Here is a 57,671-nt window from a genome sequence, read left to right on the forward strand (position 1 = left end):
TATATGGAAATGGTTTATTGAGCAACCCTTTATAGCAGATCAATTTTTATCGTAATCATTTGAAATCTTTGTTTACAATTTTGCGATATGCATCGCAATTCATTTATGCTTGCCTTATACGTCATCTCTCTAAGTGCCTTTCAATCAAATCAATAACTAGTTAAGGTATTGGTATATTCTTAAAGACTCATTACTGCAGGATTCCAGTGACCGATAAAACAGTGATCCACACTTGGAAACGTATCTCTCTTGTCGAAGAGCAAGTAGAGTTGCCGAACGGAAAGACCGTCACTCATACCACCATTGCCCACCCAGGCGCTGCTGTAATCCTCCCTATCGATGAAAATGGTCATGTTGTATTGATCAACCAGTACCGACCATCGTTAAAGAAATGGTTACTTGAATTACCCGCGGGCACTTTGGAAAATGATGAACCGATAGAAGTATGCGCCGCACGCGAACTTGAAGAAGAAACAGGTTTTAGTGCCAGTGAGATCTTCCCACTTGGTCAAGTAACCCCGCTCGCGGGCTTTTGTGACGAAATTCAATACTTGTTTGTCGCTAAAAACCTCAGCAAAACTTCCCGCTATCAATGCGATGATGATGAAGTGATAGAAGTGCTACACATATCTCTTGCCGAAGTTGAGCAAATGATCATTAATGGCAGCATCAGTGATGCCAAAAGCATTGCTTGTTTAAGCAAAGCGAAGCTATGTGGATTCATATAGCCTCAGCTCAGGACTATGTAGGAATAATGATGGATTTTCGTTCTGATACGGTAACTAAACCGACCGATGCCATGCGCAAAGCGATGGCTGCAGCTCTTGTAGGTGATGATGTATACGGGGATGACCCAACTGTTAATGAATTAGAACAGTGGGCAGCTGAAAGACATGGTTTCGAAGCCGCGTTGTTCACCACCTCAGGCACTCAAGCTAACCTTCTTGGTCTTATGGCGCACTGCGAGCGTGGTGACGAGTATTTGTGTGGTCAACAAGCACACAACTACCGTTACGAAGCCGGTGGTGCCGCTGTATTAGGTTCTATTCAGCCTCAACCGGTTGAAAACGAACCAGATGGCACAATAGATTTTGCTAAGCTACAAGCCGCGATCAAACCCAATGACTGCCACTTTGCTCGTACTCGACTATTAAGCCTTGAAAATACCATCAATGGTAAAGTACTGCCTTTGAGCTACCTTGCTGAGGCCCGTGAGTTTGTTAATCAAAATGGGTTATCTCTTCACCTAGATGGCGCTCGCGTCTACAACGCTGCTGTTGCGTTGGATATTGATGTCAAAGAGATTGCTCAATATTTTGATTCAATGACGGTATGTTTATCAAAGGGGCTAGCTGCGCCAATCGGCTCTCTACTGTTAGGTAGCAAAGAGTACATAGCAAAAGCGCGTCGATTGAGAAAGATGGTCGGTGGCGGTATGCGCCAAGCGGGTATTTTAGCCGCGGCGGGTAAGCTAGCGCTAACTGAGCAAGTAGACCAACTGAAACAAGATCACCTTAATGCTAAGCGCTTAGCCGAAGGGTTGAGCCAAATTGAAGGCTTCTCAGTAAACCCTGAGTTTATCCATACTAATATTGTATTTACTAAAATCGATGAGCGTATTGATGTGAAAGCGCTCGTTGCTAAGCTTGCGGATGATGGTATTACGGCGACGGCGGGTAACCCAATGCGTTTCGTAACGCACAAAGATATTTCGGCACAAGATATCGAAACCGTGTTGGAAAAATTGGCAAATTACGTTTAAACAAACCGATGACACCAATTGACCGAAATACCGGTTATTGACTATTGAGCTTCCCCTTAGGGGAAGCTTTATTATTTGGGCTTAATCAACACCAACACGAACACGAACAACCATACAATGCGTAAATTGCTTTTCTTGCCTCTATTTTTCTTCACTGCTATTGCTCATGCCCAACCATTTGGTGATGCTAAACTCGGTAAAATAAAATCCCCCAGCTGTGTTTTTTGTCATGGTCAAACAGGTGAAGCCGTCAAACCAAACTATCCAAATTTAAATGGGCAGAATGCTCAATACCTCTATCAAGCGATGCTGGAGTATCAACAAGGTAAACGCACCACGGCTATGGCACAAATGATGTCAGCCCAATTAAGAGCACTCAATGAGCAAGATCTGAAGGACATTGCGGCGTTTTACGCAAATCAGCAGTAATAAGAGCTTCTAGTAAGCACAAATAAAACTCTTTTGCCTTCCATTTTTATTCATCAAATCAATCAGTTTCAATTAAGTGTGACGAAAGTCTATTTTTTCATTTGTTCTATTTACCATATCAATATAGACTTCGCGCCCCTTATCGCCATTTATATAACAAATGAAAAACAATTCTCCTGCCTTTAGATGGCAATTTCTTCTTCCAAAATATTGGGGAACTTTGCTTCTAGTCGCACTTATGTACGCTCTTAGTACTCTCCCATTTAAAGTGCAAATTGCACTTGGTAAACGAGTGGGTCGGCTCGTATTAGGTAGAATGAAAAAACGCACAAATACTATTCGTCGTAATCTCGATTTGTGCTTTCCAAAGATGAGCGAAGACGAAAAAGAACGATTGACTGTTGAGAACATCGAAAACACAGGCATTGCGCTATTTGAAACCGCCATGGCTTGGTTTTGGTCAGACAAACGGGTTAACAAGCATGTCACTATCATTGGCATGGAACAGCTAGAAGAGTTAGAGAAGCAAGGTAAAGGCGCTCTAATGCTGGCGGTTCACTCAATGAACCTTGAGTTAGGAGCCCGTGCATTTGGCATCAAAAAGTCAGGCACAGGGGTGTATCGCCCGAATAGCAACTCATGCTACGACTACTTTCAATACAAAGGTCGCTCACGCTCGAACCGTACTTTGATCGATAGACGAGATGTAAAAGGCATGATTGATGCGCTTAAAACGGGCAAACGTGTTTGGTACGCTCCTGATCATGATTATGGTCGCCGTCGCTCAACATTTGCCCCACTGTTTGCGGTTGAAAATGCGTGTACAACGACTGGCACTAGTATGCTAGTCAATGCTTCAGACTGTGTCGTGGTACCTTTTACTATGGTTCGTGATAGCAATGATCACTATACCTTGACTATCCACCCGTACTTAGACGAATTCCCGAAAGAGTGTGAACAGCTTGCAGCGGTTTATACTAACCGTGCCATCGAAACATCTATTATGGCCGCGCCAAGCCAATACATGTGGTTACACCGTCGCTTTAAAACGCGCCCAGAAGGCGAGCAGTGCTTATACGCTATGTAGCAAACAAACTGCACTGGCTCACAAGCTTATTTTGCAAAAAAAGGTCAAGCAATGCTTGACCTTTTTTATGTCTATTCAAATTCTTAACACTAGGTTCGGTACAAAACCTTAACCACGTGCCATCCGAATTTTGTCTTCACTAAGTGTGGGGTAAGCACCTCACCAGAGAAGCAAACCTTATCGAATTGAGGCACCATCTGACCACGTCGAAACTCGCCAAGATCGCCGCCGCGTTTACCTGAAGGGCAAGTCGAGTACTTCTTCGCTAGCGCTTGGAACTTAGCGCCTTTCTTAAGTTGAGAGATGATATCTTCTGCTTGTTCTTTGTGCTTTACCAAGATATGCAAAGCTGCCGCTGTGTTTGCCATAAGTTTTTACGTTTACCAATTTCATAATTGCTGGGATTGTAGCGAACATTTTTGCGATCTTCATCATACCTTTTCATCACCGCAGGATATAAATCGCATTCAATGCGTAATCTCTGATCCAATTCAACGAAAAATCAACTATTTGCACTAACATATATGCAGTAGTATCAAATTTGGGACTTGTTAATGGCAGTGAAAAGTAAAGCGAATCAATCGCAAGGTATGTTGATGTTTACCTTGACGGCAAATCAGCAAATGTTTGCGATAGGCACATTAAAGGTTCGTGAAATTGTACCCTACCTACCAACAACACAAATCCCGTACTCACATCATCATGTCGTCGGCACTGTGGCAATTCGCGAACTGAACGTTCCGGTTATTGATATGCCTGCAGCTATTGGTTTTCGTCCTATACAACCTGAAGAATATTCTTCGTGCTTCCTTATTGTGACGGACTGTTTACGCACGGTGGTTGCGTTTATGGTTCGTAGTATTGAGAAAATCATCGACTGTGACTGGCGTAATATCGAACCCTCTCCACCGACTGCGGGCAACAATGTCTTTGTTACCGGTATTACCCGTTATGAAGAGCAAATTGTGCAAATGCTTGATGTTGAGTTATTACTATCAAAAATCTATCCGCTATCAGAATCTGCTCGGATTCCTATTTTGACGGATGTGCAAAGAGAAAAGCTTAAAGCACTCAATATCCTACTGGTGGATGACTCGACGATTGCGCGTAGACAACTTGCTAATGCGCTCGACAGCATCAATATTCCTTACCAAATTTGTACCAATGGCGATGAAGCACTGCACTGTATGCGCGAGTGTGCGAAGCAAGGTCAGGGAATCGATTTATTGGTTAGCGATATTGAAATGCCTGGCTTAGATGGTTATGAGCTCGCATTTGAAACACAAAGTGATCCTGAACTTCGTCATGCCTACATCATTTTGCATACATCACTGTCGAGTGAGATTTGTGTGAATAGGGCCAACCAAGTCGGCGCTCATGAAGCGTTAGAAAAGTTCAACGCAGGTGATTTGATCAAAGCAATGTTGCGCGGAGCCGATAGTATAGCGAAAGAAAAAGAACCGCTTATTGATTAACTTACAGTTATAACAACATGTAATAGCGGATTAAATCACAATTAGAGGTCTGCTAAGTGAGACTTGCTGTACCTCATGATTGTGATTGTTTACTGTTGCTTCTATGGGAGGTTCCACATTTGATTGTGGACTCTTAAAACAGTCTATACCCAGTTTCTTAGCCCATGCAGATTTACCGATACAATGACTTCATACCTGCATTTATAAAGATTGACACAGTAAAATGACAGAAGACGTTTTTAAAAAATCAACCGCAAACCTAAAGAAAGCGGTGCCTTTAATGATGAAGAACCATGTCGCGGCAACACCAGCCAATTACGCGCTATGGTATACCTATGTCGATAATTCCATCCCACGCCTCAACCTTGAACTAGAAAGTGTCATCGAAAGCTATGGTATTTGTCCTCCGGCGGCGGGCGATCAGCTATATCAACGACATGTCGCGTCACAAACAGAAACTAAACTCAGCGACTTGCGTGCCAGCATTGAAATTCTGGTCGGTGAAGTCGCCAGTTCAATGACCGACACGCTAACTGACACCTCTCAGTTCTCTGAAATGATTGACAAAAGCTTTAAAAACCTTGAAAGAGTGGAAGATGAAAGCATGTCACTCGATGAGGTGATGGCTGTAATTCGCCAACTGGTTTCAGAGTCACGAGACATACGCCACTCAACAAGCTTTCTCTCAAATCAACTTTCAACTGCCAGCAATGAAATTAGTCGTTTAAAAAGCCAGCTAGCGGATGTTCAACGTGAAGCTTTATTCGATAGCTTGTCAGGCTTATACAATCGCCGATCATTTGACAATGACATTCAAACACTTTGTCAAAGTGAGCAAAATTTCTGCCTGATCCTTGCCGATATTGACCACTTCAAAACCTATAACGATAACTACGGGCACCTTTTTGGTGACTCTGTTATTCGCGGCTTAGCACGACGCTTGCAAAGTAGCTGTCGAGACGGTATTACCGCCTACCGCTTTGGTGGTGAAGAGTTTGCTTTAGTGGTGCCAAACCGAAATCTACGTGTGGCGCGCCAGTTTGCCGAGAGCCTTCGCCGCGCCGTAGAAAAACTGTCGATCAAAGATCGCCGTAGCGGCAAGCAAGTGGGCAATATCACCGCATCCTTCGGCGTGACTGAGCGAAGTGAAGGTGAGAGTGCCGAATCAATCATCGAACGCAGTGATCAACTATTGTATGAAGCGAAACATTTAGGGCGCAATCGAGTAATGCCACTCTAAGCAGCTTTGATAAATCTCGTCTATTCTTTAGCCGTAACCTACTGCTGGAGATAAACAATGATCAAATCAAGTATGGTGTTTGGTGGCGCACTTTTCCTACTAATGAGCACAAGCTTAGTCGGTTGCACAACCAAAGATTCGCCTTATAAACGAACTGAGTATCAGATGGCATCTAACCCTGCGGCTGTTTATTGCGTTCAACGAGAAGGTAAATTGGACACGATAACAGAAGATTCTCAACGTGTTACATACTGCGAACTGCCCAATGGTGAGCGTGTGGAACAATGGCAGTTCTATCGTCAAAATCATCAAAACAAAGGGAAAAGTGGAGAATAGGCGCTACTACTAATTTTCTGGGTCTGTACTGCGATTAAGCGCAAGTAAACGCTGATTGTACTCAACAAGCAGCTGCTCCAATTGAAGTGAATCGAGGCTGAGTGTTGATTGTTCAATAATCTCTCGCAGCCTAAGTAAGGTTGCGGTATGTTGCCTCATGACTGGCAAGTTAAGTAACTGCTCAAGAGCAATCACCGCCACTTGGTATGGTTGCTCCCTTACTTCCATTAAAGAACGTTGAAACACGCCTGCCACCCTACCCTCTAAGTAAACGCGATACGTGGTTAATTGATCAACCAACAAAAACGCCTTACCTAGAGAGGTTTGATTTGGGTATGTAGCAACGATATGTTGCGCTTCATCTAGAGATACCACCAACTCTAAGCCCACCTTATGAGCCTCAAGTTTGAGATAATTTAATAACCCTTGTTCTGGCATTAATCGCTCAATCTCGATAATGCGTTCTATATGATAATCATTAGAGAGTAGCCGAACCGTAACAGGTGAACCAACGACACATAAGCGACTTTCAATTAATTCAGCAGAAGCATTTGCGATATTTTCAATCGTCGTAGTCGACCGATCTTCTAGTAATATTCTGCCTGGCTTTATGCATTGAGCGCTTTTGGGAAAATGCGTCGTCAAGTAACTAAGCATCGCTTGAGCTTCAGACACCTCTTGATCGGGCGTTCTACCACCACAAAAGATCACAGCTAAAGCATCACAATTTAGTTCAGGTAGCAGACGCGCTAAGGTTTCAATCCGCGAGCGACCTTCTGCCGTTAACTGGTTATCCACCAAACGCTTACCTAACACAACAACGACTTCGGTCACATTCTCTATTGTTTCATCCATCAATAGTGGTGCTATCACTGCCCTTAATTTCCTTCTATGTCTATAGTTTAAATGCCAATAGTTTGTTTATAACACAAGGATACCGTGATGCTGTCGATATTCGATATTTTTAAAATTGGTGTTGGACCTTCCAGCTCCCACACTAATGGACCAATGCTGGCAGGCTTCGATTTTTCACAACAATTGACCGAACAAAAGTTACTTGAGCAAGTCACACGAATTCAGGTCAATCTCTATGGCTCGCTGTCATTAACAGGAAAAGGGCACCATACCGACAGAGCATCCATTTTAGGTTTGCTTGGAAACCGACCTGATACGATCAAAATCACCAGTGCCAAGCAAGCCTTAGTTCAGGCAATTGAACAGCACAGCTTGCGTCTATCCGATCAGCATGTCATTGCATTTGACTACCAATCTGACATGGTTTTCCATAGCACCAATTTACCACTGCATGAAAATGGCATGTCAATTGTCGCTTATAGTTCAGAGCAACAACCCATTTTACAGCAGACCTACTACTCTATCGGTGGTGGATTTATCGCAACCGAGCAACAGTTATTACAAGGTGAAGCTGGCAACACCGTCGACGTTCCTTTTCCTTTCTCGAGTGCCGACCAAATGCTGGCTGATGCAGAAAAGTCCGGTTTGAGCCTTGCAGCCCTAGTGCTACGTAACGAAGTTTGCTTTCAAGATATGGAAGAGATCGACCAGCGCGCCGAAAAGATTTGGAAAGTGATGCAATTATGCATGCAACGTGGGTTTGAAACGGAAGGGATCCTAGAAGGGGGATTAAATGTCACCCGTCGAGCCCCTGCCCTACAAAAGAAATTAAAATCCAATCATGAGTTGGAAACCGATCCGATGGCCGTGATGGATTGGATTAATCTTTACGCGTTTGCTGTAAGCGAGGAAAACGCAGCGGGTGGGCAAGTTGTTACCTCACCAACCAATGGTGCTGCCGGTGTGATACCCGCCGTTTTAATGTACTTCCATCATTTTATTCACGAGCTCGATACCAAACAGCTTAAGGACTTCCTTGCGGTCGCCGGTGCAATAGGCATCTTATACAAACTGAATGCCTCTATTTCAGGAGCAGAAGTCGGATGCCAAGGTGAGATTGGAGTGTCGTCATCAATGGCTGCCGCAGGGCTTACATCCCTACGCGGAGGCAGTAACGAGCAAATCTGCATCGCCGCTGAAATTGCAATGGAGCATTCCTTGGGCATGACTTGTGACCCAATTGGGGGGCTGGTACAAGTGCCTTGTATCGAGCGAAATGCCATGGGTGCAATGAAGGCTATCAATGCCTCGCGCATGGCGCTAAAAAGAACCAGTAAATGTCTTATTTCATTAGATAAGGTTATAGAAACCATGTACGTAACAGGCAAAGATATGAACCGAAAATATCGTGAAACATCACTTGGTGGGTTGGCGCTGATCCACCTTGCACCGCCATGTGAATAGCCGAGAACTTACATATAGGCATATATCAATTGGGCAAGAGTTGAAAATACTCTTGCTTCTTTAAACTGTCACTTTTGATTTCATTTCCCCTCCCTCCCCAAAAAAACTGCACGATACGCACTTAATTGAGCACATTTTCAGCCATACAATTCTCGCCAGAACTAATAGCAAACGATTGCCTGTAAATTTAGAATAATATCCTATCTAAACATGGGGAAATTCCGTGCATCAGTTTTATTTTCTGACATAATCGTCCGCCTTTCTAATTCTTTGAACCCAATCACAAGAGAAAACTATGTGGAATAGGCTCAACAAGTCGATGATGTTCTGCCAAATGATGTTTGGCTTATCTTTCTACGGTGTCATGATTATTTTGACTCGCTTCTTCCTAGAAGACCTAGGTTATAGCGAAGCAGATACTATGATGGTTGTAGGCGCTTTCTCTTCAATCGGTCCGCTTTTCGCGATTGCAGGTGGCTTCATTGCTGACAAATTCTTAGGCGCTTACCGCTCATTAACCATTGCTTATGCTACATTTGTGGTTGGTTACGTGTTGCTGGTTCTAGGCTCTTCCACCACTAACGTTCCAATGAGCTTAGTTGGTCTGGCATTAGCCAGTTATGGTCGTGGCTTAATGTCGCCGTCATACCCTAGCCTATATAAGCGTACTTTTGCCTCTCAAGAAGACTTTGAGAATGGTTACCCAGTTAACTACTCCGTTAACAACATCGGCGCACTATTAGGTCAATACCTATTCCCAATGTTTGTCCTTGTTATCGGCTTCCATGGTAGCTTCGCACTCTCTGCAGTGTTAGCAACGTTAGCACTTATTACGCTGATCTTTTTCAAGAAGTCACTTGTCGGTGTCGCGGCTAAGATTGACCAAAAACCAGTTAGCACAAGTAACTGGATTGCATTCATCACGCTTTCAGCTGCGATGGTTGGCTTAGTCTTCTTCATGTTTTCAAACATGGATATTGGTCAAAACATCGTATACGGCATTGGCGGTGCGGCAATCCTTTACTTTATCTCGTTGATGTTTAAAACAGGTAAGTCTAATGCGCTGAAGATGGGTACGATCCTCATCATGACCGTGCTAACAACTTGCTTCTTTGTCTACTATGGACAAATGATGACATCGATGACCATGGTAACCATTAACACCATGCGTGGTGACTTATTTGGATTCATTCCAATTGCACCAGAAGCATCCATGGCGATGAACCCACTATGGTGTATTGTGGCAGGTCCTGTCATTTCATACACATTCTCTTCATTAGAGAAGCGTGGTATCTCATTGTCGACCGCAACAAAAATTGGTATCGCATTTATCTTTACTGCCGTTGCCTTTGGCATCTTGACCATGGCAGTCATGAACGTGGGTGAAGATGTACTCATTCGCCCTGAAACATTCTTTGTTATTCACTTCTTCCAAGCATTCGCTGAAGTGATCGTAGGTAGCCTTGTTGTTGCGTTTATTCTTTCCGTCGCACCAAAGCGTATTGAGAATTTCTCTGTATCATTGTTCTATATCGCAATGGCACTGAGTGGCATTATTGGTGCAGTGTTCTCGACCTCTATCGCTCTTGAAAAAGGGCAAGTTATCACTCAACAAGTTGTTCAAACGGTATATGGAGACTACTTCCAGATGTTGACAATACTTGCTGTAGTGATGGTCGTCATCGCGTTTGCTTCTTCATTTATCATTCGCAAAATGCTGGCTAGCGCAGACAGCCACCAGCAAGAATTAGTTGAAGCGGATACCGCAGCATAACAAAAAAGCCCCAGATAATTCTGGGGCTTTTTATTTCCAGCAAGGGCATTTCAAAATCAAAATGCATAACCTTACTGTTCTAATCAAATGTTTATTCCGTAAACTGTTCGGTGCTAGCGAAAACAGTATTAGTCGCGGTCTCTCGCGCGGTATTCATAGCTCACGCTAATAACAGGTTGATATGCGATTGCACCTTGGCTAGTGACAATTTCTTCGATCTCAACTTGTGAATTCAATAGTGCAAAAGAGTTAATATCAACTTGGTCATTGGTATTCCAAGCGACATTACGACTTAACTCAATTGACCCCATGCGGTTTACATCCATGATCATCGCTTTACCTACTTCTAAAGCCGCAGCTTTGGAGTTGTATGCGTTACCTGTCATAGTGCTATTTTGCATAACCGTCGCATAAGGCCCACTTAATCCTGCCATTGCTGCTGAACTGAATAGTAATACGCTGGCAATACTGGCTAACTTAATCATAATTATCTCCTTAACTTACCTAATATCGGACTGTCTCACTGCTGCCCGAGTACATAAATAGTACGTTAAAGGAGACCTATTCGACTTACAATTAATTGCACGTGTTCTTCGATTTTTTTGACCTTAAAGGGAAGAGAGAAGAATCCACAGAATTGAACATAACTTGGTCTATTTTCTGCTTATCAGCTAAACAAGATGATTTTTAATGGATAATTTGATTCGCGAAGCAAACAATGATTGTTCGGGTCTCGCTCGCTTTAGAGCAGATTGTTATATATCCCTTACTAAATCTTCTTAAAAAAATAGGACTTTTCCATCGTACCTGCCCTTTGAATTGGCAAATTTCAGCATAGAAAAGACAAATCATGCAATTGGGAGAGTTTCCTGATATGATCCGCGCCCAACAAAATCTAGGGTGTTCACATGAACCGTAAAAAGCGCATTAACCAAATATTAAAGTCAAAACAGAAAAAGATGAACGCCAAGCTGCACACCAGCAATAAGCCTCGTTACATCTCGAAAGCTGAACGCGCAAAAATGGAAGCAGAGCAAGAAAATGCGGTAACGGAACAGACAGAGCAAGAAGCTCAAACCGCAGAATAGAATTTTTTGTAAGCCTCAATCGAGGCTTACAACAGACTAATCTAGCTCAATTTAGCTAACACTATCGTTATTATCGGTTAATCAACAATTGATGATCGATCGCTGTATAGTGGTCACACACCTCGATTAGGTTCTGCGCGGTCAGTTCTCGTACTGAGTAGACATCCACTTTGGTATTAAAACGTTGTTGTACCCGTTCCACCAACATTTCAAAATCACCATCACCAGATAGCAAAATCACTCGATCAACACTTGATGCTGATTCATAGACATCCAGCGCAATGCCGACATCCCAATCACCTTTGGCACTACCATCACTACGTTGAATCAGCGGTTTCAAACAAACTTTAAAACCTATTCCGCGTAAAATATGATGAAACTGGCGCTGCTTAGGATCTTGAGAAGCAATCGCATAAGCGTTAGCGCGAACAATATCAAACTCTTGGCTTACCTTTGCCCAAAACTTGTTGTAATCAAAATTTGCTTGATAGCTTTGTTTCGTCGTGTAGTAGATGTTTTGCACATCAACAAAGATCGCCACTTTTTCCATGGATAAAATACTCTTAACTAATTCGCTTCCATAGTACCAGCCTTAAACGGCGAACGCACTTTGTCGACTAACATTCGGTATTATCAGCCCCCCAACCCTCGGGTTCTGGATATTTTTGAATCACTTGCTTGAGATACATTTGGCTACTGCGTAAGGCATCTACACATTGCCCATCAATTTTGCCTTGTAGTACCATTTTCTCTAACTCAAGTAACGCAGAAGTCACTGAGCAGGCTTGGCGATAACTCTTGTGTGTTGTCATTGAATCAAAAATATTGGCAACCGCGACGATTCGAGCGGCCAGCGGAACTTCCTCTCCTTGGAAACCATAAGGGTAACCACTACCATCTAAATACTCATATTGAAAACGCATGATCTGGTTGAGTAATGCAATACTTGGGTGGTTAGGGCTGCCGACCGAAGAAACAATTTCATCCATCATTTTAATCCCGTTATCAATATGCGAACGGGCTGAAATAAGCTCTTGCGGACCAAAAGGCTCAGAATTGTATATCATGCTTTCAGGCAGTTGTGTTTTACCAATGTCATGCACTTGGGCAAACATCGCTATCGCTTCGACTTGCTCATCATCCAATTGATGACGTTCTGCGACATACTGCGCGATCACTTTAGTGTACGCCCGCATACGACGACCATGGTAGTACGAGTCACGGCTAAATAGGTTACTTCCTGTACGTAACCTATCTGCAAATTCAACAATGGTTTTGACCACTTGACTCTGTGACTCAACAGCAAACTGCAGCATTTCAATATAAGGCACCAATGACATCAACGACTGGTTGCTAAACACGTTAGGCTCATAGGCATTGAGGAAAACAAAGCCGCTAAAACGATGGTTTTGAAAGCATGGAATGGCGGCAGAGGAACGATAGCCTTTATTCAAAAGAAACCCTATTCGGTCACAGTGTTTCATGTAGGCTAGATCATCAATGACTCGTGGAATTCCCATCGCGGCAGCGCGTTTTAGGTGGTCGAGCTTACTAAGCCGCTTTTCATGATGCAGTTCGCTCCACAGCTGAAATTCACTGTCCGCATAGGTAACCAAGGTATCAGTATCTCGGTTGTACTTAGCGTAAGAAACTCGCGCGATTTGGGGTGCATGGGCATGCATCCTCTGCATCAACTGTTGTAATTGTTGGTTAAGCGGTTTTGCAGTTTGAAAATAGTGATTGTTCATCTTATCCTCCTGCGCTTAGTTCTCTAAGCACATTGAGCAGGAAAGCACATTCAGTGAGAAGTTGTATTAATCCATTAGCTTATCGCTATCTTTTACACACGAATGCCATTTAACATCTCTATCCAACATACAAAACAACTACTGGTTTCAGCTAGCAGAAACGGTGAAAATTCACTCGTCTCGTGATCGCAATCAAATAGATTACGGCATCTTCATTGTTAATAGATCAACTATTTAACACGACTTAAACCAATCCAGTTTTTCATGCAGGCTTACGACACTACCCACCACAATCAAAGCAGGGCTTTGAGCTCGTTTGGCTAGATTCGGTAAATCCACTAAATTACCTCGGTATACCTTCTGTTCACGACGTGTACCATTTTCGATGATTGCACAAGGCATCTCTTGCGACAGTCCATGTGTCAGTAGCTTATCGGCAATGTAGCCACTTTGCTTCAAACCCATATAGAACACTAAAGTAGAGTTTGACTGCGCCGCCGCAGACCAATCTATTTCTTTGCCATCCTTTTGCACATGACCGGTAATAAACTGAACAGCTTGAGCATGATCACGATGTGTCAGTGGAATGCCAGCATAGGCTGTCGCACCTGCCGCTGCGGTGATCCCCGGAACCACTTCAAAACGAATATTGTATTCAGCGAGTGTTTCAAGCTCTTCTCCGCCGCGACCAAAAATAAAGGAATCCCCGCCTTTTAAGCGCACCACTCGTTTACCTTGTAACGCTTTATCAACCAACAGTTGGTTAATTTGCTCTTGTGGTACGCAATGAAAATCTAATTTTTTGCCAACATAAATCATCTCAGCTTTGTTACTGGCTAGGGCTAAGATTTCGGCAGAAACCAAACGGTCATACACCACGACATCTGCTTGTTCAATAACTCGATAACCTTTCACGGTTAACAAATCAGGGTCTCCAGGACCGGCGCCCACTAAAGAAACAAAACCGTGATTCAAAGAAGTTAGATTGATGGTCATAATCGCGCCTATAAGGAAAATTTTTGGATATAAGAAGTGTCACTTTGGATTTCGGGCAAGTAACACTTGTTATAGCCAAGCAAATTAATCAGATTCGCCCCACAGCAAAGTATGGGGCGAACGCGGTTATTTAAGACTAAATGCTGGCACTGCGTTTACTTGGCTCTCATCATCAACAACTGGCGCCGTTTTCGCGTGAGTTAGGTACAGTGGCAAGCATGTAAATGCTAGCCCACCAACAATATTGCCCAAAATAGTTGGGATCAGGTTGTAGTTCAACCATGTTGCGATACCAAAATCAGCACCTAACATCATACCTAGTGGAAACAGGAACATATTGACAACCGCGTGCTCAAATACCAATGCAAAGAAGATAAAAATTGGCAGCCACATCGCAGCAATTTTTCCCGCCACGCTACGAGCAGTCATGTTACCAATCACACCAAGACAAACCATCAAGTTACATAAGATGCCACGCACAAAACAAGTCACCCAGCCATCAAAGCCCAGGTTTTCAAAGCCCACGGTACGTGCTGTTGCAACAGCAATAAATTTTTGACCAACAGCATTCGGTTCAACGCTAAAATTCATAGTTAATGACAGTGCAATCAGTGCCGCAACCAAAAGTGAGCCAATCAGGTTACCTAGCCCTACAAGACCCCAACAGCGTAATACACGACCCCAAGTAATGCCCGGACGGTTATCAAGCTTCGCTAGTGGCGCCAAACCAAACACCCCCGTCACTAAGTCATAACCCATTAGGCTTAAAATACAAAAACCAACAGGAAATACCAATGCGCCAACGATCCCTACTCCCGTTTGAGTAATGGTGGTAATAGCAACCACCACCGCTAAAGACAAAATGATACCGGCCATTACACCGCGTAAGATCAAGTCTCGAGTTGAGGTACGCACTTTCGCTTCTCCTGTCGCGATCATGGTTTGAACAAATTCCGCAGGTTTTAAATAAGACATCATGTCTCTCCAAAAAGTTAAAAATAAAAGTCGAAAATCAAATAGTGAAAGGCTCCTTACCCTCCCCCTTCCCCCTCGAGGATAAGAAGCCTTTAAGCTATTTAATCTCTAACGCTTATCCAGCGACTTCAACCACACCTGAAACAACACGGGTTTGATAGGCTTTTACACTGAAACGTTCATCTTCCATGCATCGCCCAGTCGTCAAATTAAAGCGTTGTTTCTTAAGTGGACTCGCAACCCAAAGCTCACCTTGATGCTGACAAATCAAGCCACGAGACAACACATTTGAATGAAAAAATGGGTCCGTATTGCTGATAGCCAGCACCTGCTCAGCATCCGTTGGGCGGAAGATCGCCACTTGCTGCTCTTTCACCAACGCACATACACCCGTGCCAGGTACGATGTCGTCTATTTGACAGATTTTTTGAAATGACATAATTAATCTCCCCGCTTAATCCGTAAGTGCCACATGAAGAATGTCGCCTTTCACTTCAGGGGTTTTTTCCGTCAATGTGGCAGGGCGATGCTGTTCACGCTCAGAAACAAAGGTTACGTTTGCATCACGCTTGTCTGAGTTAATAAAGTGAGCAAAACGATTTAATTGTGATTGGTCTTTGATGGTTGCCGTCCACTCACACTCAAACTCGCCAATCAGTCTTGCGATATCACGCTCTAACTGTTCATTGATACCAAGTTTGTCGTTGGCAATAACTTCACGCAGATAGTCGACACCCCCGTCCATATTTTCCATCCATACCGAGGTACGTTGCAGCGGTGCCGCCGTACGAATATAGAACATCATGAAACGGTCGATGTATTTGATCAGTGTCTCTTGGTCTAGATCAGTGGCAAGTAAATCCCCATGACGAGGCTTCATGCCGCCATTACCACACACATATAAGTTCCAACCTGCGTCGGTGGCAATGATGCCCAAGTCTTTTCCTTGAGCTTCTGCACACTCTCGGGTACAACCGGATACGCCAAATTTCATCTTGTGTGGTGTGCGAATACCTTTGTAGCGGTTCTCGATCATCGAGCCTAGACCCACCGAATCTTGTACGCCGTAACGACACCAAGTTGAACCCACACAGGTTTTAGCCATACGCAAGGCTTTAGCGTAGGCTTGCCCGGTCTCAAAACCAGCTTCAATTAATTTGCGCCAGATCTGTGGAAGATCGTCTTTCTGCGCACCAAATAGACCGATACGCTGCGCACCAGTCACTTTGGTGTAAAGGCTGTATTCTTCTGCAACCGCGGCAAGAACGCCCAGCGCTTTTGGCGTGACTTCACCACCCGCCATACGAGGAATAACCGAGTAAGTTCCGTCTTTTTGGATATTGCCAAGGAAATTATCGTTGGTGTCGTGCAGCTTAACGAGTTGCGGCTTAAGGATGTGTTCACCCCAGCATGAAGCAAGAATAGAACCGACCAGTGGTTTACACACTTCACAACCATAACCGCTGCCATACTTCGCAAGCAGCTCGTCAAAGGTTTTGATTTCTTCAATACGGATCAAATGGAATAGCTCTTGGCGCGAATAAGCAAAGTGCTCACAAACGTCATTCTTCACTTCAATACCCGATTTAGCCAACTCGGCGTTGAGTACTGAAGTTACCAAAGGAATACAACCACCACAGCCAGTACCTGCACCCGTAACCGCTTTGATTTCAGCAAGCGTTTGATGCCCATCAGCCACAGCTTGAGCAAGCTTGCCCTTAGTCACATCAAAGCAAGAACAAATCACCGCACTGTCTGGTAACGCATCAGCGCCTAATGCTGGCTTTTCCGCCCCAGCATGGGCAGGCAAGATAAGTACATCTGGATGTTCCGGCAGCTCAATATCATTGAGCATCAATTGCAGTAGATCACCATAATCGGCGGTATCACCCACCATTACCGCACCGAGTAACTTTTTGTTATCTTCCGACACAATCAGGCGCTTATAGACTTCTTGCTCTTCGTTTTGATAGACGTAGCTTTTACAACCTGGAGTACGACCATTAGCGTCGCCGATAGAACCGACTTTCACACCCAGCAATTTCAATTTGGCAGACATATCCGCCCCTTCGAATTTGCTTTCACTTTGACCAAGTAAATGATCAACCGCAACGGTTGCCATTTTGTAACCCGGTGCAACCAAGCCATAAAAGATGCCGTTCCATGAAGCACACTCACCAATCGCGTATATGTGTTCATCTGATGTTTGGCAGTGGTCATTGATGGCTATGCCGCCACGTGGCGCAATTTCAAGCTCCATTTGGCGAGCCAATTTATCTTGCGGGCGAATTCCCGCAGAGAAGACAATAAAGTCGGTCTCAAGCTCTGTACCATCAGCAAAACGCATCACATTGCGGGCTTGTGTGCCTTCAGCTGCAATCTCTAAGGTATTTTTACTGGTATGAACATTCACACCCATACGCTCGATTTTTTGGCGTAGTTGATTACCACCAGCGAGATCAAGCTGCTCAGCCATCAATTTAGGGGCAAACTCAACGACATTGGTTTCCACGCCCAATGCTTTTAGTGCGCCAGCCGCTTCCAGACCTAATAAACCACCGCCAATAACAACCCCTGACTTGCTCTTTTTCGCGCAGGCTTCAATGGCTTTGAGATCTTCAATAGTTCGGTAAACGAAACAATCTTTACTTTCACTGCCTTTGATAGTTGGGACAAATGGGTATGATCCTGTCGCTAGAACCAATTTGTCATATTGAATTTCACGACCAGAAGAAGAGTATACGATGCGATTTTGGCGGTTGATATTGATCGCTCGTTCACCGATCAAGATTTGAATGCCGTGTTTCTCATAGAAACCTTCTTTGACTAAAGAAAGCTCTTGAGCAGTATGGTGTGAGAAGTAAGAAGAAAGGTGAACACGGTCATAGGCGACACGTGGTTCTTCGCAGAAAACGGTAATTTCGTAGTTCGAGATCTCCGTTTTTTCAACCAGGTCTTCGATATAGCGATGTCCTACCATGCCATTACCGACGACCACTAGCTTGAGCTTACTCATAATCAATTCCAGTCCAAATTTCGAATCTGAACGGAATTTTCAATTATGAAGAAAAATTAATACATGATGTAAATCAATTACAATTACAAACTACCACAAAGGGGTAACTGTACTACTTTAGGGTTATTATTTGCTTTTAATTATAGATTGCGTGTTATTTAATTTCACAATTAGTCATTAAGCAACCATAAATGGATATAAAAAAAGGTGCTTAGATAAGCACCTTGTCCACTTTTACTGCAAGTTAAGCCAGCAACAATGATTGCAACTCAGATAAGCACTTTACCGTGTAGCTAGGCGTTATTTCCTGGCATTCTGGCTGCTGAGCGGCGTTTAGCCAACATGTATCAATACCAAAGTTCATTCCACCTAAGACATCTGAATGTAAATTGTCGCCAACCATTAACACCTTACTCTTACAAGGCTGCCCCATTTGTTCCATTGCATGAGTAAAAATACCCACATCTGGTTTTGCAACCCCAACCTGCTCTGAAATAATGACATGATCAAACATATCACTAAGCCCCATCTTAGCTAAGCGTACTTGCTGCAGTTCAGTGAAACCGTTAGTGATAATACCCAATTTGGCTTTGCCTTTAAGCGCATCAAGCAATTCTCTAGCCTGTGGGATCATACTGCAGATATCGGCCATAGCATCTAGAAAGGCCGTATTTAAAGCCGCGGTAGTGGTATTGAATTGCTCTGCGTAACCTTTAAAACGGATATGTTTGATGTCTTCAGCAGTAATCGTCCCGTTTTGATAATCAACCCACAGTGGCTTATTAACTTTCTGATATTGCTCAAAGTCATCACGTGAATATTCAACGCCCATACGTTCAAACATTAACTGCATACCTTTAAATGCATCAAACTTAAACAGAGTTTCATCAGCGTCAAACAGAACCCAATCATACTTCATGATTCTACCTATCTTATCAGAGGGGAAAGCCAAACCGGCGGAGAATATTTGCGCATTATACCGTTTACAGCCCAGAAAACAAAAAAGGAATTTACAATGTAAACTCCTTTAAATTCTTAAACTTAATGCTACTTGTAGAAAATATTGCCAGTTTGAACATTCAAATAAATTTTATTGGCCTGCTTTAAACCACCACAATAGACAAAATAGACATCTTGCTCATACTTCACTGACTTTACCCAACCTTTTAGCTCTTCAAAGTCAGGGGGTAGACAAATGCCTTCCTTAATCAAATCATCGGTGGTTTGAATAAAAACATCAAAGTACTGTTTAAAATCATCGGAGCCTTCAACATAACTGCTGATGGTTTTGATCCGTTCTTGTTTGGTTATGGTGGGTGGCACTTCTAGAAGGGCGTCCATTGGGATCCACTCAGCGACCTCAGGTCCACCTTCGTTATAAACGTAAAACGGAGAAATTCGTCCCCACCCATCACGCTTTTCTAATATATGGACTTTATCTCCTCGGTAGAGGATTGATTCAATAAAAGCACTTTTATCTGGCATTTCACGCACCCCAAGCTTTTCGGGGCTAACGTAGTAGTCTGTTTTTTCTGCTACTGGAGTTGGTATTGGCATGGGTTCCGGTTGACTTTGCTCAACCGGTAACGGTGTTTGTTGCTCAGCAAGCTTCGCGGCATCTTGCTCGGGCTTAAGATAAAACATGTAATAGCCACCACCCGCTAAGGCTATGCCAACGAGTAAGAGTATGACCATTAATATTTTTTTCATTTATGCTTCCAAGATCTTGCTGATGAGTCTCATCTATTTTATCGGCAAGATAACAGAATCTTTAGCTCAATCGCAAAAAATGGAACCAAGCTACGGTTCTATTAAGTCACACTTGGCTGCACATATAAAATCGTTCTTATGTAATCCTTTGATCGAATGACTCCACCAAGTTACAGTCACTTTGCCCCACTCCAGTAAAATAGCAGGGTGATGGAACTCTTCTTCCGCAAGTTCCGCCACTTTATTAGCAAATGACCAAGCAGAGAGAAAGTTGCGAAACTTAAACTGCTTCTCCAACTGAGCAATACCTTCTCGTTCAATGATCTGCCACTCTTCAATTGCTTCTAATAGCTCTTGCTGCTCGTCATAGCTAAGCGGTATTGCTTCTGGCGTACATGCTTCACATCTGAGTTCATTCAACATTTAGTGCTTCCTTTGCGTCAAATAATGGTGGGTATAATCCAGCTTCAATAGCTTGGTCTATCTCTGAAATTAAATCCAGTTGGCTCAATGTATAGAGGCTCTCAATATCCTCTAAAACAAAATAAACTGGCTGCATAATATCGATTCGGTAAGGGGTTCGCAGTACACGGTTAAGTTCAAATGGCTCTCGATTCGGCTGACAAGCATCTAATGCATAAAGAGTTTCACCCGGAGAGGAGAGGATCCCTCCACCATAGATTTTTAACTGGTCATTTTCCTTCACCAAACCAAATTCAACGGTAAACCAATACAATCGAGCTAGGTAGGCTCGTTGTTTTGCTGGGGCGGCATAGCCCAGTTTGCCATACGTGTGAGTAAAACGAGCAAACTGAGGATTAGTCAACATGGCACAATGACCAAAAACTTCATGGAAAAAGTCTGGCTCCTGAAGATAGTCAAACTCTTCACGGCTTCGTAAGAAAGTGGCCACTGGGAAACATTGGTTAGCTAGCAGCTCAAAAAAGCGGTCAAAACTGATTAACGCAGGCACAGGGACAACTTGCCACCCCGTCTCTCGTTTGAGCACTCGATTAATCTCCGGTAATTGCGGAACGCGATCGATCGGAAGATTAAGCATTTTCAGCCCTTCTAAATACTCATGACACGCCCGATCTCCAACGATCTTCAACTGCCTTATCACTAAGTCATGCCATATCGCATTCTCGTCTTCACTCCACGCGACTATTCCATTTTCATCGACTGGATTTGAACTGTATTTTGTCATCCAAGCACTCCTTGCCCCATTACAAAGATAACGAGCAACGCCCTACAAACGCGTGATGTTCTACATTCGCAAGCAGCACACTTTGCAATCTACCTTTTATAAGGTTATTGAGTATTGGATCAACAGACAAAATATCAGCAAAATTTCCGCTGGGTCGCGGTGTAACAAATATTTTACATAAGCATAATTTGGTAACAATTATGATACACTCGTTACTTGAGTCTCATGTCACTAGAACACTCTGTTTTCCGTCGTGGAAGATGCGTTTATTAGGAGAGATGGCACTGGCTGCTGATATTATATTCGCAATAAAAGCAAACAGGGCGCCAAAAGCACCCTGTTTATATTAGACAATTTAGTGTAGCTCGCTATTTGATAGCCACGGCCATCATTACCTTGAACACACCTTGCTCAGTCGTGATTTCAAAAGGCGTTGAGGTCTCTACTTGTTTAAAGCCAACCCCTGTTAATACTCGTTCGACATGGGCGGGATCCATTGCCATCTCTTCATCGGGATGAGCCGCTAGCCAATCCCAATGAATAAAATGACCGCCATCTTCTAGTAATGAATAGATGATGTCGGATACATCCGCATAATTTGGTAAGAAACCACAGACAGAAGACGCGATAACCAGATCAAACTGATTACGAAATGCAGGATGAATAGCAACCAAACCACGAGTAAGAGAATCAACCACAGCTTCTACATTGGGCAGTGATTTGTTATCTAACTGCTCAATCATTGCTTCGGAAAAATCGAGAGCAACGATATCTTTTACCTCTGGTGACATTTTTTGACTGAGTAAACCCGTACCACAGCCAAAGTCGAGCACGTGCTTGCCTTTGATATTGAATGTTTTAATTAGAGAAGAATATGCTTCCTCTGCAAAGATCGATGTCGCTTCATCAGTATCCCATGTGTCAGCATGTTCATCCCAATTGATAGCCATTGTGCTCTCCCTAAAACTGCTCTTAAAGCAAAAACTTGAAATTTATACCCAAATAACCTCTAGATGTTTATTGCTCAACTAGACTCTACATCTGAAGATACTTGGGTATAAACTTTCGTTATTATATTCTACCCATAGCTATGTGAAAACAGACATTTAAGATAAATTACATTACCATACATTTATCTCCTCAAGCGCAGCAAAACTCTATGAACTTGTCGCAAATTGAAGCTTTTTGTACGGTAGCAGATTCAGGCTCTGTTTCTGAAGCTGCTCGCCAACTCGACTGTAACCGTACCAAACTGAGCATGTCGATTAAAGCATTAGAAAAAGAATTGTCGGTTGAACTGTTTATCCGTTCCGGTAACCAGCTGATGCTTTCGGAGGCTGGTAAAGCCATTTATCGTGATAGTCAAAACTTACTGGTTACCGAAGCTCGTATCCGCCAAACCTGCGCCCAAGTCTCTGGTGATTTTAGCGCTGAAGTATGGATTGCGCGTGACGACTCTTTACCTGATGAACTATGGCAGTCCCTTTCTCCGCACCTAAATAATGACTTTCCTTCCACATCATTTAACATCATTCTTGCGTCATCTGGTGATTTAGCCAATTTAGTCGTCACAGGGCAAGTGGATTTTGCTTTTGGCGTTGACTATGAAAGAACCGATGATCCGCATGTGACCTACCAGCCACTGGGGAAAATACGCATGATGTCAGTATGTGGTGCGGTCCATCCATTGAGCAAAATGCGTCGTGTTACTGACAACGATTTGCGTCACTCGATGCAAGCGGCGATGGTATATCTCAATGAGAAAGATAACCCTGAATTAAAGCCCCTTTCTATTCGTCACGTCGGTTTTTCAAGTTTTGACTATATGCTTCATTGTATTCTTAATGAAGACGCATGGGGCGTGCTGCCTGAACCTTTAATTCGCCACCACCTACGTAAACAAGAACTAGCCGTGATCAAGCACACTTATGGTCTAACCCAAGAAGACTACTGTATGTTTACTCCAGCAGGCATGAGTGAACACCCTGCAATGTCTTGGTTAGCAGACAAACTAAACGAGTATTTGTTTGATTTTTAAATATACCGACGAACAAAAATCAGTCAGAGTCAATATTATTGACACCAAAAATCACACCTAACACGTTGAATAAAAAGAAATTATAAAAATAACTCATTTTTTAGCTTTTTAAAAATGAAGATGTAGTTTGTAAAAATGGTTAGAACTCTCAAGAATAGAGCTAATTCTAAGGAGATTTTTAATCATGTGTGCCCAAACTAGCTTAAACGAAAAGCGAATCCTATCCTTCTCAGCCCTTTTAGCATCGGGCTTTGCAGTGGGTGGACTGGTCGTCGGCATTTGGATGGGTTCGCTTGTAATTGTATTTGATGGTGTTTACTCACTGGTCAGCTTACTGTTAACTTTATTGTCACTTGCAGCATCACGCTACATTAGCCGTCCATCTCAAGGTCAGTTTCAGTTTGGTAAAGCCGTTATTGAACCCGTTGTGATTGCTATCAAAGGTGGCGTCATTCTAAGCATCGTACTGTATTCTCTATATTCAGCGATAACCGCTATGTTTAGCGGTGGTAGAGAAGTCGATACCTCTATTGCCTCTTTATTTGGCTTAGTTAACGTTATTGGCTGTGGTTACGGTTGGTGGTACATCAATCAAAAATCAAAACTGTTTTCGTCTGGTCTAATCGAAGCTGAAAGCAAGCAATGGCAAATGGATACGTTACTCAGCGTCGCAGTAACTCTCGGCTTTTTCGCCGCTTATGGTTTAACACTAACGCCTTTTGCTCATTACAGTATCTATGCCGATCCTATGATGATGATTTTAATGTCTTTCTACTTTATTAAAGTGCCATCAGAGATGATCATTCAAGCGCTTCGTGAGTTGCTAATGATGAAACCGGATAGAAAAATTCATGATGCCGTCGATCATGAAGTCGCAGAAATAGGCAAGCAGTTCAACCAACCGATGGCGCTCAATGGTGTGGCTAAAGTAGGCCAAGAGCTGTGGGTTAACATCGATATTCATTGTGATAGTAAGCAACTGGAACTGGCTGAGGTTGAAAAAGCTCAACGTCTATTGAAGCATAAACTATCATCGCTCAACTTAGACCTCCAGTTAACGATGAACGTAGCAATTTAATACGGCTTTCCGACTCTTTCTCGTATAGAGCAACATATTCTGTGCTCTATACGTCATTTCTTAATTACCTACTCGATTAACATTCCTTTCGTTCCGTTGAATTAACCAACTTTATGGTTATTATGAAACAAGTAGTCTAAGATCATACTTTATGAGCATGTGTTCTATGCTTTGCTCATCGTTGGAGGTAAGGTTTGCAAAAAATTAATACTAGCTTTTTAAAAAATTGGCGAGTGCTTGTCGTTGATGATTCAAGCACGGCATTGCTATTAATAAAGCAGCAGCTAGTAAGTTTAGGCGTACCACAAAACAACATCACGACCGTTGAACGCTATCAGGTCGCGATTAAAGCGATGCAAACTCATCAATTTGATGTGTTGATTTTAGACTATCACTTAGAGCAACATCTAACAGGGTATGAGTTAGCCATGTTGTTGCATCGAAATCGGCTAATCAGCAACGCGACAGGTGTGTTGATTATTTCAGGGGATGCAAGGCAAGAGACTGTACTAACAGCCCTTTCCGGTAAAGTTCGTCACTTTATAACCAAGCCTCTTAGTAATGCCTCCCTCGCCGAAAAACTCCACACCATATACCGAGAAATGCAAAAGCTAGCTCAAATCACAGATGCATTGCAGTCAGGTAATAAGCTCTCTGCTGCAACAATGTTCGAACTTATCAACCGTTCTGGATTTAGTGTCAGCCTTGAAGCCTACTTACTTGAGTATTTGATGACCAATAACCAGTGGGAGTTTCTCGATATCTACATCACTATATCTTCCACGCCTTGTCATGCCTCTAAAATGTGTACCATCGCGTATTTACTCCATCGAGACAACAATACCAAGCAGGCGTTAGAGGAGTTACACAGCTTCCTCACTGAAAACCCACTCTCGATTCGCGTCATGGATGTCATCGCCGATATCTACGAACAAAGTCAGCAGACAGAAAAAGCGGCACTATGGGCGACTAAAGCGTTTGAACTCACACCGAGCATTGGAGAACGAGCAGCAAGAGCCAGCCAATTTAATATGCAGGCACATAAAAGAGCGCAATTAATGAAAGTTGGACACCTATACTCGCAACACATCTCATTAGCTGACATTAACTGGCTTAAAACCGTCATTGTCCACTTCCATTCACTGCAATCGATTTACACTCTTACTGAAAGCACATCAGCCAAAACAGAGATCATGCAGCATGCCAATGATTTTTTCCGTTTCGCTCGGCACAAACTGACGCCGAAAAGGTTACAACACCTCAAAGCGGTCGTACTACTGTCTCATAGTCATGTTTTAATCCATGAAAACAATGAGATGTTAGCCCACCAAAAACTGTTGAAATCACTTTCTCAGTTTTACGATGAGTTGTTTGAGTGTCCGCCTGTGTTACTAATTGAATATCTACCCGCTCTAGCTTTCTTTGGAGAGCGACAAATTTATTCGACCATTACGGACGTACTTAAATCTCGCGGAATCAATAACTTTTCAGAGATGGTACCTGCGCCTTATATCGCAGCCAGTCAATCAAGTGGTCATTCTAGTCAACCAACTCATCAAGAGCAGAGTGACGTATCCCTTGAGCACTACCCGCATTCTAGTGAAGCAAAAATTCAGTTTCTCTATCGTCACAGTAGCCAACCAGCGATAGGAGACAGCAGTAAAATAGATGCCATCGTCTCTGAGCTAGCCGTTTTGGATCTCCCACCAAATTGGCACAATTGGCTTATTACAGGTAAACAACACAGTTTTAAAATTGCGCCCCCAGTTGCTTTTTCACTTTTCACTCGCGATCAGAAAGGGGCTTAAACACATCTGATAACACTATTAAACTTCTTAGGTGGATAGTATGAATAAAGAAAGCATTCGAAATCTTTACCAGATGATTGATTCATTATCAGGTGATGAGAGGCAACAACTGCTTGCTTACCTAAATTCAGCCACCAACAAAGTGAAGAATCGAGAGTTCATTACACAAGAAGAACTCGATTTAATTTATACGATGTTAAATGCGGAAAAACCCAAATAACGGTTACTTGCGCATTATTGCCCTTATATCTCTCACCCCCCAGCAATCATCTGTATTACATTAAGTGATTGTGGGGGGGAAATATATGTCCAGCTAGTCAGGCTTGTTGAGCTCTCAGCGCTTTAGCACTCATTATCCAATGCCTTACCGCTTGTGGAGACATAACATTAGGGTTTCCTAGATCACGATCTGATACCGTCGCTAATTCTGGTGGAAGTACATCAATAATCAGCTCTAAGTCTTTATGAGAAGCGATTTCTTTGACAAAAACATCCGCCATCTCTTCACTGTATTCAACTTTACGAGCCTGAGCAGCCTTAACCAGCCCATTGAGCAATACATACCAGGTTGTCATGGGGCCCTGAATTACCGAAGCAGATTCCGCTGCAGAGTCAATAAAGGCAAAAGGCGTGGTCGCAATAGATTGATTCATTTCCATCGCAGCAAAAATCCAATCGGTATCGAAAGAAAAATCATAGACCGTCGGTTTTTTAAGGATTTTTTCAAGCACTGGGCGACTATAGAGTTTAAATGCGGCTTGGGTATCTTTAATCCCCTGTTGGAAAATTTGTGCACCTATCATGCGCTGCATATGACGAAGTGTTTTTATCCCTACCCCCCAGCGTTCTTCTTGCTTGACTAAAATAGAGTCTGGATGCTTTCGATTACCTAACACAACTTGCTTCCCTTGCTCCATAAATGGGGCAACTAACAAACCCAATTGACCTAAGTGAACGGAATTATCAGCATCCGTATAAATAACGGCATCCACTCCAGAAGCTAATGCACACTCACAACCAAGAATAATTGAACCGCCTTTGCGTGAGTCATCCACACTTTCTAGATTTAATAAGGGACCTGCTTTTGCGGGGAGCGCCATAGAAAGCTGCAATACATGAACTCTATCGCTGATTGCTCGTGGTTGCTGATGAGCAATACGTTTCGCGATATGCGCACTGTCGTGAGGACACCCGTCATCCACTGCATAAAGTTGCCAGCTGACTTGAGAATCACTGGTCACCCACATAAGTTGTCTAATTTTTGTTCTGAGAGAATCTTCTCCGTTCTGGTTGTCTTCACTCTTCGCTTGTAAACGATTGTGCTCGCCCCACATGGCAAACACGACGCCAATTTCGATAGGTTGACTCACCGCAAGAATGCGTCGACGCGATTCAACTAGCTTAACCGCCAATTGAAACTCGAGCGGTGCATTATGCTGTTTGATTAACAGCTTGAACTGCTCATCAGAAATCGATTCTAAAATAAGTAGTTCATCGGCTAGTTGCAGTAATCTTGTTTGATGATCATTATTCGTGAGTTCAAAATCGACACTTGAGTTATTCAGCAGATGAATTGCAAGCGAAAGTGATGGATCCATTCCTATACCCCAGACTGACATTGTAATAATTTATTTTCTCGTCTAAGCGTAGTATGCAATTCGTTTTATACAAGCCATCTTACTTGTAGATGAAGGATGAAAACAGCAAGCCCAAATTAGTCAGTCACAGCCGCGATTAGGCTTAAACGAAAAGTTTCGGTACCTTGCTAGGTAGTGGCTTTCTTTACCGGTATCAAATAGTCCAGCCCAGTTTGATAATTGTGTATCAACAGCCCACACATTCGCCATGATGCGCATGCGAGAATGACGCGCGTTTGGAATAGGGTCATATCGATTATTGCGAACTTTCAGTACTGATTGACCATCAATAAACCATTCAAGGTATTTTTTAGTCCATGAGATCCCGTAGCGATGGAAATTTTGTGAGGCATCAAAACCCAAGAAAATAAGGGTTTCATGACTATTGGAATAGTAATCATCATCTGTCCAAAAGTTCATTTGAACCATATTGGTATTCGATCCTAGAAATTCGATATCAATTTCATTGTGCCGACCACTACCATCTATAGGTTTGTCGTAAGGACCAGAAAACAAGAAAAATGAAGTCACAACTCCGGGCGCATTGATCGGTTTGATATCTATTTCATAACAGCCGTAAGCGTAAAAATCGTGGCTACGCAGTTCTCCAGAATAAAAGGTGCGCTGTTCTTGTTCATCCAATAATGGATCGGAGACCAACTCAATGCTCATACCAGTACTACTGAATGTGACAGCTTTGGACTCCCAACGATTTAAAAAAGGGTAACCATTTTGCCATCCATCAGCCAGTTGCCAACGACTGACATCATGGCGATTCAATTGATCATTGAATGCTAAATCAGCACTGGGCGGAGCAGAAAAAGTAACATCGGCGAATGCCATACACACTGCACATAAGGAGAAGTGTTTAAACATAGTTATCGTGTCTGCTTAAGGTCGAGTCGTATTACTTTAAGCCTAACCTAATTTGTGAGCATTGCACGGTGCCCTCAGTGCATCATTCGGTTACTCATTGATATCCGGTGCAAAACTTCTTCTCTGAGATGCCGTAATTCCTTTACTACTTTCTGCCCCTAAGTTGCCACGGAACTTGCCAGCATCCTCCTCGGTTGCATTGGGTACCCCCACACTTACATTTGAGTTTGTTACTCTGGCATCTTGCTCTATGATGTTTCTACCCGTGGGGATTGGTGTCGTGACAACAACAGGTTCAACTTTAGAGACATCAGGAGTCGATGGTGGCACCGACTTTTTCACAGTCACGCTTTTGGGGTTACTATTGCTGCCTTCAGGTCGAAAGGTTGACCTAGACTGGAATTCGCCATTAATTTTCAATGGGTTATTAGGAGAATACTGTCGTAATTGCGAGCCATTAGACGTCGTAACTTGCCGGTCACTACGCTGTTGTTGAGAAGCAATATTGGCAAGCTCCGATGAAGGCGAATGGTAACTAAAATAGCTTAACTTTTCTTGCCACACTTCAACCAACGAAAACAATTCTAACCAAGTACTATCAACCGAGACTCCCGCGTCTGCTGGAGCAATACTCACTTGTAAGCGCGAGCTTGAATATTCAAACTCTTGGTGTAATTGAGTTTGCAACTCATCCCAGCGGCTGCCTGACATCAAAAAATAACGCACACTATTCGCCCAGTATTCATACGCAATTGGGTCACGATTTTTTTCAGCAGCCATTGCGGCCAGTCCATCGGCTAGCCCTGCGGCTTGCCACATTGCTTTGGTTCCTAGTTTTTGCTCTAACGTCAGTACGAGTTTACTTTGTGCATGGAAGCTATCGGCAGCCTGAGCATAACGCCCCTGCCCTAGTATCAGTGTTGGGGTAACTAATAGATCAATAACGGGTTTTTCCAATTCGCTTTGGGCGAAACTCATGGGCACAAAAAGCGCAAAAACAAGTAAAAGTCCCGTTATCTGAAGTCGTTTCATCGGAATGTCTCCACCAAGCAATGTCCGGGGTGGCTAAAGCGAGAATTAAACTGCACATCTCGATACTCTTTATCCTCTGAACTTTGATAAAGCTTACCGTGCTGTTTGTATAGCAGGGCTTCTAACACCCCGGCGTTGGTTTTAAGACTCAGGCTTTTTTCATAGCCACTGGTCATTTCAAATCGACCTTCATACCAACCACGCTGCGGGTCATACAGCTCTTTAACCAAGGTCATCAGCCGATCGGTATAGTCTGTTTTCCATAATGCCCACATTTGAAATGCGACTCGAGTCGAAACCAACGCGAGGTGATCATGGGATGATCCATCTTCCGCCATCGTTATCCAAGGTGTGCCCAACCCATATATCGCGTCATAAACAAAATACGGCTCGCCGGCAACGACATGCTCACCTCGCGCAGTGTAGATGCGCTCATGCTCCCACCTTAATTCTTGTACTTGATAAATCGCATCTGCCATTGCCGAAAGTGTGTCGTTACTATGGCTGGCATCATTGGAGCTATCATCCCCTATATCATCCCAATTGAACTCAAGCCCCAACCATAGATAAGGCGTGCTATAAACAGGTCGTAGAACGTTAAAAACTCGCGGATCACGACCATCAAATATCAAGTCAACGCCATAAATCGTCGCGACGTCATAGGGTTCTATATTGAACGCTTTTTTAGGTAAAATGTGCCAATCGAGATAACCATAAGAGGTATATTCTTCAACGCCTAAACGTCCTTCTTTATAACGATGTACACTCCCATTATGAACAGCCGAACCAAACAGTTCGCCGTCTTCACTGACGAGCTCGCAGAAGTTCCAACGCAACACAGCTTTATCGATATATTCAGAGAACTCCGGTGAGTGACGTTTAACGATAGCCAATACAATCAGCAACCGTCCTATGTCGAGTGAAGACCAGCCAATATCTTGGGGTTGATTAGCATAGTTGACCATTTGTCCATGCTGCGTGCTGTAGACTTTATTCGGCACTTGTCCCTGACTAAGCGCCATGTTATTGAGGAAATTGAGAACGAGAGATAAACGCTCGTCGTATTCCTTATTGGTTATAAATTCAAACTCTTTTGCAGCAAGTAAAGCAACCAGATAGTCCGCAATCCCTGACATATTGGTGGTCGGATAATTATCAAGATTGTTGACTAAGCCCGTCGACAACTGAGTATTGTTGCTAACGTATTTCCAAGCCGTAGAAGCCCAAGCTAACTCTTGTTCAGTCAGCTGACCATGGCGTCCTTGTCGTAACATTTGCGATTGGCTAATAGCATCAATACCATCATTTACGCCTTGGTATAACACTCCGCACGCTGTTAACGAGTAGATGCAAGCTAAAACCACTACACTCTTTAGCATTCAGTATCTCTCTATTCTACAGGCTCAATTTTCTTCCTTGGTAAGCATTGCCCTTCATAGCCAAATGGCGATTCTAGTGCTTTTTCCCATAAACTTGGCGCTTCATTTTCCTTATATGTGAGTAGCTTACCTTGAGTCTTATAGAGCAATATCTCTAACGTGATACCATTATTATTCGAGGTAAATGTATTAATTAAACCGGTTCCGTTTTCAAATATCCCTTCATAGAAACCTTTTTCTCTATCGTACGCGGTAGAGACATGGCGAAACAATAAGTCGGTATACTCGGTATCCCACAACACCCACATCCCCATTGCCCCTTTAACAGCGACCGCAGAATATTGTGGTAGAAAATCGCCCACTTCAGAGATGGTATTCCAGGCAAAACCATCGGTATATATAGTGTCATAAACGAAATACGGCGCCCCAGCCAGTTGATGCTCCGTTCTAGCGGTGATCACCCCTGTTTGCTTATAACGCTCCTCCTGTACTCGGTATATTTGCAACGCAAATTCCGCCATCCAATCGTGGCTATAAAAGTCATCGTGCGCGGATTTATCTGTGACCACATCCCAACCTAACTCGATGCCATCAAGCACGTAACTTTCTGTGACAACGTAACTATGCGCTTTCAGTTTACGCGGGTCACGGGTATCATAAGGGACATCATAACCAAATAGGTTAATGGTTGAGTAAGGTTCTGGCATCAAAGCTTGGGTGACATCAAACCCCCACAATTCGAACCCTTTAGCAGCATATTCCTCATAGCCTAAACGCCCTTCTTGTAGGTACTGTACTTCTTTCCCTGGCTCAAGCAGTGCGCCAAACATGGTGCCATTTTCATCGACAACGTTACAGAAGTTCCAACGCAGTACAACTGAGTCAATGCTGGGGGCAAATTCTGGGTATCGATTTTTGATGATATGGAACCAGATCAGCAACCGTCCAAGATCCAGCGCCGAATAGCCAATTTCGCCGGGTTGATTACCATAGTCCACCTTTGCTGCAGTTTGCGTGTTATAGGCTTTATTCGGTAACTCTCCACGGAAAAGATCCAGCTTATTTAACGTACCAAGAAAACGAGTAAGACGTGAATCCATCTCTTCTTTTTCAATAATACCCAGCTCATAAGCACTGACCATACCCGCCAAGTACGACGCCGCATCCCACCATGTTACTGATGGGTAGTTATTTACCGCATTCACCAAACCTGTATTTTCTTGGTAGTTATTCTCAAAATATTGCCAAGCAATTCTAGCCATATCCATTTCTTGCTCAGTTAACTCTCCTGAACGAGGTTTAGGAATATCCCAATGGGACTTTCTTTCAATAATGTCATCTGAAAAATGGTTGTACTTATTTCCACAACCAACCAGAGCTAAGGTAATTAAGCCTAAACAAATACCACGCATACAACCTTCCTTAGTTGTTATTATTCACCTATGGTTAGCAATGCCCCATTTTCAATATAAGCCAATGATTCCAAGACAATTCCGTTAGTATTTGCGGTGATTGCTTTGTTGGTTCTTCCATCAATCTCATAGCGACCTGAGTACCAACCTTTTTTACTCGAATAGAGCTGGCCAGCTTCTTGAATTAACAGATCGGTATAATCGGAGTCGTACAGTGCGTACCAACCAAATGCGGCTTTGGTAGACAATGTTTTTAGGTGCGATTGGTCTTTGCCATCATCAGAAATCGCATTCCATGTTTTTCCGTCAGAGAAGACCGTGTTGTAGACAAAGTAAGGTGCCTCGTCGACGTTATCCTCGCTTACTGCGGTCACAATCCCCGTTTCTTGATAGCGTCTTTGTTGCGCTTCATAGACACGGTGAGCAAATATTTGCGACACACTATCAGCCCCAAATTCAATGCCATCCAAAATGTAGGATTCACTCACCACATAGTTATGGGCATGAAACTCGGCTGGATCACGTTTGTCCGTAGGGATCTCAATCCCATACACATCGACCATCTGTAGAAAATCGATATACTTCATCGAATTAAATACATCTCTCCCCATCAACGCCAACGACTTAGAGGCATACTCTTCATAGCCGATGCGTCCTTCTTGTACCAACTCCATTTCATTGTCATTGCCGCTTGGTCTAGCACCAAATAAATACCCATCAATCAACATGTCGCTAACACTCCAATGGGTGAGCACATCGTTAACTTGTTTATTGAATTGCGGGTATTGCCAAATCAAAATATTCATTGGTACCAAAATGCGTCCAATATCAATGGCTGACCAGCCAATCCCGTTTTGCTTAGGATTATTCTCATAGTCAACCATTTCTAATGTTTGAGTGTTGTACGCTTTATTAGGAAGCTTACCATTCACAAGAGGCAAACGAGCCAATGTGGACAGTACTTTTTCCATACGAATATTAAACATATCCGTTGGAACAACGTTGAGTTTTTCAGCCGCAATTAAACCCATTAGGTATGAGGCGGTATCCCACATTGTCGTGGAAGGATAACCGTCTACAGAATTAACCAAGCCCGTATTATCTTGGTAGTTATTTTCAAAATACTTCCAAGCCACGTTTGCCCATTGGTATTCCTGCGCAGTTAATACGCGACTTTGTTTTAAAGGGATAGATTCCGGTGCTTCAAACGTAATGTTTCCCAACACCAAATCACTTTGGCGAGTTTCAATACTAAAAGCGATTCCCAGTGCGGTGATCAAGCCTAAAATGAACACTATGTGATGGCGTGCATTAACCAACGCTTTTTTAAACTCCATATTTCAACTCCTCTGCATCCGTTGCCGCTTCTTGACCTTCATCAATGGAAGGCGGTGCCCAGAAAGCGGCAGCCATCATGCCCCACATCGCTAACATGTTATTTATAATCCAAAAAGTATTGAGCACTAACCCACCAAAAGAGTAGTTGCCCCACGAACCTGTGTTGTAACCAACCCAAGCAAATATCAGTGCAAATAAGCTGACAAAGAATACGATTGACTGCGGGATCACCAACTTAACGAAGTTACCTGCTTGGCGCTCTTTTGGCGTGGTGGGGAAGCTGATTTTTCGCCCGCGTAATACCGTCCATAACGCTCTTAGGTTGACAGGGAAGAAGGACAAGAAGTTTGTTTTGCCTTTAAAGCCTGCCACTCCCCACGTGCCAACCATCATTGCCAGCTCGGCGGTTAATACATAAGGCAGAAAATGCATATAAAAAGTCACATCATAAGCACTAACTGGGGCGATTGAGGTAAGAAAATATACAATCGGACAAGCTAAGAAGATGATGTTCCAAATGGCCGAGAGGTTTGACCAAAAACTCGCTCCGTACATCAACTTCTGTTTGAGGTTCAATCCTTTGCGCAATATTGGGTTGTCATTTAAAAAGATATCGATCGAGCCACCAGAGTATTTGAAACGCTGCACTGTCCAAGTTTGCAAATCTTGTGGCGAGAGCATTTTACTTTCCACTCTTGGGTGCATCACCGAACGCCAATTCCTCTCACTGTCCGAGTGCAATACTATCGAGGTATAAAGATCTTCCGATACATGGAACTTGTAAGGCGTAAATTCGGTATCAAACAATATTTCGTCGCGTAGATTGTCTGAAACATCTTGGTCAACCTGCTTCTCTTTGGTTAAACGACGTATTTGGCGCTCAACCTCATCTTGCTCTTGAGTAATTTGCACCGCGTATGCTCTTAACGCCGCTTCCATTACCGCTTCCCGACGGTGAATAGAGCCTGCCCCACAACAAAACGAAGCATTAACCCAATTACGGCGACGTTGAATGACGTCATAAAACATTTGAGGGTCATTGACAAATGGGTCTTCACCTAAGGTGACTGGACCATAAAATTTCTCAAAGCTAGCGCCAATCGATGCCGCCCAATTGCCTACTTTACGTTGCAGAAATTTAGGTAAACGCTCGCCTTCTGGTAGATCAAAAAACCATTGTGGCGTTTGTACCCAAGCAACACTCGGATCACGAAAATATCCTAACGTATTTTCTAAAATCGTCGGAAAAGGACGAGTATCTGCATCGCAAATAACCACGAAATCACCATAGGTTTGCTCCATGGCATTACGCAAATTACCTGCTTTAAAGCCTATATTTCCATCTCGAGTGATATAACCGATCCCCATCTCATCAGCCATTGACTTCATCTCAGGTCGATTACCGTCATCAAGAATATAGATTTTAATATCGATGGGATGTGGATAACGGATTTTCTGAGCATCAAGAATACTCAGCTTCACTAACTCCGGTTCTTCATCATAGCTGGGGAAAAACACATCAACACTGATTGGTCGGTCTTCATCGGTTTGCACGCATTCAGCTAATTTAAAGGGCGGTTCTTTTCTTGGCTCGTCTTGCACCTTCCATAAATTATAAGTGAATAGCATTGAACCGATAAACGCACAAGATTCAGCAAAAGCAAGCGGTAAGGAGAACCACAACGCCTCATAATTTAATGCAAAGGTCCAACGCCACCACAAATACCAAATGCCAAGCGTCAAGTTACAGGTCGCTAAATATTGATACAGTAACTCACGAGGAATGCTGTGTGGTACGGGCTCTGGTGGAACACGATGTTCAAAACGCTTAAAATAGTGATCCATCCTTGTACTCCCTATTCTTATTTTTATCTCTAGCCAATTTGTTGTTAATCACATTCGAGATCGGAGACAGCGACTAACTCCTTAATCAATACGAATGTGTTTTTGTTTCCATCGGTTTCTAACGCGACTGAATCCATTAAACTAGCCACAATCATGAACCCTCTACCCGAGGTATTCCATGTACTCTCGTCACCTGGATCGGGTTCGACGAAAGTGTTAACCAACTTCTTGTCTAGCTCTTGCTGGGGTATCGTGCTGCCATAGTCAGAAATGGCGATCTGCATTGTTCGCGGATTGCTTGAGTCGATCTCGCAATTCAATTCAATAGGTAAACCTTCTCTCTCATGGTAGGCATGAATAAATGCGTTATTCATCATTTCTACTACGCATAGTTCGACTTGTGAGGCGAGTTCACATTCCACCTCACTTGCCAACAAAAAGTCGCTCAGTTCATTGCACGCCTCTCGCGATGCTGAAAGAGAGCTAGAGTAAGTACTGCCAAAACGCCGCATTTGGCTATTGGTCATCCTTACCTCCCTTCAATAATTAGATCGATTTAAGAACATCTGACACCCTATCTCGAGGGCTAGATCGCATATGCTTCCAATTCAAATCCGTACAAGGTTTTCCATCATGCCCGATGCAGTAATTACCAAAGATCGTTTGCTCAGCCACTGCGGTTTGCTTGCCTATATAGATATTGTCAAAAATGAGCGATTCCTGAATGTGGCAGCCTTCATCCAATACACAATTTGCCCCAACTAAAGCGGGACCGATAATGGTTGCACTATCATCAATTTGACAGCCACTTCCTATTACCACCGGCGGTTGAATATTGCATTTATCCAGATCTACGACTGTATTGATCCCAAGCCAGATGCCGGCTTTGACTTGCGTGCCGGGTATACGATAGCCCGGTACTTTGCCATTAAGAATATCGCGTGTTACGCCCCAGATATCATGGATATTACCGACATCAAGCCACTGAAAAGTCAAATCAACAGCGTAAAATGGCACGTGCTTTTCCACTAGCAATGGGAAAAGATCGCTACCAATATCGAACTCCTGATCCTTTGGAATGTAATCAAAAATTGCGGGTTCAAAGATGTAAATACCGGTATTTATTTGCGTGGAAAGCGCATCTTCTTTCGCTGGTTTTTCTTGGAAGCTGGTGACCTGTCCACGCGCATCCGTGACTACAACTCCATACTTTTCAACGTCGTCTGCCAGCACATTCTTGGTAACAATGGTCGCAATACCGCCAAGCGCTTTATGCTGACGAACCGCATCAGTCAGGTCGAGATCAATCCATGCATCCCCACAAACAACGACAAATGTTTCATCAAAGAAGCCCGAAAATTCCTGAATTTTCTTCATCCCACCAGCAGACCCAAGTGCATTACTGATGTATTCACCATTCAAAAGCTCCCCTTCATAAGAGTAAGAGAGCTGCACACCAAAATGGTGTCCATCGCCGAAGTAGCCTTCAATCACCTCAGCTAAATGGCTGGTATTAATTACGATTTTACTAACGTTATGTTGTGCAAAAAGCTCAATCATCGACTCCATCACTGGCTTACCGAGAATTGGAATCATAGGCTTAGGGATTGATTGCGTGATCGGGCGAACGCGTGTTCCTTTACCCGCAGCTAAGATCATGCCTTTCATTGCCTTCTCCCTTAAGCCGTTTCCGTTAGCGCTGACTCCACGCTATCGTAAGTTTTAATCAACCTATCCATGCGAGTCAGCTTAAATAAATCTTGTACTGGCTTTTGTGGTTGAGCGACACTAATACGCTTATCTCTCAGCAATTTATAAACGCCCATAATTGCGCCTAAACCACTGCTATCCATAAATTTCACCGAGCCAATATCCAGCACAAGATGAGGAGACAACTCACTCACAATACTTTCAACATGAGCACGAAACTCCGCTGCTAATTTGGCATCAAAACGTTCTTCGTTTATTTGTAGAACTGTGCTGTTGCCTTTTTCACTAATCTCATATCGCATTGATTATCTCCTTCAATCGCGCCTTTCCATTCAGCAACAAGTAAACTGACGTCATCATCAAAACTTTCATTTTGGCGCCATTCTTGTACTGATTTCACGACCATAGCGGTCTGTTGCTGAGTTGAATACTGGTTAAGATTTTCGATGGTATTTCGCAGACCATCTTCCGAAAACTGTTCCTTACCGTTATCCGCTTCGGTGATACCGTCCGAGTAAAACCAGACTCTATCACCAGGTTCAAGCTGAATGGTCGATGACTGATAATCCACATCATCAAACGCACCCACAACAAAATTGTCATGCCCTATCATTTCTGCTTTGTCGCGGTTATCTCGATAAAGAACTAAAGGTGGATGACCCGCGCAGCAATACGACAATAATCCGCTTTTAGTATTCAGCACGGCATAAATCATCGTGAAATAGAGATTGCCACTGTCACCACTGACATACATTTGGTTTAATTTATCCACCACCAACTCTGGAGGAACAATACTTCGCCCTGTATCTGCGCCATACATCACTATCGATGCACTGCCATTCATCACGGCAAGGCTTTGCTGCACTGAGAAAGACATCAACGCTGATGACACACCATGTCCGGCAACATCAAACAAGTAGAAAGCCACGTTATCCATATCAAGTTGCATATAGCCCAACATGTCTCCACCAATTTGTGCACTCGGAATCGACACATAACTCAGCTCTACACAGGGAAAGTTTTTTTGTTTGGGTAAGATTTGCTTGATGAGATCACCGGCGGATTCGAGATCACGTTTGATCATTCCGTAGGCTCTATCTAGCTCGCGGTTCTTTTCAACCACTTCATTATGTAATGCTAAAGTTCTAAAACCTGCTCGTATACGAGCTTCAAGCTCTTCAACCGAGGTTTTCTTATCAACGAAATCATCAGCACCGGCATCGATGCCAGTGACGATAGAATCTTGATCATTTTTTGAGGAGAGAAGAACAAAGAAGATATAACGCCCGAAATCTCGGCATTTGAGAGTTTGGCAAAGCTCGATACCGCTCATGCCTGGCATTAGCCAATCAGAAAGAACAAATTGAATACCATTTTGATCGGACAAGATCTGTAAAGCCTCCTCACCACTTATTGCAGTAAAGACTTTAAAGCCTCTTTTTCTGAGTACCGAACTCATATATACAAGCATCGTTCGGCTGTCATCAACCAGTAGAAGTGCCTTCATTCCTAGCCTTATAGTTATCAGTTGTTATTATTTTTTGACTTTTCAACCCAGTAACAAAGCTTTAACTTCATCACTTTTTAAGCCTTTATTTCGCAACTACTATCACTTTAGGTTAGACTCAATCAGTAGCAATGCAAATAATTTGATATGTTTTTCTTAGCTTTAGCGATTATTTGCTACACACGTGATGGAAGACGCAATATTGGTTAAATTGACTCGATGGCAAGGCACTATTGCTGGATTTTTTCTTGTCGTGAACAACACATTCGCTGACCAATATCACGCGAATACTTCTCCATATGCGGTACAACCATCACAACACGTATTAACTCATTCTAATCAGAAACCGAACTCCGTAGACCAACCTAATGAACTAGATGATATTTGGAAGGGAGTAAGTAGCTCTTTTGAGTTTCCGGTCAAGGAGTGGGAAAACAGGACATTTCTTGACGGGCTGAGCGGAAATATTGGTTATCACCACCCATTAACCGAAACCGAATCTGCCAACCTACCCGCCAATGCGACCAGCGGACCTACAAACGCAAACACAACCTCAACGCTATCATTAAAATATGCCATCGCGGGTGCTTGGTTCATTTCTGGTACGGTTTACTATTATTGGGATCAAGCGCAGCAGCAAGCATGGAACCCCGACTTCACCTACGTCTTTGGGTATAGTGATTGGCGTCCTTACACTCTCAGCCTTGTCTATTCGAACTATGGCGGAAACCGCTTCAACCCCAATAGCGATGAAAAAACCACCAGCTTCAAACAAGGCACTTGGTCTTTGGGGTGGAAATTCCCTATCACTTCGCCTGTCAAAGAATGGGTCAGCTTTACCAATGAGGGCGCGATTGGTTGCCAAGTTGATTACAACCACACACCTGAATATTTCGATTTGGACTCAACCGCTTATAAAACAGGGTTGCAAACCATTAGCTTAGGCTGCAAATATTCAATTTACGGCAACTGGTATGTCAACGCCACCGCGTTTTACTATTTTGACAAATCACAACAACAGCCTTGGAACCCTGATTACACCTATGGATTTGGCTATTTTGACTGGCGTCCGGGCAGCATTACTTTGCAATATAACAATTACTCTGGGAATCGCTGGAACTCATCTGACCGTGGTGAGGACACGGGTCAATTCAAAAATGGCTCAATAACCCTTGCCTACAGTTTCTCCTTCTAGCTTGTTTTTATTAAAGAAATAACTGGAGGTAATTAATATGACTAATACAAACCAATAAGCGGACAACCCACTTTTGTGGACTTCTCTCATTTTCACACCAACTGCTTATAGCATTTCTGATCACAACTGGGGCAATAGTAAGCATGGTAATCAACTTTAGCCGTGCAATGAGGACAGCGACCATGACGACGATCTTGGCTACAGAGGAGCAAAATAAAACCGACAGGTCCAAACACATAACCGAGCAAAATCCCCGCCACCGTGTTTTTCTTGTAAATACCAACTAAAGTGGTGAGCAACATAAAGAACACATAAAAGCTAAGCCAAAAAATCATTTCTTCACTCATTGCATCTCCCGTATCGCTCTATTAGTAGATTTTAATATTGGTTTCTTAAGGGACTTAGATTAAAGCACAAAATGGGCTCCCTCTTTGCCATTAGAACCTCATTCAATTTTTCCAAAGCTCAACTCAATGTCAGGTCGCTAAATCAATACACCAATAAGCAGCGCATCAAACGGATTGTTGATAGGGTGAACCATAGCCAAGTCAACTCTGTTGCATATGATTATATCTCTGAGTATAGACCCTGAAATTCAACATCGCGCTTAAACTAGTTGATACTTCTCACTTATTTCATAAATGGCTAACGCGCCAACCCCAGTAATCAATTACATTCTCAATGGGGTTTCACTGCCCACTATTTCGGTGAGCCGTTGGCATCTACCAAATAAAAACCTTGTTCCAATAGCATATGGCAAATCTTGTATTATCATTACCTTAGGATTATTTGACTGTGGAATCGCTGACTGAATGGCTAGGTATCTCGCTGGTTTAATTATTGCTGGGCTACATATCAGCTTGCCCATATCAAGTATGGCGAGTGATGACAGTCAGGACGAAAGTATCAGTTTTTATGGTCAAAGAAGCCTCGCGCAACCAACCACTGAAAAACCTAAAGCCACGTTATTTCATCGGCGTGTAATTGCTCCGCCAATTCAAACCGCTGCTGACAGCCAAGCACACAACGATACTCACAACAATATTGCGCTAACTAACGAATCCGAACCCATCTACCAGCTCACTCGTAACGAACGGTTGCTTGCAAAGAAGGCTCAGTATTATTTTGAACGTAATAGACGCCAGACGGGGTTGTGGGATTCAGTACAAGGTTATCCGCATACCACCATGTGGGATATTGCCAGTGGCATCGCTGCAACCCTCGCATTAGAAGCTCTTGAGCTAAAAGAGCCCGAACAAGCACACCGAGAACTAAAGCAAACTCTCAACACTTTACAGGCGATGCCTTTATATAAAGATTGGTTACCAAACCGAGAATACAGTACCAAAACAGCTCAACCGTCAGGTAGGCTAAGTAAAGCTGATACCAACGGTAATGGCTGGTCAGCCCTCGATATTGGCAGGTTGCTGATTTGGCTCAAAATCATGACCCAGCAACATCCTGAGTTTGAAAAAGAAATCACTCACCTACTAGATACGTGGCAACTTAAACGAGCCATCAATGGCGGGACGCTTTATGGTGCTAATTTTTATAAGGGCCAGGAATACTATCGACAAGAAGGACGCCATGGTTATTTACAATATGCGGCTACGGGGTTCGAACTCTTTAATTACTCACTGCCCCTTCCCAAACTGAACCAGTATCTGAAATCAGTCGAAGTATCGGGAACAGAGCTTCTAGTCGACACGCGCAATGTGCCATTTTTAACCAGTGACCCTTATGTACTGGCTAGCCTTGAAACGGGGCAAGAAGGCGATTGGAACCAAATCAACACCATCTATGCGCTGCACAAATTCAGGTCAAAGGAGAAAGGCAAACTCTTTAGCTATGCCGAAGATGCGATGAATAAAAATCCTTGGTTTGCATACAACAATTTGTATTACTACGGTAAGCCATGGACCAGTGTTAGTCCTAGTGGAAAAGTCATTGAAAACCCACAGATATTTAGCCACAAAATAGCATTTGGTTTTAGTGTTTTATTTAATGATGAGTTCAGCCAAGAACTGGCGACAACAGTGCTGAACAATAGCCTCCACACTCGAAGTATACCAACGGGACAATATGAGAATGGCGGAGCAAACACCGCTTTTAACATCAATACCAACTCTTTAGTTCTGGTAGCGCTTTGGTATAAGAGCAATGGCAGCAAACCTATCTACAGGTCACAGAAGCGATCTCAACAACATAGCACTCAACAAAATATCGACTAGGCTTTGAATACCAACAATAAAATACAGTTTAAACGTCATGGCGACAATCAAACACTCAATCCGTTTGCAAATGCTACTTGCGAGCGTGCTCATTCTTGGCTTAGTCATTTCATTTGAAGCTTTGAATCACCATTACAAGGGCGTTGAAACTGAATTAAGAGCATTACAATATTCGATTTCTCATTCTGAAGCGCTGTTACTTGATATGCGCCGTCAAGAGAAAGACTTCTTAAGCCGTGTCGATTCTAAATACATCAAAAATACACAAGAGCAAGTTGATGAACTTAAGCAAAATATTAAAACAATCGATAGTTTTTTCAATAAACACCAATTTGGATTACAGTTTTCAGCAAAAGATATTATTCAATCTATCGATAGTTACTGGGTTATTTTCGAGCAACTTGCTAAACAGAAATTACTGATAGAAGGTGAAAATAAAACCGGACTGATTGAAGAGCTTAAAAATGCTTGGTTTGACTTGGAAAAAGTCATGCTACTTAAAGGAGATGAACGATACGATCAAACCATCATCGATCTTCAAGAAAGTACCTACTATTTCTTTCGAACCTTTGACTCTGAACAGTTGGTAAATGCTCAAAACTTAATTTTCAAGTTATCTTTTTTATCTAATGGTGATGAAGAGAACGTTCAGAAAGCCATTTTGAACTATCAGCAAAAGTTTAGCCAACTTCAACAAGCGTACCAACAGCTGGGATATAACCATACCTCAGGCTTACACGGGTCTTTGCGAAGAGAGATTCATGATGTGGAATCAATACTTGAAACCATGCACCAACACATTCCGGCGCAGATCCAGCAAAAACTTGACGATATAGAAGAAAAGACCCATATCATCATGATGGTATTATTAGTGAGTTTGATTATTGTCCTCAGCTACGCCACCTGGTCAATTACGCGCTTAGAACGAAAATTAGTCAGCTCTGAAGCTCAAGCTAAATTGTCAAATAAGGCAAAAAGCACATTCCTAGCCAATATGTCCCATGAAATACGAACGCCGTTAAATGGTATTATTGGTATGTCACAAATTATCGCAGACACCACTCTCACACCAAATCAACCTGACTACCTCCACGCTATTGATACCTCATCACAAACATTATTAATGTTAATCAATGATGTACTCGACCTTTCTAAAATTGAATCAGGGCATATTGAAATTACTCCTTACCCTGCTGATGTGAGAGATGCCATCTACGATACCGCAGCCATGATCGCGGTTAAAGCGTCAGAAAAAAACATCAAACTCATCGTCGAGATCTGTAGAGAGACACCATATAACGTCAAAATTGATGAGCATCGTTTGCGCCAAATTTTAATGAATCTTGTCTCCAATGCAGTGAAGTTTACTGACCAAGGTAGCGTCACAATCAGTCTCGACACTAGGATAAATGCCGGCGAATGTTTACTTACTTTTTCGGTGTCCGATACAGGGCTAGGTATTGATAAACACAAGCTTAACGATATTTTTTCCCCGTTTAAACAAGAAGACAGCTCAATTACGCGTAACTTTGGCGGTACAGGACTCGGGTTAAGCATCAGTAGTCAACTAGCAACGCTACTGGGTGGTAAGTTGCAAGTAGAATCTGAGAAAGGCAAAGGCAGCCGATTTTTCTTCACACTGCCTGTCGAGGTACTTGAGCGCATTCCACGCAAACAAGCTTCGGTTGCCGAACATGCCTGTATTGTCTGTGATAACGAAGTACTCGCGGATGACTTAGAACAATCATTACTGTTTTATGGCATAACCAGAGTTACTCGAGTGGGTAACGTTTCCCACAGTGTCGATTCCGACGTATTTTTCTTATTCCATGGAGATAACCAAAAAACACTGGATAGCATTGAGCAACTGCAAAAGCTTTCGCCCTCTACACCTATCATTATTCTGCAAACCTTTGATTCAGTGGGCTTTGAGTATGAGGATAAGGTTGACGGTATTATCAAACACCCAATCTTAGGTTCACGCTTAATCAGTGCTATTACACAATCTAATGAAGCGTTACGCGAACGAATGCTTCATTACAGTGCTAAAATACAATATCCATCTACTGAAACAAAACATAATGGCAAAGTATTAATTGTCGAAGACAATAGCGTCAATCAACAAGTGGTTTCACTTTTTCTTAAAAAGGCAAGTTATCAATACGACATCGCCAATAATGGATTGGAAGCACTAAACAAAATAAAGCAAGGTCATCGTTATCAGGTATTACTGATGGATTGTATGATGCCAGAAATGGACGGATTTACCGCAACACAAGAGATACGAATCCACGAGAAACAGAATAACCTACCGTCAACGCCTATTGTCGCATTAACCGCCAGTGTGCTTGACCAAGATATTAAGAGATGTATCGATGTAGGAATGGATGATTATTTAGCAAAACCATTGAGAAAGGATAAGCTTTATTCTGTACTCGAAAAGTATATTTAGCTAGTAACGTCACAATTAACTTAATAGTCACACTGTAAGTTCACAGAATTACAGGTGATTTATTCCTCTACAAAATGAGGTATTAGTTGATTAAAAATGTAACGATAGATGTCACTATTTACTACTTTGTGAGAAGCGGCTCCCTTTTAAATTCTTTTCGCCAGTGAAATAAAGTGAATTAGATTTTGGCATTTTACAGGAACGCGGAACGGGAGTATTTTTAGTTTAGACAAAATAAAAAGAACCTTCGCTTGCCGACTGGAACTCCGAGTATTTTGCTGAACCTCGGAGAAAAAAAGAGCCGCTTTATGCGGCTCTTTTTTTATTTAAGCAATAGCTTTTTTAGACTTTTTCGATTTCGGTCTTGGTTCATCCATTAGACCTTTAATCAAAGATATTGTCGCAACCAAAAGCACGATAGTAAATGGCAAGCCTGTGGTTACCGCCATCGCTTGCGCGGCAGCCAAGCCACCACCAAGAAGCAATGCGATTGCTACTAAACCTTCAAACGTACACCAGAACACACGCTGCGGTGTTGGTGCATCGACTTTACCGCCAGCGGCAATAGTGTCGATAACCAATGAGCCTGAGTCTGCTGATGTAATAAAGAACACCACAACTAGAATAATACCGACAACTGAAGTAATTTCAGATAATGGCATAACATCAAGCATCGCAAACAGTTTTAGAGGTAGATCAGCATTGAAAACCGCTTGGTAACCATCATTCACGTATTGGCTAATCGCTGTACCACCGAAGGCAGTCATCCATAACACACACACTGTCGACGGGATCAAAATAACGCAAACAATGAACTCACGTACAGAACGACCACGAGATACACGTGCGATAAACATACCAACAAATGGTGACCAAGAAATCCACCATGACCAGTAAAACGCTGTCCAACCTTGTGAGAAGTTCACATCAGGACGATCAAATGGCATTGATAGCGCTGGGATGTTAACGATATAAGTGGCAATGTTTTCAAAGAAACCCGTAAAGATAGCCAGCGTTGGTCCAACAACAATCACGAACAACAGTAGCAGTGCCGCCAAGCCCATGTTGATTTCAGACAAGCGTTTAACACCACTATCAAGACCCGCTACTACTGACACTAATGCCATTGCGGTGATCACAACGATCAACACGATTTGCGTCGTGTCTGTCATTGGAACGCCGAACAGGTAGTTCAAGCCCGTTGCTGCTTGTGATGCGCCATAACCCAAAGAGGTAGCAAGACCAAACACTGTCGCAATAACAGCCAAAATATCAATAACGTGACCAACCCAACCCCACACTCTTTCACCAAATAGAGGGTAAAAAATAGAGCGGATAGTTAGCGGTAGACCTTTGTTAAATGAGAAGATGGCTAAACCTAGCGCTAGCAGCGCGTAGATAGACCATGGGTGCAATGCCCAGTGATAAATCGTCGCAGCCATACCTAAAGCAGAGGCAGCTTCTTCATTGCCTACGGCACCACCTAGTGGCGACCAGTCGGTACGAACACCGTTTTCAATGTTCACGCCACCTAACGCCGCACTAAAATGCGACATTGGCTCTGATACACCAAAGAAAACTAAGCCGATACCCATACCTGCAGCAAATAACATGGCTAACCAGCCAGCATAGGTATAATCAGGTGTTGCTTCGGTACCGCCGATTCGAACTCGACCAAGAGGAGTAACGATAAGTACCAAACAAACAACGACGAATACGTTGCCTGAAGCGAGGAAAAACCAATCAAGGCTTGAAGTTAGCCAGCCACGTAGCCCGGTAAAAAATGGTTCTACTTGCTCTCTAAATGCCAGTGTAAACACGACAAAAAGTATGATGGCTAAGCCAGAAATTGCGAATACTCGGTTGTGAATATCTAAACCGAATGGACCTACTTTTAAAGCAACGTTATCTTGACCAATTTGATAGTCAGTATCGATAGCGTTAACTTTACCGTCGGGACGTTGAATCCCACCATTGTTTTCAGTGCTCACGAATTATCTCCTTAAAAACGTGACCAGGGGTGAAGTTTTATTATTCTTGTAGTTGAGAAAAATGGTTCTTTCTGACCCAATCGCTCAGAATATAATGAAACTATATGCATATTTATCATTTATAAGACGGCGAGATGATAAGCCTTACCGTCGAATATTGCACTTTATTTTTAACAAAAAACAACACATTTTATTGCATTACTGTGCTAAGTGGCATCTCTTCCTGAAAATAGTATTGTATTTGAGCTTGAAGTAATTCGGCCGTTGCCAAAGCATCCGTTAAGGCGTGATGAGGTTGATACGCAGGCAAACCATAACGTTCCCGAGATTGCCCTAAACGCACAGAAGCTGGCTTTTTGCGTTTAAACCAATTCATGACACCTTTACACTTTTCTCTTTGAATTGCGTACTCAATATCAAGCGTATCCACGACCGGAAACTCAATACCTTCACCAATACAGTTAAGCAGCGCTTGATTGAAGAACTGACGCTCAATGTTTTTATAGTGAACAACAACGATTTTTCCCGCCAATGCCCTCAGTACCGGTTGGAGAATCGCTTCCAACTGTGGTGCATTTTTAACATCAGAATCGGTAATACCATGAATGATAACCGATTCCTCATTAAGTTCCCTGTTGGGATTAACCACCCAATGCGCCGAACCATTGCAATATACCCGCCCCAAAGTAAACGGTACTAGCCCTATGGTTAAAATCGCGTCTTCTTGGGCGTTGAGACCTGTGGTTTCAAAGTCCAATGCAACAAATGGAACCTCTTTTAATGGTGTGTTTGCATCAACAACACCTTGCGCATAGAACTCTTTAAGCCGAGGGTCTTTAGCTATTTTTTCCAGTTGCTCAAAACGCTTTACCCAATCAGGTGTCGCAGACGTATCAATATGCATTTTTGCTCCTTTTCAATGCTCAAAAGGCATCATTACTTGCCGCTTCTTTGGTAGCGGAATTTAATGAAGCTTTGTGCATTGCTCAGAATTTGAAACGCAGCTTTCAAGTTGCGACGCTCAAAATCAGACATATGCTCTGGCTCAATGTTATTGTCTGGCTCGTCACCATTTTCAATGTCTAACGCTTGGTGGCGAATCCTAACCATGTAGATCAGTTCCATTGCATCTTTCAAGTCCATTCCACGACCTTTAGGTAGAATGCCCGCGTCGTTAATGTCGTCCAAGCGTTCAAATGAATTCTGCGCTCGCGAGCCAATAGCCAAAGCGTGTACACGGATCAAATCCGCCATTGGCGCAGTGCCTCGTCGTTTCAAGTTAATTGAATTGCGATGACCGCCATCTTTTTCCATCACAAAATCTTTAAAGAAACCTAACGGTGGAGTACGGCGAATCGCATTGTATGCCATTGCAGCGAGGAAACGATTGTTACGCTTAGCGCGGCGTACAATAAAACTACTCAACTGCTCCGCCCATTTAACGCGACCATAAACACCTAACAAATCAAAGAATATGGAGCTATTAAGCAAACGTTCCGGGTTAGGGTTATCAATCCAGCTGGCAAAGCACTCTTCCCACTCAGCACGAGTTTTACGCCACTGTGGGTTCGTTGACATGATGTCTCCGGTACAATAGGTGTAACCGCAAGCCGCCAATCCATCACAAACAAACTTGGCGAACTGTGCAAAGTACTCACCATGTATCTTTTCATCATAGCTGTTGTCGAGAATTAGGGCGTTATCTTGGTCAGTCACTATCAACTGCTCGTCACGCGCCATCGACCCCATTGCTAATAAACAATATGGGATCGGTGCGGGACCTAACTCCATTTCAGCTAATTCAGCGAGACGTTGCTTAAAGCTGCTGCCAATCACCGACATTGCCCTACCGACCATGTGTGCATTGGCGTCTTCGCTGACCATGCGAACAAAGCAATCTTTCACTTGCCCTGCAACCAATTTAAGGTCATCCACGGTTGTCTGCTGAAAGATAGAACTCACCAGCAATAGGCTATTTTGTGATTCATAACGAACAATGTCCGTCATACCAATCACACCTACTGGTTTTTTATCTTTCAAAATCGGTAAATGATGGATGTTATAACGAAGCATCGTCAACATGGCTTCAAATACATAGGCATTGAAATCCAACGACACCACGTCGGTACTCATTACCTCGCCCACCGTTAAATTGGTTTCAATACCTTGAGCAATAACGCGAATGCAGAGATCTCGATCGGTCAATATACCTAATAGCTGATCATCGTCTTCTTCTGTAAGCTCATCCGCAGGGCGGACGATCAATAGCGCGGTTACGTTCTCTTCTGCCATAAGATTGGCAGCTTGTTGAATAGTTGCTGTCGCATCTAAGGTTACCGGATCGCGGCTAAGAATTTTACGCGCCTTAGCTGTGGTAAAATCATTCCCTTCAGAGGAGTTGGAGATCGCGGTTCTTAGGCGAGCGCTGTCTTCAAGCTCCATAAAATCCGCAAAGCTCTCTGACTCATCACAAAGCTGGTTAAAAATATTTTCTGGTATGCAATAAACCAAGGTATCGGAAATGGCCTTCACAGGCATCCTCACTCGATTATTCATCAGCAGACCCATTTGACCAAACAGACCACCAGCATCAATTCGGTTATACAACTCACCTTTACGACGGAAAACCTCAACGACACCACTTCGCACCATATAAAGATCACGAATGGTGTCACCAAACTTTAAGACATCGCTACCTTCGCGGTAGTAGGCTACTTCGACATTGAGAGCGAGTTCTCTTAAGCGTTCTTCAGAGAGTTCATCAAAAGGGGGGTATTGGCTTATGAAATTGAGTACTTCTAGTTGCTCAGCTTCCATTCTATTAATTCCGTGATTCGCCGATATTTCAGTGATAAATATCATCATGTTTGCTATGAAGCAATAACAATTTAGCGCCCTAACTCATTTATAACGCCATACTTATCAATCTCTAATTTGTTTTTATTAACAAAACCAAATAAATATCTTATGCCACATTGCACTTATACAATTGAACACCTACGTTTTAACTAGATAAATACGACTATTAAGTGAGAATAAAATGTTAGATTTCAATGTCATCAAATCTCTTGTCGACGATGACAACGACGTCGTTGTCGCATTACTTACCACCTACTTAGAAGACTTTTCTGACGCCGAAAATCAAATCGCCACCTATTACAACACACAGAATTGGTCGGAACTGTATATGCTAAGCCACAGTTTAAAAGGCACGTTAAGAGTGATCGGTGAGGAAAGTGCTAGCCAAATATTAGAGCGTATAGAACATGATACTCAAGCAGGCAAAACACCAAGTAAGCAAGATCTCGATGATGCCGAAATAGAACTCTCTGCAATTCAATTTCAAGTTCAGCACTATCTATCAAACGACATTTCAGACTAGTGAACCGACTAATGAGTCAATTTTAATGAGAAACTTAGCGCTCTCGACGGTTGTTGAATTCATTTGTTGTTCGTACTTTCGTACTGCTGAGCAGTGCATGATTCCTGCCATTACGTTTAACGTCATACAATGCCACATCCGCGCGTTCCAGCGCATTTTTAATACTATCTTGCCGATCAAAAATTGAAGCTATTCCTATGCTTACCGTAATTTTCATCTGAACAAAAAAGCGCTCAACTTCATGACAAATTCTATTCGCAATAGCTAAACTCACTCTTTCAGTTGTATTCGGCAACAAGATCGCGAACTCCTCTCCGCCAATTCTTCCAAACAAGTCACTTTTTCTAAGTTTATCTTTGGTAATCGAGGCAAAATTCTGCAAAATTTCGTCACCCTTACTGTGACCATATCGGTCATTAATTTGTTTGAACTTATCAAGATCTAATACCAGCACACAAAAAGGCTGCTTCTCTATTCCAAACTTATCCATATGCAAATTTGCCAAGTGAAGAAAATAGTACCTTGTATACACACCCGTTAAGCCGTCATAGTAAGCGAGGTTCTCTAACTCAGATTCGCGTCGTTTATGGATTGAGATGTCCGCAAGACTCCAAATAATAACGTCTTCTTCTGTGTTGTTTCCTTTCACCTTCGTTGCCGAAAGCTCGCACCACCCATCCATTTCAGAGGTACTAAATCGACAATCCAAGCAGAGCTTCCTTCCAGAACTGAGATATTGAGAAAATGTCATCATATGGACTTTTGATACTTCATCAAAAATCTCTGCCAGCGATCGTCCAAGCAACGAATCCATACTTAATACTCTATGCGCCGCTTCATTGGCATCAATAATTTTTAACCGATAATCAGTGATCACGATTCCCGAAGGACATCGTTCAAAAACATCTTTAAACCCTACGTCTTCCATAACAGATACCCAATCATGTGTACTCTAAAACTGTATTCGCAATAAAATTGGGATTTTGTTCAATATCGCTACGTTTATGCCTTTGTTTCATTAGCGAAATAGCCTCACGGCGACAACGAACATTAATTTTCCTATACAGTTTATAAACGTGAGTCTTAACCGTACTTTCTGTTACAAACAGCTCATCAGCAATTTGTTGATTGGAGTAACCATTAACTAAACGTTGCAGTATCTGTTGCTCTCTTCTGGTTAAAAGATCCAATATGTCATGAGAAGGCGCCGTGGTAATTAAGAGATTCTTTAACATAGCAACCATCAGTTGCCGAGGTAGCCACATACCCCCTTGGCTAACATGCTCAATACACTTTATCAGGTGCTCATGAGACGAGCTTTTAAAAAGCACCCCCTTTAAATTCTTCATCTTGATCAATTGGACTTCTGAAACATCATCTGGGATATTATAAATTATCAACATCCCCACCTCTAATAAGTTATTTATTCCCTCTATGTCACTGAATTCAATTAGTAATACATCATTATTATCCATCTTGTTGGTCATATTAAAATCTTCGCAAGACTTTAATGTGACCGAAATTCCTTGTACTTTTGCCAACGTATCGTAAAGCACTCGATTTTGTATATTTAGATGACCTAGTAATACTAAGTTTGTATTTTTTATGCTCATTAAATTATCACTTACCAGCCAATAGACACAGTAATCTTAGATCGACCTACGTGATATTCAACACATCACTCACAAAAAAACACGATCTGGACCACAAAAACAATTAACACCTAAATATCATACAGTTAGATCACAAAAGCGAATAAAAACCCAGTCTAAACCTTTAGGTTATTGTTTTTTAAACATATGCATTACGTTATCTCTAACCTCTTTATCCTAGTAACTGATACTTTTATTCTTTAGATACATACGGTTAAAAATACATGCCTTAAACGAGCGCTATTTCCTTCAAACAATATTTATTTTTCGTTAGTTACAAAAACATCATTTTTGACAAATCAGACTACTACTTTTGGATCGGATTCCTTCTTACAAATAGAACTTAATTAAAACTCGCGTTTTTCTTTTTATATTTATCATTACTTTGTCTTTCATATAACTAAGACAGCTTGCTTGAATCAATAAAAGGATAAAAGGGACTAATTATGAAATATGTAGCAATCACAGCCGCAATCCTAGCCGTAATTGGAAGCTCTGTAGTAAGTGCAGCTCCTGACGTTACCGCAGCCTCAACCACGCTAACTAAAAATATCGAACCCAAATGTAATATCGGTTTGTGGGCAGTCGGTACTGATGGCTCAGTTGGTGGCGATGTTGGCAATGGACTAGGTGATGATTATGTACACAGCGAATTAAATGACCTTAAAACCAGTGGGCAAAGTATTACAGGTAGAGCTAAGTGTAATTCTTCTGGCGGATTCGATGTTCATGTTGTCGCAACAAACGGGACTTTAAGTAACAATGACTTGTCAGGAAATGGAGGACCGAGAACCGTAGATTATACTTTAGAAAACAACGGGTCTGATAATTTTGACAATTCTGGCGGTGACTTTACGTCTGCAACAAATATCGCTAGCAACACTCGCTACCTTGTTGGTTCAGGGGTAGATACTCAACGCGCAGAGTTCAAATTATTGATGAAATTGGCAGCGGGTGAAGAATTCACATACGCAGGTCAATACACTGAAACACTCACGTTTGATCTCACTCCTTTATAGTCAAAAGGAATTAGGGGGTTATGCCCCCTATTTTCTTGTAACATCAAACACGCTGTTTAAGGAGGAACTTATGCGTCTTTTAAGCACTATAATGCTAATGCTGTTTGTTGGTTCAGTTCAAGCCAACTTTAACATTTCCCCCCTTTCTCAAACTATTAGTACCAAGCAGAAGTCGGCCAGTTATACCTTAGAAAACTTAACTGACCGCAAAGCTGCGTACGTTGTTAAAGTTGCAACCCGCACAATTAACTCTATGGGGGAAGAGCTCAGAGAGGAAACCAAAGAAATCCGTGTATTCCCATCAAAAATCATTCTCGAGCCTCAACAGAAAAAACGCATTAAGGTGATTTACCTAGGCAAACGAAACATCGAGCAAGAAAAAGCATTTCGAGTGGTTTTTATGCAGCTAGATCGCGATGTTACGGAAAGCGAAAAATCTGAGTTAAACGCAAAATTTAACTTCCATACTGCATTTTATGTTACGCCTAAAAACGCGGAAGCCCGTCTTAATGCCAATCTCACGCAAGGAAATGAAGGTCCTCAATTAGCTCTTGCCAATCGAGGAAACAAACACATTATCCTTCAAGACTGGAAGTTGAAGCTAACTTCCGGAGAGCAGAGTGTTATCTATGACCAACCACTGCCTGATATCAATATGCTTGCCAACAGTAAGGTTTTCATACCCCTTTCTAGCAAGGCTAATTCATATGATTTAGCTGAAATTGTTACACACTAAGATGCTCTTTTATCATGGTGGTCTCGCGCTCATTTAACCCACTAATTCTCTGCACTGCGTGTGTAGCACCTTCTGCATTCGCTATGGAAATGATTCTGCCAATTGATGTGGATATTGTCGGTCAAAGGGCTGAAATCACGGGTTACCTTGATGATGAGCGAGAAAAGTACTGGGCATTGGAAGGGAATGAATTAATACCTATTTTGGCTCGTTCGGTCGATGCCACTAGGCTGGATACATTAAGGAGCGTGCTACAAGATAGAATAGTGACTGAAGCTGACTTTAAGCAAATTGGTTGGTCTAGTGAATACAATGTCGATGAGCTACTCATCTCTATTATTGTGCCAGTATCTGAACGAAAACTAATTGAGATCCCTTTACAACCCGCTGGTAATAAAGAGCCACCAAACAATCTTCCACATGTTCAACCTGCGCTGTTTAGCGGGGCGTTGAACACTTATTGGTCTCATACTCACAATCTGGTTGAAACAGATTATTCGGCTTCACAAGTCGCGACTCGCGCCACCGCAGCCTTTGGTGCTATTACCTTAGAAGATGGACACACCTATACTTACAATCATTTCACTAACCAAGGCAGCTGGTTAAGAGATCGCTCACGATTAATGGCAAATTTACCCAATCGCGCCGGTTTCATTCAATTTGGAGACTATCGAACCGAAACCGAGATCGCATCATTACCCAGCGGAGATTTATTCGGGCTTTCCTACTCATATCAACCTGAATACATTGAAAATATTAGTAAACCTAATATCGTGCCCCTCAGCTTAGAATCTACATCTCTAGTCACCATTCGTATCAACGGTGAAGATTACCGGACAATTCGACTCGCGGCTGGACAATATAACCTACAAGATTTGCCGTTAGAGCAAGGGGTGAATGATGTTGAAGTCAGCTATATCGACCAAAGCGGCATTGAGCAAAAACGATTTTTTAATTTGGTGGATCACCCACAACTACTCCTACAAGGGGATATTGAAACACAGTGGGTCTATGGCGCTGAACAGATCTATCAAGATAACGGCGAGAAAAAGATAGATACAGATAGTATGAATACCCAAGGGGTGGTTTCCTTTGGCCTTACTGATTGGTGGACCCTCTCTTCTTCACTACTTATTGGGCAAGAATTACAACGCTACTCAATTGAACAAAGCTTTGCTGTGGGAGATTTCTTTATAACCTTAGATGGCAAACTCAGTGAGCTCGAAAATTCAAAAATTTACGATGTCCAAAGCCAGTTCTATGCCAGCGAGTTATTTGACCGCAATCTTTCAAGTATTTCACTTCGCTATGGCATCAACAAAACCTCTGACGAGGCGCCTCTTAACCACACTATCGGTCTAAGTTCTGGAATTAAAACCCCTTTAGATATCGGTTATCTCTCTTTCAATCTTGAGCATCAATTTAATGATCAAGGGACCACGAAGCAATCAGCATCCGTCAATACCAGCTATCGAATCAACGAACTTGTTAGCACAAGCCTCAATTTACGTTGGCAAAGATATAATGACACCATTGACCGCAGCCTATATTTGACCATTTCACTGCCATTGCGCTGGAATGACGTTAGCGTATCAACTCGCACATCCTATAACAGCGGGGTTGATGAGTATCAAAGTGAGGTATCCGCTTCTCAATACAAAACCGATTACTATTGGCGTGCATCAGCCAAATATAAAGATGAGCAATATGATGGCTTTGATGGCTATGGGAAATGGTATGGTGACAAAGTCACTTGGAATGGGCGCTACTCCTCACGCAACGTGTCACAAGAATCCAGCAGCCGAACCATTAGCGTTGGTGCCGATACCGCCATCGCTTGGGCAGGTAGCAACGTAGTATGGACATCACCGGTAACAAGTAGCTTTAATATTGTTTCCATACCCGAAGAACACGCTGAAAAATATGCACTTGAATATGACCAATATCGACGTATTCAAATCATCCCAGCCGAAGAAGGCGGACAAGAAAGCCTCATTGTCCCTGTGCGCAACGATGGGCACAAAACAGTTAAAGTCGGCGGCGACAACCTAGAGTTTAACGAAGAGCTAAAACAAGGTGAATTTGTCGCGTTTGGTGGGTTATATAGCGGTTCAGCGCATCAAATACTCATCAAAAAAGGCTACTTTGTCAGTGGATTTTTCCACAATCAGCAGCAAGCGCCAATGGCTGATATCGTTGGAGAATTTAGAGATAAAGGCTCTAAGCAAACCTACCCATTCTTTACCGATGAAATGGGTAATTTCGAACTCGACGTATTGCCTGAAGGGGATTATCAAGTCTATTTTTACGACAATGTGGCACAACCCATTGAGCTAAAAATCACTCAGCAACAAGTCAGTGACGAGGTATTTATTGATCTTGGTGTTGTGCCTGTCAGTGCGAATTTATAGCTAAATGGTAAGTGAAACTGTCACCTTCATCTATAAACATCAATGTCGCTGCAATGGGTTCAGCATTATCGACCCAGACTCTAAGCAACGTATCCTTGATTACTACCAAAGGGCAGAAGTCAGGTATTTCCTTGAAGAGTTGCTGTTTATATTGGAACCATCGACAAGCAGCAAAGTCGTCTCTAGCTACTTTTGGCAGCGTAAAGACTATTCACATGACTTAGCCACTGAAATGGGTTTATCAGACATTACACTGACGATTTCATCAGAACGCAGCGCATTAAAGCTGCTATGACCATCCTTGGTCATCTTTTACTATAGTTCGCCAGATTATGTTGATTCCAGTTCAATCTGACGAGAAGGCCCTGACTCAACAATAAAATCATCATCATGACTCACCAGAATATAGCCCCCTTGATAGGCACTGAGCGCTTGAGCGAGCACAATTTTTGACTCCAAATCCAAGTGATTATCTGGCTCATCCAACAGTAACAAGGGTTGGCTTCTCTGATGGCTGACAATCAACATCGCCAGTTTCATTTTCTCACCACCGCTTAGCACTTCACCAAGGCGAAAAACGCTGTCACGGCGAAAGCCGATCCCTGCCAACAATGTCCTTGCATCACTCTCTGCAAGCCCCTCACAATACTGTAATAAGTTGTCCAACATCGAAAGTTGGGGGTTAATTACAGCAAAATGTTGGTCTAGATAATAAAGCGAAGTATTGACTTGTATCGTCCCTTGAAGAAGAGCGACCTCACCTTGCAACACTTTCAATAGCGTTGATTTGCCGCAACCGTTCTTACCGGCGAGGTGGATTTTTTCGTTAGCACATACCTGAAAGGTCAAGGGTGCAAGATGAGTAAATGGTAGTACTCCATCAAACATTGTTACGACTTTTATTGACCGGCTTGGCATGCTATTCAAATAGAGATTCTGCCCTCGAAGGTGCTCTTGCCTCAATGCCAATACCTGCTCTTGCTGCTGCAAATAGGCGCGTCTCAACTGTTCATTCTTGCTGCTATTCGAAGCGCGTGCCGTTGCACTCTCTTTTTTCGCATCTAATAGAATTTTAGGTTGGCTACCGTCTTTTCGCATTCGCTTACCATGAGAGGCTCGCTGTTCGGCTTTCTCTCTATTTCGCTGAGCTTGCTCTTCCAACTGTTTTTGTTGCTTATTGATATGCGCCATCCGCCTCTCAACCGCAAGGCGTTCTGTCTGTTTCTGCTCTGTATAGAAATCGTAGTTGCCACCAAACACAGTTAAACCGAGGCTTGAAAGATCCCAAATTTCATTCACTTCTCTGAGTAGTTCTCTATCGTGGCTAACCAGTAAAATAGCCCCTTTAAACGCTTTAATACGCTCAATTAACCATTGCTTACTAGCTGTATCTAGGTGGTTGGAAGGCTCATCAAGAACCAATAATTGAGCATCACTCTCAAACAATTGCCATAACTGCAATCGAGCCAATTGCCCTCCGCTGAGCTTGGCACAAGGAAAGTACGGGTCTTGCGGCAAACCCATCGCCAGAAGCTGTTGCCCAAGTCGACTGAGTAGGTCCCATTCCTCACCCACTATCTCAAATAGAGCTTCCGAATACGCACCATCCTCAATCTGATTTATTGCCTCAAGCACTGCACTTTTTCCGAGAAACTGCGCAATAGAGAGTTCACTCGCCAGCAATTCAGACGGTTGTTGCTTGTAGATTGCAAAGGAGGAAGATAAAACAACACTGCCCTCCGTCGGCGTTATTTCCCCAACCAAAATTGAGATTAAAATT

The 57,671-nt window shown here is 42.8% G+C and carries 54 protein-coding genes (1 of these 54 only partly in view); 22 read left to right on the plus strand and 32 right to left on the minus strand.

Annotated elements, in window-relative coordinates:
• Positions 1 to 200: 200 nt before the first annotated feature.
• The 4 genes from H2O73_RS00275 to lpxL all read left to right on the plus strand — a co-directional run bounded on the left by H2O73_RS00275 (position 201) and on the right by lpxL (position 3,278).
• Positions 201 to 728, plus strand: a complete 528-nt coding sequence (locus H2O73_RS00275) for an NUDIX hydrolase (protein WP_182106870.1) — start codon at positions 201 to 203, stop codon at positions 726 to 728.
• Positions 729 to 757: 29 nt separating this feature from the next.
• On the plus strand, positions 758 to 1,762 hold the full coding sequence (gene ltaE / locus H2O73_RS00280; protein WP_182105384.1) for a low-specificity L-threonine aldolase: 1,005 nt from the start codon (positions 758 to 760) through the stop codon (positions 1,760 to 1,762).
• A 117-nt stretch (positions 1,763 to 1,879) separates the two neighbouring features.
• A complete protein-coding gene (locus H2O73_RS00285; protein ID WP_182105386.1) occupies positions 1,880 to 2,191 on the plus strand; it encodes a c-type cytochrome in 312 nt (103 codons plus the stop codon).
• Positions 2,192 to 2,351: 160 nt separating this feature from the next.
• A complete protein-coding gene (lpxL, locus tag H2O73_RS00290; RefSeq protein WP_182105388.1) occupies positions 2,352 to 3,278 on the plus strand; it encodes an LpxL/LpxP family Kdo(2)-lipid IV(A) lauroyl/palmitoleoyl acyltransferase in 927 nt (308 codons plus the stop codon).
• Between the two features lie 89 nt (positions 3,279 to 3,367).
• Here the strand turns inward: lpxL and ppiC are convergent, their stop codons facing one another.
• Entirely contained in the window at positions 3,368 to 3,646 is a 279-nt protein-coding gene (gene ppiC, locus H2O73_RS00295) for a peptidylprolyl isomerase PpiC (protein ID WP_182105390.1), read from the minus strand.
• 186 nt (positions 3,647 to 3,832) lie between these two features.
• On the opposite strand from ppiC, the gene H2O73_RS00300 reads away from it, so the two are divergent.
• From H2O73_RS00300 to H2O73_RS00310, 3 genes are all read left to right on the plus strand, one after another.
• A complete protein-coding gene (locus H2O73_RS00300) occupies positions 3,833 to 4,753 on the plus strand; it encodes a chemotaxis protein (protein WP_182105392.1) in 921 nt (306 codons plus the stop codon).
• Between the two features lie 223 nt (positions 4,754 to 4,976).
• Complete coding sequence (locus tag H2O73_RS00305; RefSeq protein WP_182105394.1) at positions 4,977 to 5,993, plus strand: GGDEF domain-containing protein; 1,017 nt, start codon at positions 4,977 to 4,979, stop codon at positions 5,991 to 5,993.
• Between the two features lie 57 nt (positions 5,994 to 6,050).
• Positions 6,051 to 6,329, plus strand: coding sequence for a putative hemolysin (locus H2O73_RS00310; protein WP_182105396.1), 279 nt, complete (start codon positions 6,051 to 6,053; stop codon positions 6,327 to 6,329).
• 9 nt (positions 6,330 to 6,338) lie between these two features.
• On the opposite strand, the gene H2O73_RS00315 is transcribed toward H2O73_RS00310, so the two are convergent.
• The gene (locus H2O73_RS00315; protein WP_368737138.1) at positions 6,339 to 7,202 is read right to left on the minus strand and encodes a YdcF family protein; all 864 of its coding nucleotides are present in this window, start codon (positions 7,200 to 7,202) and stop codon (positions 6,339 to 6,341) included.
• Between the two features lie 69 nt (positions 7,203 to 7,271).
• Here H2O73_RS00315 and H2O73_RS00320 point away from each other — a divergent pair, with 69 nt between their 5' ends.
• Both H2O73_RS00320 and H2O73_RS00325 read left to right on the plus strand, forming a co-directional pair.
• The gene (locus tag H2O73_RS00320) at positions 7,272 to 8,648 is read left to right on the plus strand and encodes an L-serine ammonia-lyase (protein WP_182105398.1); all 1,377 of its coding nucleotides are present in this window, start codon (positions 7,272 to 7,274) and stop codon (positions 8,646 to 8,648) included.
• Between the two features lie 295 nt (positions 8,649 to 8,943).
• Positions 8,944 to 10,422, plus strand: coding sequence for a peptide MFS transporter (locus H2O73_RS00325; protein WP_182105401.1), 1,479 nt, complete (start codon positions 8,944 to 8,946; stop codon positions 10,420 to 10,422).
• 128 nt (positions 10,423 to 10,550) lie between these two features.
• Here H2O73_RS00325 and H2O73_RS00330 read toward each other — a convergent pair whose 3' ends face one another.
• The gene (locus H2O73_RS00330) at positions 10,551 to 10,907 is read right to left on the minus strand and encodes a DUF3316 domain-containing protein (protein WP_182105403.1); all 357 of its coding nucleotides are present in this window, start codon (positions 10,905 to 10,907) and stop codon (positions 10,551 to 10,553) included.
• Between the two features lie 423 nt (positions 10,908 to 11,330).
• Between H2O73_RS00330 and H2O73_RS00335 the strand changes: the two genes are divergently transcribed.
• Complete coding sequence (locus H2O73_RS00335) at positions 11,331 to 11,510, plus strand: DUF2986 domain-containing protein (protein WP_182105405.1); 180 nt, start codon at positions 11,331 to 11,333, stop codon at positions 11,508 to 11,510.
• Positions 11,511 to 11,580: 70 nt separating this feature from the next.
• Here the strand turns inward: H2O73_RS00335 and H2O73_RS00340 are convergent, their stop codons facing one another.
• The 11 genes from H2O73_RS00340 to H2O73_RS00390 form a co-directional block, all read right to left on the minus strand.
• Positions 11,581 to 12,060: a LabA-like NYN domain-containing protein gene (locus H2O73_RS00340; protein WP_182105407.1), complete on the minus strand. Its 480-nt coding sequence runs from the start codon at positions 12,058 to 12,060 to the stop codon at positions 11,581 to 11,583.
• 67 nt (positions 12,061 to 12,127) lie between these two features.
• A complete protein-coding gene (locus tag H2O73_RS00345) occupies positions 12,128 to 13,258 on the minus strand; it encodes an HD-GYP domain-containing protein (protein ID WP_182105409.1) in 1,131 nt (376 codons plus the stop codon).
• 234 nt (positions 13,259 to 13,492) lie between these two features.
• Positions 13,493 to 14,254, minus strand: a complete 762-nt coding sequence (gene cobA / locus H2O73_RS00350; RefSeq protein ID WP_182105411.1) for a uroporphyrinogen-III C-methyltransferase — start codon at positions 14,252 to 14,254, stop codon at positions 13,493 to 13,495.
• Positions 14,255 to 14,380: 126 nt separating this feature from the next.
• Positions 14,381 to 15,229, minus strand: coding sequence for a formate/nitrite transporter family protein (locus H2O73_RS00355; protein ID WP_182105413.1), 849 nt, complete (start codon positions 15,227 to 15,229; stop codon positions 14,381 to 14,383).
• Positions 15,230 to 15,344: 115 nt separating this feature from the next.
• On the minus strand, positions 15,345 to 15,668 hold the full coding sequence (gene nirD, locus H2O73_RS00360) for a nitrite reductase small subunit NirD (RefSeq protein WP_182105415.1): 324 nt from the start codon (positions 15,666 to 15,668) through the stop codon (positions 15,345 to 15,347).
• A 15-nt stretch (positions 15,669 to 15,683) separates the two neighbouring features.
• Entirely contained in the window at positions 15,684 to 18,245 is a 2,562-nt protein-coding gene (gene nirB, locus H2O73_RS00365; RefSeq protein ID WP_182105417.1) for a nitrite reductase large subunit NirB, read from the minus strand.
• 244 nt (positions 18,246 to 18,489) lie between these two features.
• Complete coding sequence (gene yjjG / locus H2O73_RS00370; protein ID WP_182105419.1) at positions 18,490 to 19,164, minus strand: pyrimidine 5'-nucleotidase; 675 nt, start codon at positions 19,162 to 19,164, stop codon at positions 18,490 to 18,492.
• A 128-nt stretch (positions 19,165 to 19,292) separates the two neighbouring features.
• Positions 19,293 to 19,955 (minus strand): flagellar basal body-associated FliL family protein, encoded by a 663-nt coding sequence (locus H2O73_RS00375; RefSeq protein ID WP_246335796.1) that lies wholly within the window; start codon positions 19,953 to 19,955, stop codon positions 19,293 to 19,295.
• A gap of 90 nt (positions 19,956 to 20,045) precedes the next feature.
• On the minus strand, positions 20,046 to 20,378 hold the full coding sequence (locus tag H2O73_RS00380) for a 4a-hydroxytetrahydrobiopterin dehydratase (RefSeq protein ID WP_182105421.1): 333 nt from the start codon (positions 20,376 to 20,378) through the stop codon (positions 20,046 to 20,048).
• Entirely contained in the window at positions 20,368 to 21,162 is a 795-nt protein-coding gene (gene phhA / locus H2O73_RS00385) for a phenylalanine 4-monooxygenase (RefSeq protein WP_182105423.1), read from the minus strand. Before phhA ends, H2O73_RS00380 begins: the two co-directional genes overlap by 11 nt.
• A gap of 368 nt (positions 21,163 to 21,530) precedes the next feature.
• On the minus strand, positions 21,531 to 22,112 hold the full coding sequence (locus H2O73_RS00390) for a class I SAM-dependent DNA methyltransferase (protein ID WP_182105425.1): 582 nt from the start codon (positions 22,110 to 22,112) through the stop codon (positions 21,531 to 21,533).
• Between the two features lie 209 nt (positions 22,113 to 22,321).
• Between H2O73_RS00390 and H2O73_RS00395 the strand changes: the two genes are divergently transcribed.
• The 4 genes from H2O73_RS00395 (at position 22,322) to H2O73_RS00410 (ending at position 26,306) form a co-directional block, all read left to right on the plus strand.
• Positions 22,322 to 23,200 (plus strand): LysR family transcriptional regulator, encoded by an 879-nt coding sequence (locus H2O73_RS00395; protein WP_182105427.1) that lies wholly within the window; start codon positions 22,322 to 22,324, stop codon positions 23,198 to 23,200.
• Positions 23,201 to 23,384: 184 nt separating this feature from the next.
• Positions 23,385 to 24,278, plus strand: coding sequence for a cation diffusion facilitator family transporter (locus tag H2O73_RS00400; RefSeq protein WP_182105429.1), 894 nt, complete (start codon positions 23,385 to 23,387; stop codon positions 24,276 to 24,278).
• Positions 24,279 to 24,472: 194 nt separating this feature from the next.
• The gene (locus H2O73_RS00405) at positions 24,473 to 26,086 is read left to right on the plus strand and encodes a response regulator (protein ID WP_182105431.1); all 1,614 of its coding nucleotides are present in this window, start codon (positions 24,473 to 24,475) and stop codon (positions 26,084 to 26,086) included.
• Positions 26,087 to 26,126: 40 nt separating this feature from the next.
• Positions 26,127 to 26,306 (plus strand): hypothetical protein, encoded by a 180-nt coding sequence (locus tag H2O73_RS00410; protein ID WP_182105433.1) that lies wholly within the window; start codon positions 26,127 to 26,129, stop codon positions 26,304 to 26,306.
• A 97-nt stretch (positions 26,307 to 26,403) separates the two neighbouring features.
• On the opposite strand, the gene H2O73_RS00415 is transcribed toward H2O73_RS00410, so the two are convergent.
• The 11 genes from H2O73_RS00415 to H2O73_RS00465 form a co-directional block, all read right to left on the minus strand.
• Positions 26,404 to 27,684 (minus strand): glycosyltransferase family protein, encoded by a 1,281-nt coding sequence (locus H2O73_RS00415; RefSeq protein ID WP_182105434.1) that lies wholly within the window; start codon positions 27,682 to 27,684, stop codon positions 26,404 to 26,406.
• A 120-nt stretch (positions 27,685 to 27,804) separates the two neighbouring features.
• Positions 27,805 to 28,566 carry a family 16 glycosylhydrolase gene (locus H2O73_RS00420; RefSeq protein WP_246335798.1) on the minus strand — a complete coding sequence of 254 codons (762 nt, stop codon included), beginning with the start codon at positions 28,564 to 28,566 and terminating at the stop codon, positions 27,805 to 27,807.
• Positions 28,567 to 28,689: 123 nt separating this feature from the next.
• Positions 28,690 to 29,577 (minus strand): hypothetical protein, encoded by an 888-nt coding sequence (locus H2O73_RS00425; protein WP_246335799.1) that lies wholly within the window; start codon positions 29,575 to 29,577, stop codon positions 28,690 to 28,692.
• Between the two features lie 50 nt (positions 29,578 to 29,627).
• On the minus strand, positions 29,628 to 31,010 hold the full coding sequence (locus H2O73_RS00430; protein ID WP_182105440.1) for a DUF3131 domain-containing protein: 1,383 nt from the start codon (positions 31,008 to 31,010) through the stop codon (positions 29,628 to 29,630).
• A gap of 11 nt (positions 31,011 to 31,021) precedes the next feature.
• The gene (locus H2O73_RS00435) at positions 31,022 to 32,422 is read right to left on the minus strand and encodes a DUF3131 domain-containing protein (protein ID WP_182105442.1); all 1,401 of its coding nucleotides are present in this window, start codon (positions 32,420 to 32,422) and stop codon (positions 31,022 to 31,024) included.
• A gap of 20 nt (positions 32,423 to 32,442) precedes the next feature.
• Positions 32,443 to 33,759, minus strand: coding sequence for a DUF3131 domain-containing protein (locus tag H2O73_RS00440; RefSeq protein ID WP_182105444.1), 1,317 nt, complete (start codon positions 33,757 to 33,759; stop codon positions 32,443 to 32,445).
• Entirely contained in the window at positions 33,749 to 35,605 is a 1,857-nt protein-coding gene (locus H2O73_RS00445) for a glycosyltransferase family 2 protein (protein WP_182105446.1), read from the minus strand. Before H2O73_RS00445 ends, H2O73_RS00440 begins: the two co-directional genes overlap by 11 nt.
• 44 nt (positions 35,606 to 35,649) lie before the next feature.
• A complete protein-coding gene (locus H2O73_RS00450; RefSeq protein WP_182105448.1) occupies positions 35,650 to 36,132 on the minus strand; it encodes an ATP-binding protein in 483 nt (160 codons plus the stop codon).
• Between the two features lie 19 nt (positions 36,133 to 36,151).
• The gene (locus H2O73_RS00455) at positions 36,152 to 37,273 is read right to left on the minus strand and encodes a nucleotidyltransferase family protein (protein ID WP_182105450.1); all 1,122 of its coding nucleotides are present in this window, start codon (positions 37,271 to 37,273) and stop codon (positions 36,152 to 36,154) included.
• Positions 37,274 to 37,284: 11 nt separating this feature from the next.
• Positions 37,285 to 37,617: an STAS domain-containing protein gene (locus H2O73_RS00460; RefSeq protein WP_182105452.1), complete on the minus strand. Its 333-nt coding sequence runs from the start codon at positions 37,615 to 37,617 to the stop codon at positions 37,285 to 37,287.
• Positions 37,569 to 38,822 carry a PP2C family protein-serine/threonine phosphatase gene (locus H2O73_RS00465; RefSeq protein WP_182105454.1) on the minus strand — a complete coding sequence of 418 codons (1,254 nt, stop codon included), beginning with the start codon at positions 38,820 to 38,822 and terminating at the stop codon, positions 37,569 to 37,571. The genes H2O73_RS00460 and H2O73_RS00465 overlap by 49 nt, the downstream gene beginning before the upstream one ends.
• Positions 38,823 to 39,024: 202 nt before the next feature.
• Here H2O73_RS00465 and H2O73_RS00470 point away from each other — a divergent pair, with 202 nt between their 5' ends.
• Positions 39,025 to 40,017, plus strand: a complete 993-nt coding sequence (locus H2O73_RS00470) for a hypothetical protein (protein WP_438696029.1) — start codon at positions 39,025 to 39,027, stop codon at positions 40,015 to 40,017.
• Between the two features lie 92 nt (positions 40,018 to 40,109).
• Here the strand turns inward: H2O73_RS00470 and H2O73_RS00475 are convergent, their stop codons facing one another.
• The gene (locus H2O73_RS00475; protein ID WP_182105456.1) at positions 40,110 to 40,364 is read right to left on the minus strand and encodes a hypothetical protein; all 255 of its coding nucleotides are present in this window, start codon (positions 40,362 to 40,364) and stop codon (positions 40,110 to 40,112) included.
• Between the two features lie 465 nt (positions 40,365 to 40,829).
• On the opposite strand from H2O73_RS00475, the gene H2O73_RS00480 reads away from it, so the two are divergent.
• Both H2O73_RS00480 and H2O73_RS00485 read left to right on the plus strand, forming a co-directional pair.
• Positions 40,830 to 42,248, plus strand: coding sequence for a DUF3131 domain-containing protein (locus H2O73_RS00480; RefSeq protein ID WP_182105458.1), 1,419 nt, complete (start codon positions 40,830 to 40,832; stop codon positions 42,246 to 42,248).
• Between the two features lie 37 nt (positions 42,249 to 42,285).
• Positions 42,286 to 44,700, plus strand: coding sequence for a hybrid sensor histidine kinase/response regulator (locus H2O73_RS00485; RefSeq protein ID WP_182105460.1), 2,415 nt, complete (start codon positions 42,286 to 42,288; stop codon positions 44,698 to 44,700).
• Positions 44,701 to 45,026: 326 nt separating this feature from the next.
• On the opposite strand, the gene H2O73_RS00490 is transcribed toward H2O73_RS00485, so the two are convergent.
• The 3 genes from H2O73_RS00490 to H2O73_RS00500 form a co-directional block, all read right to left on the minus strand.
• Complete coding sequence (locus H2O73_RS00490; protein ID WP_182105462.1) at positions 45,027 to 46,691, minus strand: BCCT family transporter; 1,665 nt, start codon at positions 46,689 to 46,691, stop codon at positions 45,027 to 45,029.
• Between the two features lie 190 nt (positions 46,692 to 46,881).
• The gene (locus tag H2O73_RS00495; protein ID WP_182105464.1) at positions 46,882 to 47,595 is read right to left on the minus strand and encodes a 3'-5' exonuclease; all 714 of its coding nucleotides are present in this window, start codon (positions 47,593 to 47,595) and stop codon (positions 46,882 to 46,884) included.
• A 32-nt stretch (positions 47,596 to 47,627) separates the two neighbouring features.
• A complete protein-coding gene (locus tag H2O73_RS00500) occupies positions 47,628 to 49,508 on the minus strand; it encodes a DUF294 nucleotidyltransferase-like domain-containing protein (RefSeq protein ID WP_182105466.1) in 1,881 nt (626 codons plus the stop codon).
• A 223-nt stretch (positions 49,509 to 49,731) separates the two neighbouring features.
• Between H2O73_RS00500 and H2O73_RS00505 the strand changes: the two genes are divergently transcribed.
• Positions 49,732 to 50,073 (plus strand): Hpt domain-containing protein, encoded by a 342-nt coding sequence (locus H2O73_RS00505; protein ID WP_182105468.1) that lies wholly within the window; start codon positions 49,732 to 49,734, stop codon positions 50,071 to 50,073.
• Positions 50,074 to 50,107: 34 nt separating this feature from the next.
• On the opposite strand, the gene H2O73_RS00510 is transcribed toward H2O73_RS00505, so the two are convergent.
• Entirely contained in the window at positions 50,108 to 51,001 is an 894-nt protein-coding gene (locus H2O73_RS00510; RefSeq protein ID WP_182105470.1) for a sensor domain-containing diguanylate cyclase, read from the minus strand.
• A gap of 13 nt (positions 51,002 to 51,014) precedes the next feature.
• Positions 51,015 to 51,686, minus strand: coding sequence for a response regulator transcription factor (locus H2O73_RS00515; RefSeq protein ID WP_182105472.1), 672 nt, complete (start codon positions 51,684 to 51,686; stop codon positions 51,015 to 51,017).
• Between the two features lie 485 nt (positions 51,687 to 52,171).
• Here H2O73_RS00515 and H2O73_RS00520 point away from each other — a divergent pair, with 485 nt between their 5' ends.
• The 4 genes from H2O73_RS00520 to H2O73_RS00535 all read left to right on the plus strand — a co-directional run bounded on the left by H2O73_RS00520 (position 52,172) and on the right by H2O73_RS00535 (position 56,186).
• On the plus strand, positions 52,172 to 52,744 hold the full coding sequence (locus H2O73_RS00520; RefSeq protein WP_182105474.1) for a hypothetical protein: 573 nt from the start codon (positions 52,172 to 52,174) through the stop codon (positions 52,742 to 52,744).
• 70 nt (positions 52,745 to 52,814) lie between these two features.
• Positions 52,815 to 53,480: a fimbria/pilus periplasmic chaperone gene (locus H2O73_RS00525; RefSeq protein WP_182105476.1), complete on the plus strand. Its 666-nt coding sequence runs from the start codon at positions 52,815 to 52,817 to the stop codon at positions 53,478 to 53,480.
• Positions 53,481 to 53,563: 83 nt separating this feature from the next.
• Positions 53,564 to 55,891 (plus strand): fimbria/pilus outer membrane usher protein, encoded by a 2,328-nt coding sequence (locus tag H2O73_RS00530; RefSeq protein ID WP_182105478.1) that lies wholly within the window; start codon positions 53,564 to 53,566, stop codon positions 55,889 to 55,891.
• Positions 55,892 to 55,895: 4 nt separating this feature from the next.
• Entirely contained in the window at positions 55,896 to 56,186 is a 291-nt protein-coding gene (locus H2O73_RS00535) for a hypothetical protein (protein WP_182105480.1), read from the plus strand.
• 35 nt (positions 56,187 to 56,221) lie between these two features.
• Here the strand turns inward: H2O73_RS00535 and H2O73_RS00540 are convergent, their stop codons facing one another.
• Positions 56,222 to 57,671, minus strand: partial view of an ABC-F family ATP-binding cassette domain-containing protein gene (locus tag H2O73_RS00540; RefSeq protein WP_182106878.1) — the 3' portion only. Its footprint extends 128 nt past the window's final position; the window shows 1,450 of its 1,578 coding nt (coding positions 129–1,578); its start codon lies beyond the right edge, outside the window; it ends in the stop codon at positions 56,222 to 56,224.

This window comes from Vibrio marinisediminis, from assembly GCF_014050145.1.
Taxonomy (GTDB): Bacteria; Pseudomonadota; Gammaproteobacteria; order Enterobacterales; family Vibrionaceae; genus Vibrio; species Vibrio marinisediminis.

Bases quoted from the DNA above. Each gene is read 5' to 3' on its own strand.
- ltaE (WP_182105384.1), top strand. From the start codon at position 758: ATGGATTTTCGTTCTGATACGGTAACTAAACCGACCGATGCCATGCGC.
- H2O73_RS00285 (WP_182105386.1), top strand. From the start codon at position 1,880: ATGCGTAAATTGCTTTTCTTGCCTCTATTTTTCTTCACTGCTATTGCT.
- lpxL (WP_182105388.1), top strand. From the start codon at position 2,352: ATGAAAAACAATTCTCCTGCCTTTAGATGGCAATTTCTTCTTCCAAAA.
- ppiC (WP_182105390.1), bottom strand. From the start codon at position 3,646: ATGGCAAACACAGCGGCAGCTTTGCATATCTTGGTAAAGCACAAAGAA.
- H2O73_RS00300 (WP_182105392.1), top strand. From the start codon at position 3,833: ATGGCAGTGAAAAGTAAAGCGAATCAATCGCAAGGTATGTTGATGTTT.
- H2O73_RS00305 (WP_182105394.1), top strand. From the start codon at position 4,977: ATGACAGAAGACGTTTTTAAAAAATCAACCGCAAACCTAAAGAAAGCG.
- H2O73_RS00310 (WP_182105396.1), top strand. From the start codon at position 6,051: ATGATCAAATCAAGTATGGTGTTTGGTGGCGCACTTTTCCTACTAATG.
- H2O73_RS00320 (WP_182105398.1), top strand. From the start codon at position 7,272: ATGCTGTCGATATTCGATATTTTTAAAATTGGTGTTGGACCTTCCAGC.
- H2O73_RS00325 (WP_182105401.1), top strand. From the start codon at position 8,944: ATGTGGAATAGGCTCAACAAGTCGATGATGTTCTGCCAAATGATGTTT.
- H2O73_RS00330 (WP_182105403.1), bottom strand. From the start codon at position 10,907: ATGATTAAGTTAGCCAGTATTGCCAGCGTATTACTATTCAGTTCAGCA.
- H2O73_RS00335 (WP_182105405.1), top strand. From the start codon at position 11,331: ATGAACCGTAAAAAGCGCATTAACCAAATATTAAAGTCAAAACAGAAA.
- H2O73_RS00340 (WP_182105407.1), bottom strand. From the start codon at position 12,060: ATGGAAAAAGTGGCGATCTTTGTTGATGTGCAAAACATCTACTACACG.
- H2O73_RS00345 (WP_182105409.1), bottom strand. From the start codon at position 13,258: ATGAACAATCACTATTTTCAAACTGCAAAACCGCTTAACCAACAATTA.
- cobA (WP_182105411.1), bottom strand. From the start codon at position 14,254: ATGACCATCAATCTAACTTCTTTGAATCACGGTTTTGTTTCTTTAGTG.
- H2O73_RS00355 (WP_182105413.1), bottom strand. From the start codon at position 15,229: ATGTCTTATTTAAAACCTGCGGAATTTGTTCAAACCATGATCGCGACA.
- nirD (WP_182105415.1), bottom strand. From the start codon at position 15,668: ATGTCATTTCAAAAAATCTGTCAAATAGACGACATCGTACCTGGCACG.
- nirB (WP_182105417.1), bottom strand. From the start codon at position 18,245: ATGAGTAAGCTCAAGCTAGTGGTCGTCGGTAATGGCATGGTAGGACAT.
- yjjG (WP_182105419.1), bottom strand. From the start codon at position 19,164: ATGAAGTATGATTGGGTTCTGTTTGACGCTGATGAAACTCTGTTTAAG.
- H2O73_RS00375 (WP_246335796.1), bottom strand. From the start codon at position 19,955: ATGAAAAAAATATTAATGGTCATACTCTTACTCGTTGGCATAGCCTTA.
- H2O73_RS00380 (WP_182105421.1), bottom strand. From the start codon at position 20,378: ATGTTGAATGAACTCAGATGTGAAGCATGTACGCCAGAAGCAATACCG.
- phhA (WP_182105423.1), bottom strand. From the start codon at position 21,162: ATGACAAAATACAGTTCAAATCCAGTCGATGAAAATGGAATAGTCGCG.
- H2O73_RS00390 (WP_182105425.1), bottom strand. From the start codon at position 22,112: ATGGCTATCAATTGGGATGAACATGCTGACACATGGGATACTGATGAA.
- H2O73_RS00395 (WP_182105427.1), top strand. From the start codon at position 22,322: ATGAACTTGTCGCAAATTGAAGCTTTTTGTACGGTAGCAGATTCAGGC.
- H2O73_RS00400 (WP_182105429.1), top strand. From the start codon at position 23,385: ATGTGTGCCCAAACTAGCTTAAACGAAAAGCGAATCCTATCCTTCTCA.
- H2O73_RS00410 (WP_182105433.1), top strand. From the start codon at position 26,127: ATGAATAAAGAAAGCATTCGAAATCTTTACCAGATGATTGATTCATTA.
- H2O73_RS00415 (WP_182105434.1), bottom strand. From the start codon at position 27,684: ATGGATCCATCACTTTCGCTTGCAATTCATCTGCTGAATAACTCAAGT.
- H2O73_RS00420 (WP_246335798.1), bottom strand. From the start codon at position 28,566: ATGGCATTCGCCGATGTTACTTTTTCTGCTCCGCCCAGTGCTGATTTA.
- H2O73_RS00425 (WP_246335799.1), bottom strand. From the start codon at position 29,577: ATGAGTTTCGCCCAAAGCGAATTGGAAAAACCCGTTATTGATCTATTA.
- H2O73_RS00430 (WP_182105440.1), bottom strand. From the start codon at position 31,010: ATGCTAAAGAGTGTAGTGGTTTTAGCTTGCATCTACTCGTTAACAGCG.
- H2O73_RS00435 (WP_182105442.1), bottom strand. From the start codon at position 32,422: ATGCGTGGTATTTGTTTAGGCTTAATTACCTTAGCTCTGGTTGGTTGT.
- H2O73_RS00440 (WP_182105444.1), bottom strand. From the start codon at position 33,759: ATGGAGTTTAAAAAAGCGTTGGTTAATGCACGCCATCACATAGTGTTC.
- H2O73_RS00445 (WP_182105446.1), bottom strand. From the start codon at position 35,605: ATGGATCACTATTTTAAGCGTTTTGAACATCGTGTTCCACCAGAGCCC.
- H2O73_RS00450 (WP_182105448.1), bottom strand. From the start codon at position 36,132: ATGACCAATAGCCAAATGCGGCGTTTTGGCAGTACTTACTCTAGCTCT.
- H2O73_RS00455 (WP_182105450.1), bottom strand. From the start codon at position 37,273: ATGAAAGGCATGATCTTAGCTGCGGGTAAAGGAACACGCGTTCGCCCG.
- H2O73_RS00460 (WP_182105452.1), bottom strand. From the start codon at position 37,617: ATGCGATATGAGATTAGTGAAAAAGGCAACAGCACAGTTCTACAAATA.
- H2O73_RS00465 (WP_182105454.1), bottom strand. From the start codon at position 38,822: ATGAAGGCACTTCTACTGGTTGATGACAGCCGAACGATGCTTGTATAT.
- H2O73_RS00475 (WP_182105456.1), bottom strand. From the start codon at position 40,364: ATGAGTGAAGAAATGATTTTTTGGCTTAGCTTTTATGTGTTCTTTATG.
- H2O73_RS00480 (WP_182105458.1), top strand. From the start codon at position 40,830: ATGGCTAGGTATCTCGCTGGTTTAATTATTGCTGGGCTACATATCAGC.
- H2O73_RS00485 (WP_182105460.1), top strand. From the start codon at position 42,286: ATGGCGACAATCAAACACTCAATCCGTTTGCAAATGCTACTTGCGAGC.
- H2O73_RS00495 (WP_182105464.1), bottom strand. From the start codon at position 47,595: ATGCATATTGATACGTCTGCGACACCTGATTGGGTAAAGCGTTTTGAG.
- H2O73_RS00500 (WP_182105466.1), bottom strand. From the start codon at position 49,508: ATGGAAGCTGAGCAACTAGAAGTACTCAATTTCATAAGCCAATACCCC.
- H2O73_RS00505 (WP_182105468.1), top strand. From the start codon at position 49,732: ATGTTAGATTTCAATGTCATCAAATCTCTTGTCGACGATGACAACGAC.
- H2O73_RS00510 (WP_182105470.1), bottom strand. From the start codon at position 51,001: ATGGAAGACGTAGGGTTTAAAGATGTTTTTGAACGATGTCCTTCGGGA.
- H2O73_RS00515 (WP_182105472.1), bottom strand. From the start codon at position 51,686: ATGAGCATAAAAAATACAAACTTAGTATTACTAGGTCATCTAAATATA.
- H2O73_RS00520 (WP_182105474.1), top strand. From the start codon at position 52,172: ATGAAATATGTAGCAATCACAGCCGCAATCCTAGCCGTAATTGGAAGC.
- H2O73_RS00525 (WP_182105476.1), top strand. From the start codon at position 52,815: ATGCGTCTTTTAAGCACTATAATGCTAATGCTGTTTGTTGGTTCAGTT.
- H2O73_RS00530 (WP_182105478.1), top strand. From the start codon at position 53,564: ATGGAAATGATTCTGCCAATTGATGTGGATATTGTCGGTCAAAGGGCT.
- H2O73_RS00535 (WP_182105480.1), top strand. From the start codon at position 55,896: ATGGTAAGTGAAACTGTCACCTTCATCTATAAACATCAATGTCGCTGC.